Genomic DNA, 57671 nt, shown 5'->3' on the forward strand with positions numbered 1-57671 from the left:
CGAAACGTATGTTTCTGTTTTTTCTTGAAAATAAAATATTTCTTTCGATTCACCTCACCACCTTCACTTACGTTTAGAGGTGGGAGTCCTCTCGAAAGGCATGATAGAATACCAATTTCATTACTTTTTCAATAAAAAAAGCATACCATTTACGGTATGCTTTTTTATGAAATCGGATAACGTACTGTAATACAAAACTCGCCTTGATTAACAGTTGTTCCTGTTGTAGTAATTCGAACAGTCGTAAAATATCGTACAGTGAAAGTACCACTACTTTGTGGTTGTACAGTAATTGTGTCAACTACTGTAGCACCTACTAAAAAATCAACTGTAATTGGAGCCGCACCTACATCATATTTTACGTAACCTGAACCATATACTTCTTGTGTGATATTATTTGTATATACAATTTGAGTACCAGCACCTGTAATAGACCAGTCTGTACATACTTGATCTTGTACAAGCGTTTTATTAGAACAACAAGACAAACTGGAACTTCTCATTCCCATTTTGATCCTCTCCTATTCTGCTATGAAAGTGGATAACGTGTTGTAATGCAAAATTCTCCCTGATACGTTCCAGCAGGTGTTGCAGGTAACACAACTTGTATAATGTCAAAACGCCGATACGTAAACCCAATACTCGTTCCTGGGTTTAATGTTTGTGTATCTATTACAGTACCAGCAGAATCAAGTGCCTCTACAGTAATTGGTCCTGGTCCAACATCATATTTAACAAAACCAGTCCCCACTACGTTTTGGTTAATATTATTTGTATAGAGAACATTATCAATTGCTGTTGCAACTACAGTAGCAGACCACGGACTACACACTTTATCTTGCACATAATTTTTATCTGGACAACAAGTTAATGCTGACCCTGAGCACTCACAAGACATAGTTGTTTCCCCTCTCTCTTTTATATTCCCTATATGTGTATGTCCTTTAGAGTCTTTTGCCTGTACTATTCATCTATTTTCAAAAAATATGCAAATTCCAGTACCAATAACTAGATAGATTCCGTTTTGTTTCTTTTTTTCATATATTTATAGACGAAGATACTAGCAACGATAAGAATAACGCCTCCTAATATCGGTAGCATATATTGCCCCACAACATCCGCAGCCTTTGCCCAATGCGGACCTAATTTCATTCCAAAATATACATATAAAGTTGTTAACGGGAACATTGCTACAAATGTATAAATACTAAATTTCCATATGTTCATTTTTGCCATACCACATGGAACAGAGATAAGCGTTCGAACTCCCGGCACAAAGCGTCCAACAAATGCTACAACTGGTCCATATTTCTCAAAGAAATCATCTGCTTTTTGAATTTGCTCTTCTTTAATAAAGAAGTATTTCCCGTACTTTATTAATAGAGGACGACCACCGTAATAACCGAGTGCGTATAACGTTAATGGTCCTGTCGTTCCGCCAAGTGTTCCAGCTAATACAGCTAGCCAAAAGTTCATATCACCCTCGTATACCCAATACCCAACCATGGGCAAAACAACTTCTGCTGGAATAAATTCAAACGTTAATGCTAATACAACTCCAAAATAAGAAAACTGCTTTAAAAACTCGATTATATCTAAAATAATTTGCTCCATATTTTTAACTCCTATCCTACGTTTACGTTATGTTTTTCCTGTAATTGAACTGGCGCCATTTTTACAATTCGATTTAAAATAAATAACACAATTCCAATATCATCTAAAATACCGATAAACGGCAGGAAATCTGGAATGAAATCAAGCGGCATCGCTACATACCCAACTAAAAAAGCAATAGATAAGATTTTCTTCTTTATTGAAACCTCTTTTGAAGTAAAAAAGTCAAATAGGAATGGAACGAAACGGCGAACATGAAATACAACTCTTAATCTACTAATAAGTTTTTTCATCTTTATTTCTCCTCTCTTTGTATACAAAAAGGACCCTACCAAATATGGTAAGGGTCCTAAAAAAGACAAGAAGGGGCCTTTACCATTGCTGGTAAAGGTCTCACTAACAACGAAACGTTGCCAATAAAGCCGAGGGTTTCTCCCTGTAATGACGACTTTACTGTAATAAGTTACTCCCCTTTATATACACAATTTTATACAATCACATTAAAATATTTGCCTAAGCTTGTCAATATTTTTTTCATTCACCATTCCGACTATTACATTGTAAAAATCTCTATTCCACGTTCTCTATTGAAGTGAATTGGAGTGTATAACCATCTGGATCAAGAAATATTATTTTAACTTCTTCCCCACATCGTTCTTCTACAAATGATATTTGATAAAACGCTAATTTTTTCTTTAGCCGCTCGATATTTGTAGTTTTGAACAATAGTTCCTTCACTGATGATGTAACAGTTTCTCGATACTCTCCCAATCCCCTATTTACAATAAAACAAATTCTCGTTAAATCGATATCATACCACACACCTGTTACACGTATTTGTGGCCTCTCCTTACTCGGTTTAAATCCTAGAATTCCTTCATAAAAATATAATGTTTCCTTTAAGTTTTTAGATTCTAATACAATACATGTTGTAACGCTTTCCATCCGCACTCCCCCTGCCCCTTTTAGTTTTCTATATGAGTCATAATTTGCAATTATGTACGAATACAATACGTAGTAATGAATATTTCATTTATAAAGGAGGCGTGTAACATGGATAAATTTATGAAATCTTACATACCTTTTCATGGCCCAAACGACCCTTGCCCTCCAATTGGAAAGAAATATTACTCGACTCCCCCACACCTATTTATGGGCTTTCAACCACCTAACTTACCACAATTCCCACCAAAAGAAGCTTTAAGAAAAGGAACTCTATGGCCTGCTTTTTATGATTTTTATGAAAATCCTTACAAAAAAGGACGGTGAATAAAAAAGTGACACAAACATTGCCTGATGAATATTACCAATGGATTGAAGAACTACAAGAACTAGACTTTGTATTAGTCGAACTTACCCTCTATTTAGATACGCATCCCAATGATACTGCGGCAATAAATCAATTCAACGATTTCTCCTATAAACGAAGAGTATTACAACAAAAAATTGAAGAAAAATACGGGCCGCTTCAGCAGTTTGGAAATAGTTATTCTAACGCTCCATGGGAATGGAGCAAAGGACCGTGGCCATGGCAAATATAAAGGAGAGACGATATGTGGATTTATGAAAAAAAGTTACAATATCCAGTTAAAGTGAGTACTTGTAATCCAGCACTCGCCAAATTATTAGTTGAACAATATGGCGGTGCGGACGGCGAACTAGCTGCTGCTCTTCGCTACTTAAATCAACGTTATACCATTCCTGACAAAGTGGTTGGCTTACTAACCGACATTGGTACCGAAGAATTCGCGCATCTAGAAATGATTGCGACAATGATTTATAAATTAACAAAAGATGCAACACCAGAGCAAATGAAAGCTGCTGGATTAGACGCACAGTACGCTAATCATGATAGTGCTTTATTTTATCATAATGCTGGTGGCGTTCCTTTTACTGCTACTTATATTCAAGCAAAAGGAGACCCTATCGCAGATTTATATGAAGATATTGCTGCTGAAGAGAAAGCAAGAGCAACTTATCAATGGCTCATTGATTTATCTGACGATCCTGACATAAATGACAGCCTACGCTTCTTACGTGAACGAGAAATTGTCCATTCACAACGTTTCCGAGAAGCGGTTGAAATTTTAAAAGAAGAACGCGATAAAAAAATATTTTTTTAAAACACGTATCCTAGTGATATGTGTTTTTTTTACGTTCAAAGTTAAATCCTTCCTATTAAAGATATAAATAGTATATTTATTCGATTTAATGCATTATTTTTTAATATTTTCAAAATTCCCTATTGCTTTCTAGTCATCAGACCTTTAAAATAATAACAGTTACTCGACAAATTATTTGAATTTTCGACAAAAACACTCATTAGGAGGCTTTTCTTTATATGCGTACAACTTTAAAACCAGCGCAAATACTTTCGATTAGTTTATTACTATTCGCAGTTTTCTTCGGTGCTGGTAATATGATTTTCCCGCCCCTTCTCGGTCTTTCTTCCGGAGAAAATATGTGGATTTCCATTACAGGATTTATTATTACAGACGTCGGTTTATCTTTACTTGCTATCGTCGCTGTTGCCCTTGCCGGTGGTAGTTTTAACACTTTAGCAAGCCGTGTTCATCCAAAATTCGCAGCAATATTCGCTATCATTATTTATCTTTCAATCGGCCCACTATTTGTTATTCCACGAACTGGATCTGTATCTTACGAAATTGGGATTGCACCACTTTTCCCTGACCAATGGTACTCTATGTTAATCTTTAGTGCGATTTTCTTTACAGTCGTCTACTTCTTATCATTAAATCCATCAAAATTAGTAGATCATATCGGAAAAATATTAACGCCAATTTTACTTGGAATTATTGCAATTATGGCAACAAAAGCGATTCTTTCACCAGGAACATTTGCAGAACCTGTTGGTGACTATAAAGAAATTCCATTCTTCAAAGGTTTTCTTGAAGGATTTTTAACGTTAGATGCAATTGGAGCACTTGTATTATCAACGATTGTTGTCAATGCAATTCGCCAAAACGGGATACAAGAGAAGAAATCGATTGCGAAATATACAATTATTTGCGGAAGCATTGCAGCTCTATTCTTAACAATTGTTTATTTCTTACTCGGTTATATCGGCGCTTCAAACGGCAACTTAGGACAATTTGAAAACGGTGGTCAACTATTAGCTACTGTTATGTACCAATTCTTTGGGACGAGCGGTAATGTTTTATTAAGTATCGCCATTATCTTCGCTTGTTTAACGACAGCAATCGGCGTTGTAAGTGCATTCGCCAACTATTTCGCAACAGTATTAACAAATGTTTCATATAAGAAGCTCGTACTATACGTTTGTATTTTTAGCTTCGTGATTTCAAACTTAGGTTTAAGTTTATTAATCAAAATTACATTACCTGTATTAATTATTTTATATCCAATTACGATTATTTTAATTTTCGTATCATTTATAGATAAATATACGAAACGTAAACCCTCTGTCTACATCGGAGCAATGATCGCAGCATTCATTATTAGCTGTATTCACGCACTTGATAATGTGGAAATGATACCAAGTTTTGTTGCTAATATCGTACACACCATTCCTTTTTATAACTTAGGAATCGGGTGGATTATTCCAGCAATCATCGGTGGTATAATCGGATACTTTATTCCGCAAACAGAAGCTGAAGGTGAAGTTTCTACAAAATAAAGAAAAGAAGCGAGCATGAAATACATGCTTGCTTCTTTTTATTTTCACATCGTATGTTTAAAAGTAAATAACTCTTCTTTTGACTGCACAGCAGATTGTTCCTCTTCTATAGCATCCTTCTTTAGCTCTCCCCCTAACCTTACTTTCATCATCGCCTCTTCTATACTTTTTACAATCATATTTCCTGAAAAAATAGTAAGTCCAAAAAATGTAATCGGAACGAGAGGGATCCACGGATTCACTGTTAATGACCTAAAGTATACTCCAATTAAACCTGACCATTCATGCGTGTAAGATTCTATTTCTTCTATCGGTCCTAAAAACTGAACTGTTCCACCAAAGAATATTTCCAGTAATCCTAAGTGCAGTAAAATAGTAAGAGATTGCGTAAACTGCTGAAAAAATACAAGTATAAACGTCATATAAAGATGCGGGAAAATATGCTTTATAACAATGTGCCTTCTCGATCCACCTAATATGCACGCAGCTTCAATAAATTCTTCGGTTCTCAATTTACGTACTTCCTTCGCAACATACAGTGCAATAACTGGCATCACAAGCATGACAAGTAATAAAACTTGAAACGAAGCTCTTTCAAAAAAGGTTGTTGTTTCCTCTCCACTCCCAAATGCATTTGCAAGGTGAAGAAAAAAATACGCAATCATAACTGTTGGAATAACTGTAAAACTATCAAAAAAAGCCTCGATTTTTGAAAACCCTCTTTTTACATATGTTCCAAGCACAACACCCAAAAACACACCTATCACCATTCTAAGTGCCGCAATTAAAATAGATATACCAATCGTCCACTTTGCGCCTTCAATGACTAAATGTAACAGGTCGTACCCTTTCCGGTCTGTCCCAAGTAAAAATTGTAATGAAGGTGAAAACGGTGGCACTTCTGGATTTCCAGCCACATCATATTGCAACGTAACTTTTTTAATCTGTCCATCATTCCATATCGTATTTCCGATGCTCAAAAGAACTAATATGAGAAGAAACCCAATGCTTATCCAAAATCTTTTATCACGTTTTATATACGTCCACATATTATAGTCTCTCCTTCATCGCAGCTGGAATGAGATAATGAAACAATTTAAACAAAATAAAAATCGGAATATAAATAAGTAGCACACTAACGATGAAAACCTCTACCTTAATACTGTCATACGATTTCAAAAACATAAAAATACCACCCGTATTAAAAATCCATTCTATAATATATAAATTAGATAACATAAAAAAGATATTCGTTTTCGCAAAGAAAAGTGTACTAAGCAACACATTTCGTAAAACATGGCGATTTAAAATATGAAAGCGATCGAGCCCTTTCGCCTTAGCAAATAGTACATAATCTTTTTCTAATTCATTTTCAAAACGAAGTACTAACATTTTTACAAACAGAATCGTAGTCGGTATACTCAAACAAAATATTGGCAATCCTCTAATCGACTCGCCTCCAATTGACGCAATTTGAAAAGGTAAAAAACCTGTTTGTTTAAAAAACCATACAACTAATATTTGTGATACTAAAATAAGAAGGATATCTGGAATGGATTCTAGGAAGATAAGAAATGATTTAATTCGATGTTGTATACGCGGTGAACTACTCATAATTACATAAACAATACAAAATGCTACAAATAATGAAATGAAAAAAGCAGCTAAAAATATAATAATTGTTTCTTTATAATGGACAAACAACTGTGGAAATAAAAATTTATCTCCCACATATTTAAAATTGGAGATGTCCATTAAATTCACAAACACTTCTTGTAAACTCTTTATGTACTGTGATGCATGCAGCTCAAATCCATAAAATAGTTTCGGCAATGTCCCTAAACAAATAATACCCAAAATCGAAATAATAAATTGAATCGTCACTTCCATCCCATTCAGAAAAACTTTTTTGACCACGTTTTCCCTTCTCTCTTTATATAATTTACTCTCTAATTTTATTCTAAATTTTCTGAATTATAAATATTCACACAAAAAAATCACTAGGTTATGATCCTAGTGATTCTTTATGCGTATGCCCTTCTCTTTTCGCAAACGGCATATACAAAATAAAACATCCAATAAGCGCTGCGAGTTCTAATGAAATAATATAGTAAGGATGTGGTCCTAACATATCAAGTAATGAAGCTGTTTCTGGCTTATGGGCTAAAAACATATAATTACCACCTGTTTTGTAATTTACAAACGAAACAAGCGGAATCAATATGTTTAAAAATATCATTGTGCGTTTAATAGATTGTACTGTCGGACGATAACCTTCCACCCAAGTCATAAAGAGCGGTGCCCAAATGAGCAATATATGCGCGATAAAATATTCAATGAACCGAAAATGCGGAAAAGCATATTGCACGTTCGGCGTTAAAATAGCTTGTGATGCACCAATAATCCCTGTAAAAAATACAATCTCATATATGCGGTAACTTTTCGTTACAATCATAATCGATGCTAACAATAAACTAATCGTACATAACTCAAATGGTAATGAAGTTGCTAACTCAAAAATACCCGCTTTCCATTCCCACATATGAAGTCCAATTTCACTTCCGATAAATAGAAATGCAATCGCATATCGAACCGTTATATTCCACTCACTTTGACGTAATACATCTTGGTATTGATACAGAAAGAATATCCCCACCAACATAATAAATAATATAAGGACGTGTTGCCTTGAGTATGGAATAAACGGTTTTAATGGATGCGCACTAAAATAAGCTTCCATCTTGCCTCCTCCTCTCTTTCATACAATATTATTGTAAGAAAGAAACGGCGAGTCAATTCATTTGCTTACACTTGGACAAGCTCTACCTTACATTTATATATACGTACCTTACAAAACTGTAAGGTTATTGTAAGCTAAAACGATTTGTCAGATTCTTCACCTCTTTTATACTGAATGTAGATACTAAAACGAACGAAAAGGTGATAAATAGATGAAGAAGAAAAATAAAGTGTTAATTACTAGTGTAGTAGCAATCGGTATTGCAGCTGGATCATATTTTGCATTTGCTGGCGGTAGTTCAGAAGTAGCAATGGCATATAGCGGATATAAAGTAACAGAAAAACAAATTGAAAACGCGCAAAAATTTGGCGGTGAAGTCATTCCAAACGGAATCGAAACAATTTCATTCGATCCAACAAAAGGTACGTATGAATTAGCTGTAAAAAAAGGTGATGAAGTGAAAAAAGGACAGCTTCTGTTTAAATACAATGACCCAACTGCAAAACAGGGTGTAACAGAAGCAGAAATGCAAAAGAAAATCGCACAAAAAGAAGTAACATTGTTCCAAAAACAAATTGATGCTGCGAAACAAAAATTACAAAAAGAGAAAAATGCAGGCCTTCCTGCTGAAGCATTAAAAGCATCAGAAATCGAAGTTGGGCAATTAGAATCACAACTTGAAATGAAAAAGTTTGAAGTTGAAAAATCTGATGAACTAATTAAAGCTGCAAAAGAGAAAGTAAACACACTTTCTGTAACGAGCCCTACTGATGGCGTAATTGATGATATTGTAAAAACTGCTGATGAAAAAACAGGTATGAGCGGCATTACACTTCGTCACGCTGGTCCATTTAAAGTAAAAGGTCAACTTTCTGAATATGAGCTTGCTAGTATGAAAGTTGGGCAAGAAGTAACTGTTTCCTCAAAAACAGTCGCTGGTAAGACTTGGACAGGAAAAGTAACAGAAATTGGTTCTACACCATTAAAGAGCATGGATGAAAACAAAACAGTTTCTAACTATCAATTCACTGTTACATTAGACAATAGTGAAGAATTACAAAACGGCTTCCACGTCTATGTAACAAGTAAATCTGGCGAAGCAACTGGTACAATTGTTCCGAAAAGCAGCATCGTGAAAAAAGGTGACAAAAATGTTGTCTTCGTTGTAAAAGACGGTAAAGCGAAAGAACAAGCAGTTACTGTTGAATTCGAGACTGATAGCGAAGCAAAAGTTTCTGGAGTGAAAAAAGGAGAACAAATTATCTCTAAACCTGAAAAAGACTTAAAAGATGGTATGGAGGTTGTCGTTGAATGATTAACTTAAAAGGCATCACGAAATCCTTCCAAAATGGTGCAGAATCCGTTCAAATATTACACGGAATTGACGTAACACTGAACCAAGGAGAATTCACCTCCATTATGGGACCATCTGGTTCTGGTAAATCAACTTTAATGAATATTATCGGTTGTTTAGATAAACCAACGACAGGTACGTACGAACTAGCTGGGCAAAATATTTCAAACATGTCTGAAACAGAACTGGCACGCGTTCGTAATAAGGAAATCGGATTCGTATTCCAAAACTTCATGTTATTACCGAGACTTACAGCACTTCAAAATGTAGAGCTACCTCTTATTTACGCTGGAGTTGATAAAAAAGAAAGACGTGAGCGCTCATTAGCCGCTTTAACAAAAGTAGGTTTAGCTGATCGCGCTACTCACTTACCGAACGAATTATCAGGTGGACAAAAACAGCGTGTTGCAGTCGCACGTGCAATCGTAAATAATCCAAAGTTCATTTTAGCCGATGAACCAACGGGAGCACTCGATACGAAAACGAGTACACAAATTATGGACCTCTTTTACGAATTAAACAAACAAGGTTCAACAATCATCATGATTACCCACGATCGTGAAATTGGGGAAGCTGCAGCACGTCAAATTGTAATTCGTGACGGAAATATCGTCCAAGATTGGAGAGGTTAATTTTGAACACGAGTGAAAATATACGCATGGCCCTTTCCTCTATCTTTGCCCATAAAATGCGTTCTATCTTAACGATGCTAGGAATTATTATCGGTATTAGTGCCATTATTACTATCATTTCAATGGGTGATGGTACAAATGCAAAGTTTAAAGAAGAATTAGGCCAAGGAAAAGATAATGAAATAACCATTTACTACAACAATCCTGACTATGGAACAGATAGTGCCAAAATCACACCTGATATGCTAAACCGCCTTCAAACCGTACCAGGCGTTAAAGATGTGTATCCAGATGTAAGTATGAAAGTAAAAGCATCTGCTGGTTCAAAAGATGTAAATCTTGATTTAAAAGGTGGAACAGGCGACTTCATGAAAGATGGGAAAATAAAATTAGTTCACGGTCGCGAATTAAACGATAGCGAATTAAACCAAGCAATTCCTGCTGTTATATTAAATGAAGAAGCTTTCAATAAATTATTTAGTGGTTGGGAATCAAATCAATACACAGATATAAAAGGAAAGCCGTATAAAATAGTCGGTGTATACGAAACGAAAAACGACTTCGGAATGCCTATGCCTGAAGGTTATACGTCACTTGAAAACGCGCCTGTCATTTCAGGAGTAAATGAGTATGACTCTGTAAGATTAACAATGACCTCTCCGACAGAACGTAAAAGTGTAGAAAAACAAACCGTTTCTGTTTTAAACGAAATGAAAGCTCCTAAATTTGAGCATAAATTCGAAGCACAAGATTTAGGTGAATTTACGAAGCAATTAGACGAATCAATCCGTATGATGAAAATGGTATTCGGTGGTATTGCTGCTATCTCCTTACTTGTTGGTGGTATCGGTGTAATGAATATCATGCTTGTATCTGTAACAGAACGTACACGTGAGATTGGTATTCGTAAAGCGCTTGGTGCAACGCGCGGTAAAGTATTAACACAATTCTTAATTGAATCTTGTATTTTAACAGGACTCGGTGGTTTCATCGGATTCATGCTCGGTATCTTCTTCGCTTGGATCGTTTCCATCTTTGCCGGATGGCCACTCGTTGTCTCAAAAGAACTTGGACTTCTTGCAGTAGGTATCTCTATGTTAATCGGTATTATATTCGGTTTACTACCAGCTAACAAAGCTGCAAAACTGGATCCAATTGAATGTTTACGATATGAATAAACAAAAACGTAGGAATTTACACTCCTACGTTTTTTTATTTATCCCGCTTTAATGGGCAGTAAGACCCCCACCTCAAAATTCAGCGAAAGCAAAGAAGTTAGATGGGGGGATCAACTGCCCATAAAAGCCCGATTGGTGTGGGCTAATAATCAGTGGGGGATGAAGAAGCCCCCCACTGATTAAAGTTTCACTTTATCTATTAAATCGTGTTTCTTCTATTATATATGTTTCACGTTATACATCCCTTAACTATTTCAAAGTACTAAAGCTATTATAGAATCCTATTATTGCAAAAATAACATGCGAAAGACTAAAATCAAGGCGTAATTTTTTCCATACCTCGACTTATTTTGTAACAATTATAGCGATATTTCATTGATTTTCACCTCATTTATATTTCTCCACGACGAAAATAGTTATTTTTACATAACTTTTTTTCTGTTTCAACAGCAAAACACGCCACTTTTGTAACACTTAAGAAAACACTATGTAACACTATAGAAACATTATTAACCTATTAGAAATTGAAATAATCCTCTTTTTATGTATTGCATGCTCTAACCTCCCCTATAAACTATAAGAAAGCGCTTTTAGGATATTACTGGAATTATTACAGAATATTAATGACCCATTACGAAAGCTTTGTAATTCTATGTTTTTCGCAAATAAGAAAATAATGGTTGCTATAATGAGGTCAACGAAAACAAATGCAATGGAGGCTATTATGAAAAAATTTATGGGTATAGCAACAGCAGCGGTTTTTGGTCTTGGGATTTTCACAACATCTGCTAAAGCAGAAACAATCGTAACGACTGATGTACTAAATGTACGAGAAAACCCAACTACTGAATCAAAAGTTGTAGGAAAATTATTAGATGGATATAAAGTTAACGTTTTACATACAGAAAACGGATGGTCAAAAGTAAAATTAAATAGTGGTAAAGAGGCTTTCATTAGCGCTGACTACACAAAAGACACTTACTACGTAACAGCTAACGTATTAAACGTACGTGCTGGTGCAAACACAGACTCAGAGATTCTTGGTAAATTGAAACAAGATGACGTAATTGAAACAACACACCAAGTACAAAATGACTGGATCCAATTTGAATATAACGGAAAAACGGCTTATGTTCATGTTCCTTACTTAACAGGTAAAGCGCCAGTTAAAGTTCAGCCAGTAGTTAAAGCTGAAAAAACAACTACAGTTCAAGATACAGCTAAAGTTCGTGAAGCAGTTAAAGCAGGCGAAGTAGCTGAAACTCAAGCAAAAGCTAAGGCTCAGGAAGCAACTAAAGCTCGTGAAGCGGCTGAAGCTCAAGCAGCGGCTAAAGCTCGTGAAGCAGCTAAGGCTAAAGAGGCAGCTAAAGCTCAGGCAGAAGCTAAAGCTCAAGAAGAAGCTGAAGCTCAAGCAGCAGTTAAAGCTCAGGAAGCAACTAAAGCTCGTGAAGCAGCTAAAGCTCAAGCAGCAGCTGAAGCTCAAGCAGCGGCTAAAGCTCAAGAGGCAGCTAAAGCTCGTGAAGCAGCTAAAGCTCAGGCAGAAGCTGAAGCTCAAGCAGCGGCTAAAGCTCAAGAAGCAGCTAAAGCTCGTGAAGCGGCTAAAACTCAAAAACCAGCTACACAACAACCTGTTGCAAAAGAAACTGAAACAAGTGCACCATCATCTTCTCGTGAGTTACGTGTTGTAGCAACAGCTTACACAGCAGATCCACTTGAAAATGGTTATAAAGCAGGCGACCAAGTAAAATCAGCTATGGGTCATAACTTAACAGCTAATCCAAACATGAAACTTATTGCAGTTGATCCAAGTGTCATTCCATTAGGTTCAAAAGTATGGGTTGAAGGTTACGGAGTAGCAATCGCTGGTGATACTGGTGGAGCTATTAAAGGAAATAAAATCGACGTTTTAATGCCTGATAAAGGTACATCAAGTAACTGGGGACGTAAAACAGTTACAGTGAAAATTTTAAACTAATTACTATGTAAAAAAGAGTCAGTCTCATTGTTGAGGTTGACTCTTTTTTATATGATTCTTACATTCTTTCTTTCTCTTGAAAGTAAGCAATATCATCTCGAATCCACTTCCTCTCTAACATAAAATGAAACTTTAATCAGTGGAGGTTTTGTTCATCCCCCACTGATTATTAGTTGAACCAATCGGGCTTTTACAGGCAGTTGATCTCCCACCTAACTTCTTTGCTCCAGCCGAATTTTGAGGTGGGAATTTTACTGCCCGTTAATGCGGGATAAAAAAGTTCCCACGTTTTTTGTACACTTTATCAAACGTCTGTAAAACTTCTTCCTGATTAACAAACTTATGTAAGAAACGCAGAGCAATGATGATCTCTGATTCATCACCCATCTTAATAAATCATCGATACACGCTTCCATCTCCTTCTCTCCTTCGCTTATTTATAATTTCTAAATCTCGTTTTGAAAAAGTGTAGTAGGTTCCTAGCACCCACTCACCTTCAGAAATTTGCATAAAGGCTTGTCGCTGTTCCGGCGTAAGCAATTCTCTACCTCTCGCCATTTTCATACAGTATCATCTCATTTCTATAATTATTCAGTTAATTAGTTCAATTATATATTAATAGAGTGTACTCTATTGATATGATTTTGGGCTCCTTGATATTATTAGCTTAATAGACTCTCAATAAAACTTATCAAAATTATAGATTAAAAGAGGAATAAAAATGATTTATGGATATACTCGAGTAAGTACACAAGATCAAAATCTAGATAGCCAGATTGATGAACTTACAAAATACGGAGTAGATGAACTTCTTTCCAAAGTAGCTCCTAATGATCCATTAGTTGTACCACGAATGGATCGTCTTGGTCGAAACACTATTCAGTTACTGCAGTTAGTTGAACAACTTAGAGAAAGAGATATACACTTTGTTATTTTAAACTTAGGAATAGATACCAGAACACCAACTGGTAAATTCTTTTTAACGGTAATGGCAGCTTTTAGTGAACTAGATCGAGAAATGATTAAAAAGAAGCAACGTTCAGGAATTAAATTGGCCAAGCAAAAGGGGAAATATCGAGGAAGAGTTAAAAAATATACAGATAAGCATCAAGGTATGAATCATGCCATTGAATTACGTAAAACTACCAATAAAACTGTAAAGGAGATATGTGCAATTACAGGAATCAGTCAGGCGGCATTTTATCGTAGGCTAAAGGAAATTGAAAAAGATAATGGATAACAATTTTAATATATTTAATTATTTTGCAACCAATTTACTTCCTCATTCGACTTTATTGTGTAACGGAGAGGAGAACCAAAATGGATATAGCGAAATTAGTGAAAAAAGCAAAAAAGGGTGATGATGAAGCATTTGAACAACTAATTGATGCTGTTCGACAAAAGCTGTATCGAACAGCCTATGCATATGTTAGAAATGAACAAGATACTCTTGATGTCTATCAAGAAACAATTTATACAGCCTATATTTCAATAAAGACATTAAAAAAGCCTGAACATTTTTCGAGTTGGATTACAAAAATTCTAGTTTTTAAATCGATTGATTTTATTCGGAAAGAGTCTCGCCATTTTACTACAGATAATGAGGAAATCTTTACTGAATTAATCGCTTCTGAAAATGTTGATTTTATCATGCATTCGATGGATTTATCAGAAGCATTTAAATTCTTAAATCCTACTGTTAAGACCATTATTTTGTTGAGGTATTATCACGATTTGTCCATTAAGGAAATTGCCACCATCATGAATTACCCGGAAGGAACCGTGAAATCACACTTAAATAGGGCGAAAAAAGAGTTAAGACCCATTTTAAAGGAGGGCTATCTTTATGAATAAAGACAAATTCAATCGATCCATCGACAACATAAATGTACCTGTTGAAAAGCTAATGGCTAGGGAGAAGGCGGCTATCTTTCAAGCCAAGAAAAAAAGAAAATCCGGAAGAACCACAAAACGGTCAATCTTGGTTGCATGTGGGTTATGTCTATCTTTGCTTGGTTCTGGATTTGTTTCAACAGGCATGGCGGAAGCCTTATCAAATGTTCCCCTAATTGGTCCAATTTATAAAGATTTTAGAGACATTGCCTCAGATAAAATTGAACACAATCAACTTACGACAGTAATTGATAAACAAGATAGTAAAAACGGCGTAACAATGACTGTAAAAGAAGCAGCTTATGATGGAAACCGGTTAATCGTAACAGTTGTTTACACAGGTCAAAAAGAACTTTCGATGGAAGAAGAAAAGGCCGGCTTTAGCTATATAACAATTAATGGACAAGAAGTTAAACCAGCGAGTGGTTCAGGAGGGCAAGATGACGTAAACTCGAAAACAATAATTGAACATCATCAAATTACCTTTTCTAAATATAATGAATATGGCGATAACATTGAGATTGAGGTCCATGGAGAAGATTTATTTGGCTATGAAGGTAAGTTGAAGGTGGCTTTCCCACTTGAAAAAATAAAAGGTGATGTATTTGAGTTTTATCCAGAAGTTACAACTCAAACGGTTGATGAAGTGTATACACTAACAGCCGACAAAGTAACATTCTCACCTTTATCAACAAGAATAGACCTAACGATTGATTATCCTGCCGAAATGGATAAAAACGATAGTTGGCCATGGTTTCATTTCTCTGTAGTCGATGATAATGGTCATGTATATGAAGAACTACAGGAAGGCATGGCTTTTGGGAACTATAGTCATCATATGGTACTGACTTTGCCTCCAATGGATACCATACCAAAATCATTTACACTCAAGCCAAGTCGAACAAATAGTGAAGGATTTAGTGAAGAAATAAAGGAATTAGAATTAGTCGTTCCTTTAAATAAAAGTAAATAATGACCTCGTTTGCTTCGTTTACTCATATCGCAGAAGTACCTTAAGCTAACGAACACGCGATAGTTGAATAACGAGCTTTATTAAAAGCCGTCATGAAAGCCGGATTCCATAGCTAACAGAAAAAAGAGGATGCCCCCAGCATCCTCTTACTGCCCTTCCCTATTCCACACAAGTAAACTGCGTCCAAGCTCCTACATAATCTAGTAAGAATAACTCCTCTTCTGCAATTGTACCGACAATATTTTTTCGTTCATCTATCGGCATTTCTTTCAAAATGATTTGCAGTTCACCTTTATACTTTCCGAATGAGTTGTTACCAATTACAACTTGCCCTCTTTCCTGTAGTACACTTTCGCGCACTGGGAAGTCATAGTCTTTGTACTTTTTACGTACTTCTGTAGAACGTACCATATATTCTGTTATGTCGCCGCGTCTTACGTGTAATTCTTGCAGCGAGGCTCTCTTCTCTACTTCAGTCGCTTCGTCTACAAATTGTACTTTCAGCTGTAACATGTAACGATTTAAGTTTCCTAGTTTCTCTAACTCTTCTTCACTCGCATAAGCATTTCCGATAATCACATCATCAATAAGCCCTGTTGCCCATAAATGTTTCGCTTGTACTTCAATCGGTAAGTTACGATGTTGTTCTAACGTACATAATCCGTCATTAATATCCCATGGCCCGATGTTAGCTGCATGTGACGTAATAAATGCTGCCGTGCGAATACCATGCTTTTTAAAGCGTTCACTACAGCGAATGAAATAATCATACGGAAGACCCGTGAATTTTTGCGGATAGAAGTTATGACAACCAATTAAAGCTGGTTTATTCGCCTGATGCGAAAGGATATTTTCTAAGTATGCAATATCGTTACTTACGTTCAGTTCAATTTTTAAGCCGTACGGATTATTCGTCATTTTCGCTTCTGTTAAACCGTCAAAACCTAAATCTAAACGGATACCATCTGCACCTAACTCCGCAAAGAATGATAGATCGCTATAGCTAATACGAAGTTGATCAAATACTGCCGGAGCTACATCTAAAATAACTTCCATATTATTATCTTTTGCATGATTAATAATTTCTTTAAATTCAGCTACAATTTCTTCTTTCGGACGATTCACAGATAATAGACATGTAAATATTCTTGAAAAACCGTGGCGTGCCGCTGCCGAAATGTATGCCATATCTTGTTCTTTCGTTGAATGTTCTGGATAAAGTGAAATCCCTAATTTACGCTCCATGCTTTTGCATCTCCTTCACACGTTGTATTAATGCCATGCTCGTAAATCTATATTTTGCAGATAAACATGTTGCACATAAAATTGTTGGTACAATAATTACGTACGGTGATTGTAATCCTAACATTACATACGCACCCATTGAACAACCGATAAATAAAATTGATACGAGTAGTAAAACTAATAAAGATTTACTTTGTACCCATTTTGAATAATGCGCAATACACTGCCCCGCTACGAATGTAATTAAGATGATAATTGCTCCGAGCATTTTTCTTTCTCCTCTCCTGCTACTTGTTGTTTCTCATACATTTTGAAGAACGGATAGTAAATAACAAATGAGATAACAAAGTTAACAAGTACAAGTACACCAGCCATAATTGTCCAGTCCGTACTAATAACCGCTGCAATTGGTGCTAACATCGTAAATGGCAGTTTCGCCATCATCAATGGAATCATACCTGAAACAACTGCGAAATATGATACTGTCGTTGTCACTAACGGTGTAATAACGAATGGAATAATTAAGATTGGGTTCATTACAATTGGTGCCCCGAAAATAATCGGTTCATTAATATTGAATAAGCCTGGTACAAATGATAATCTACCTAACTCTTTTAGGAACTTAGATTTAGAGAACATAAACATAATAACTAAAGCTAACGTTGAGCCTGATCCACCGATCCATACGAACCATTGAATAAATTGCTCTGTAAATAAGTTTGGTAATTGATGTGCATTTCCTGTAGCTGTGAATACTTCCATATTTTCAAGAATTGCTGAATCCCACATCGGACGAATGATTGGTCCTAAAATCGCAGGGCCATGTATACCGAATGACCAGAAGAACACGATTAAGAATACTGTTAATAAACCGCCGAATAAATTATTTCCTACTAATACTGATTTTAGTGGTGCGATTAAATATGTGATTGTTGTATTTACATCAAATTTTAAACCGTAACGAATACCCCAGAATAAAAGAATAACGACTAAAGTTGGAATTAATGCTGCAAACGAATTCGAAACCGCTGGTGGTACACTATCTGGTAATTTAATCGAGATATTATGCTTAATCATAAAGTGATAAATTTCTACTGCAATTAACGCTGTAACAATTGCGCCGAATAAAGATGTTGCACTTAATGTTCCTACTGAAATGTATCTACCTGCATCAATAACACCTGGTACAGCTTTCGTAATTTGAATTGGTTCAACTGATGCTAGTAAAAAGGCGAGTACAGATAACAACCCTGCACTTAACTGATTGAGCTGATAAAAGTTCGCGAGTGAAGCTCCTACCCCAAATGCTGCGTATAACGCCATTAGTCCTACTGTAAATCGGAATGGAATATCTAAAATATGGCGAAACGGTGCAATCCACTCCATATATGCATCAATTGGTAAGTTTAAAAAGATAACGAAAAATGATCCGACAATCGTTAACGGTAATGTAGAAATAACCCCGTTTCGAATTGCTAATAAATGTCGTTGTCCTGCAATCTTTTGTGTTGTTGGCATAATCTTTTGTTCCATAAAGCTCATAAAACCATTCATCAATACCCCTCCTCTTTCTTTTTTTAATGAAGGAACGAAATAAAGTTATAACATTATAATGTTTATATTTAAAAAAATATAATTATGCTAAAACTAATTGTTCTGCTTGTTTCAGTACTTTCAAACCGTCACACATGCCATAATCTCGTTGCTCTATAATTGCAACCGGTATATCGTATGACTTCGCAAGAAACTGTACCGCTGGAAACAAATACTTCACCTGTGGACCGATTAAAACTACATCAGCATTTTTTATTTCCAGTTTCACAAGTTCTGAATCAACTGCTTTAATTTTATAATCCTTCCCTTGTTTCGTTGCCTCTTCTTGCATTTTTCTTACAACCATACTCGTTGACATGCCTGCTGCACAACATAATAAAATGTACATCTTATACTGTCACTTTCTCTTCTACTCGTTTATGAAGAGTGATAAATTCTTCAGCAAGTTCTTTCACTGTAATTGCATTCATTAAATGATCTTGTGCATGCACTAACAGTAAACTGATTTCTGCATGATTTCCTCTTGCCTCTTCTTGAATCAAGTCTGTTTGAATGCGATGAGCTGCTGAAATTTCTTCACTAGCAAGTGTCATCTTTTCACTCGCATTCTCAAAATCTCCTTGTCTTGCAAAAGCAATTGCTTCCAGTGACGCGCTTCTCGCGTTGCCACCATGTAAAATTAACGCAAATGGAGTTTGCATATCAGTCATTTTAAATTCCCCCAAGCTATCTTTTTTCTATATTGTTATATTATTATGAAAACGCATACAATTAAACATAAAAAACTTCCGTTGTATAACGGAAGTTTTTACATACTTTTTTATATAGACAGTAACACCTCTTGGAAATCTTCAATACCTTCAGCATTCGTTAATTTCTCTATCGCACTTTGACTAGACATAATATCATATAAAAAATCATAAAGCTTTTGTAAATCTTCATTATTATTGCGCTTTACACTAAATAAAATAATAACTTGTACCTTCTTATCGCCCCAGTCAACCGCTTTATCAAGTGTACAAAACATCAAAAATGTTTTCTCACTTAATAACTGCATCGGATGCGGAATCGCAACTAAATTCCCAACCGCTGTAGGCGATGTATTCTCTCTTTCCATAACAGAATCATAAAAGTTTTCTGGTACATAGTTTTTCTCAGCAGCTTTCTCACATAAAAATTGGATAACCTCTTCCTTCGTAGAGGCGCTATGATTTAAATAAATCAAATCCTCCTTCATATATTGCTGCACACTAGTATTCACATGCGTAAACAACTGCTGACCGATTGACTTAATCTCTTTATCATCAAATATTGAGTTTACTTTTATAACAGGCACAGGCAAACCACTTGGTATATGAATCGTACTAATAATACAATCTATCTTTTCTTTATAAAGATCTTCTACTTTCAATTGATAATAGCCTGTGATCCCTACAATCTCTAATTTATCTCGGAACTGTGATAAAATTTTATATTTCAATAGCTGGGCGCTTCCTTGACCAGTCGCACAAACTAATAAACATCTTTTCTTTTGATTCTGTTCCTGCAAACGACTCATCGCTCCGCCGAAGTGAATCGCAATATAACCAATTTCACTTTCCGGAATCGATTTTCCCGTATATTCACCAATTATATCTCCAACGAGAACCGCAATTTCAAAAGCATACGGATAATTCTTTTTCACTTCTGCCAAAAGAGGATTTCTCGTATTTAACTTATACTTCAAACGGTTTAATAACGTTTTTAAATGAACACCAAATCCAAATAATAATTCTTCATCATAATAAAAAATAAGATTCCGTTCTTCCGCTACTTTAAAAAGAATATGTTGCATGAATGCATATAGATCTTTTCCTAATAGTTCTTCTACATTTTCATAACGATCTTTCGCTGTAACAGCAGTACTTAATAAATGCATCGTCACATATAAAACTTCTTCTTCGGGAAATGAAAGATGCAACGCTTTCTCTAAATCCCCTACAATCTCTTTCGCAATTGTATATTCTTTCTTTATGATAAGTTCAGCTTGCTCCTTATTTAGCCCTTTCATATAATGTTGATCTTCACAACGCTTTAACGCGATCGCAATATGAATAACTAAATTATCAATCTCTATATCTGATAAATATATCGTTCCTCCCTCGATATACTTTAATATAATCGAACGGATAAGCGGTATATGAGGTAACGATACATATGTATCACTCTGCTCAAATTGCTCATGAAACGGCGTATGGTCATAACGCGGTAAACCATATTGTGATAAACAAGAACGAATATGAAACTCCTCTCCCACAATACGTATACCATAATACGGTCTCTTTTCAATTTGTAATTGATAACGACCACATATATCTGTCACATCTTTCATAATTAAATTTACAGTCGATTTACTTACATAAATCTCCTCTGCTAACTGTGAAAGCTTCACATATCCCTCTGTCGTTAAAATACGCTGCAGAATGAACGCTATCCTTTCTTCATAAGAAGTTGGGATTTTTTCCGTCTGTTTTTGAAATAGATTCACGCAAAACTCTTCAAACTTCTTCGCTTGTATAATTTCTAATTCGTATCCAGTCCCTCTTTGCGATTCAATTTTCGCTCCGTTTTCTTCCAATATATCATTTAATAATTTTATATCTTTTTGAATCGTCTTCGTTGATACATGTAAACGGCTCGCTAAAAAAGCTCGATTTAACATCGATTTCTCTTCTAAAAACTCCTCTAAAATAGAAACTAATCGCTGATGCATTTTTGTCATAGCTCTTCCTCTCGCAATTATGTAAAAAGGAAAAAGCTGCTGAGGTCAGTAGTTTTTTCCTTTTTCATTTTATCTATTTCTTTAATGTAAATCCGAATTTATCCCACGCTTGTAAATAGTCTAGTAAGAAAATCTCTTCTTCTACAATTCGACCAACTACATTTGTTTTTCCTGTATTCACCATATCTTTTAATGCAATTTGCAATTCACCTTTATATTGGCCATATTGCTCATTATCAATTAAAAGATCGCCGCGCTTAATTTCACGTGTATTATGAGGTTTAAACTCTTCTTTTTTATATTTCACACGGCTTTGTGTCGAGCGAATCATATATTCAGATACATCCCCGCGATAAAAATGCGGTTCCTCTAATACAATAATTCTTTCTAGTTCTGTCGTTGTATCATATAACTCTATATCAAATGTTTGTTTCTCTTTATTTAATGCACCTAGTGCCTCTAATTCTTCTTCTGATGCATAAGCATTCGCAATAATGACATCATCAATTAATTCTGTCGCAAACAAATGCTTCGCCTGTGTTGTCATCGGTAATTCACGATGCTGCTCTAACGTACATAATCCTTCTGTTACTGGCCAAGGTCCGTATGTTGCATCAAATGATGAAATAAAAGCAGCCGTTCTCATACCGTAATCTTTAAATTGTTTCGAGCATTTAATGAAATGATCGTATGATAATCCTGAATAACGATGTGGATAAAAATTATGGCAACCAATTAAATTTTCACGGTTTGGTCTATGGCTCATGATGTTATCTACATATTTCGTACCGTTACTCATATTAATTTCAATTTTTAAGCCGTATGGATTGTAAGTCATAATTGATTCTTCTAAACCAGAGAATCCAACATCTAAACGAATACCGTACGCACCTAATTCATGGAAGAACGATAAATCATTATATGAAATACCTAATTGTGTAAAGACAGATGGACTAATATCAACTAATACTTGGAACCCTAATGCATTTGCATGAGAGATCGTTTCTTTAAATTCTTCTATAATTTTCTCTTTCTCTCCATCTACAGACAATAAGCATGTGAATACACGTGTAAATCCGTATTTACTTGCTAATGTTAAATATTCCTTATCTTTCTCTACTGTTGAATGTTCTGGATAAATAGAAATACCTAATCGTCTCATATGTACACGCCTCTTTCTTCATTGTTTTGTAAACCTTTTCAAATATATGTAGTGAAAAAGTATATATCCCCTTCTCGTTCACTACTTTTTGAATCCGCTTTCTTTAAAGAAAAAACAATTTCTATCATTCATAACAACTACAAGTCTATACATCTATACTTTACATCTTTTTTTCATAGTTGTGTAGCTTTTACACAAATTTGTCAGTTTTTTCACCTCGAAAATTGTTATACGTTTTCAAGACACCTTCCTTGACTGTTACATTGACCAATACATATACTCGAAAGAAAAGAGAAATTTTATATAGGGGATGAATATATGGGAGAGGCAATACTCGTAAAACGAGAACCGTTATGGACGAAAGAGTTTATGGCGCTAATTCTAGCCAACTTATGTATGTTTTTAGGATTTCAAATGTTAATTCCTACTTTACCTGTTTATGTGAAAGAAATTGGCGGCACAAGTTCCAACATCGGATTTGTTGTCGGTATGTTTACCGTTGCAGCACTTTTTGTTAGACCGCTAACTGGAAACGCCTTGCAAAAATTCAACAAAAAAATCATTTTAATGATCGGTACTTCTATTTGTTTACTCGCTATGGGCAGTTACCTTTTCGCTTCAACCGTCTTCCTATTGCTGGCCGTTCGAATTTTACACGGAGCTGGTTTTGGTATTACAACGACTACATATGGAACTGTCGTTTCAGATTTAATTCCACAAGCTCGCCGCGGTGAAGGTATGGGATATTTCGGCCTTTCTGGAACGATTGCAATGGCGCTCGGTCCACTTATCGGACTTTGGCTTATGCAAACATATAACTTCACAATTCTTTTTTTATGTGCACTTTCCTGCACGATTATTTCATTAATATTAACGAAACTACTTCAAATCAAAAAATCGCCGCAACCACCACAGCAAACATCTGGTACCTTTCTCGATGGATTTATTGAGCGCAAAGCTTTACTTCCTTCATTATTAATATTATGTATTACATTAATGTACGGAGGTATCGGGAGCTTTATTACATTATTTGCTACGGAAGTCGGAATTGCTGATATAAGCCTATTCTTCTTATTTAATGCACTTGCAATTGCTGTCACTCGTCCGTTTTCTGGAAAGTTATATGATGCGAAAGGTCATACATTCGTCATTATTCCAGGAGTTATTATTACGTTTACAGGTATTATTTTGTTGTCGTACACAACTACTATTCCGAGTTTAATTATTGCAGCAGCATGTTACGGAAGTGGTTTTGGAGCGATTCAACCTGCACTGCAAGCATGGATGATCGACCGAGTAGCACCGCACCGACGAGGCGTCGCAACCGCTACATTCTTCTCAGCATTTGACCTTGGAATTGGCGCTGGCGCAATTATATTTGGATTCATTGCACATTTTACAAACTACGCAACTGTATATCGCTATTCCTCTCTACTACTTATTGCTTTCCTGTTCATTTACATCACAAATGTAAGAAAACAAAAACATGGAGATAAAAACAGAGAAAAAGCTGCTGGATAATTTCAGTGGCTTTTTTTATCGTATTTTTAATGTTATAAAACTACATGCATTTTCCTACATATTTTTTTAACTTTCATCAAAAAATATACGATGAACTCGCAGACGCTTTCCTCCATATTCAGCTCAACAATACTATTCTAAAAAGTGTGATTTCTTTACAAAATTAAGATTTATATAAGATGAAAACCAATAAAATACAGCTATTTCTTTAAGTAATTGTAAACTTTTCTTCTCTTTGTAAATTTAGTGTAAATTTTACTTGCAAACCGTTTACAGTGCCTCAAGGTTTAGTTAATAATTACATCGTACATGAAATTTAAGGAGTGGAATGCGTGGAATATAATGTTCAAGATATGATCTTCCAGTTCATTGGTGGATTAGGTATTTTCTTATTCGGGATTAAATACATGGGCGATGGACTGCAACAAGCAGCTGGAGATCGTCTTCGCGATATTCTAGATCGCTTTACAACAAACCCACTGATGGGTGTATTAGCAGGTATGTTAGTTACTGTATTAATCCAATCAAGTTCAGGAACAACCGCTTTAACAGTCGGTCTTGTTAGTGCCGGATTTATGACATTAAGACAAGCAATTGGTGTTATTATGGGTGCGAACATCGGTACGACAGTTACTGCATTTATTATCGGAATTAAAATCGGAGAATACGCACTTCCAGTTATGGCAGTTGGAGCAATCTTACTATTCTTCTTTAAAAATAAAAAAGTACATTCTATAGGTCAAGTTGTATTCGGTTTTGGTATGTTATTCTTCGGTTTAGAATTAATGAGCGCAGGTATGAAGCCTCTTCGTTCTTTAGAGTCATTCCAAGAATTAACGGTTAGCATGAGTGACAATCCAATTTTAGGTATTGTTGTTGGTACAGTCTTCACTTTAATTGTACAAAGTTCAAGTGCAACAATCGGTATTTTACAAGAACTATTCGGTCAAGGTGCAATCGATTTACAAGCTGCCCTTCCTGTATTATTCGGTGATAATATCGGTACAACAATTACAGCAGTATTAGCAGCAATCGGTACTTCAATTGCCGCAAGACGTGCAGCATTAGTTCACGTTATCTTTAATATTATCGGTACAATCATCTTTACAATTTTATTAGTACCATTTACAAGCTTAATCCAATATTTCCAAACGTCATTAAACTTAAATCCAGAAATGACAATTGCATTCGCACACGGGACATTTAACGTAACGAATACAATTATTCAGTTCCCATTCATCGCTGTATTAGCATGGATTGTAACAAAAATTATTCGTGGTGAAGATGCTGCTATTGATTTCAAACCGCAACATTTAAATCCAATCTTTATTGAACAATCTCCAGCTATCGCTTTAACAGAAGCTCAAAAAGAGATTATTCGTATGGCTGATTTTTCATTACATGGATTAAAAGAAGCGAATCAATTTTTAAATACACAAGACAAAAAACACGCGAACATGGCTACTCAATTAGAAGGAGCTATTAACAATTTAGATAAAAAAATTACCGAGTATTTAGTTTTACTATCAGAAAAACCACTTTCACCGACAGACTCTGAGAAGCATTCAGTCCTAGCAGGTGTTGTTGGAGATATTGAACGTGTCGGTGATCATGTAGAAAACCTTGTAGAGCTTGTAGATTTCCAAATTTCAAATCGTGTTTCTTTATCAAGCGAAGCATTAGCTGAATTAAATGAAATGCTTGAGTTAACAATTTCAACATTACAAGACGCAGTTGAAGCTTTAACAAACTTCGATACTGAACTAGCTCAAACAGTTATTGCAAAAGAACGTAAAATCGACCAAATGGAACGCGTTCTTCGTAAACGTCACGTATTACGTCTAAACGAACGTAGCTGTTCAGGTGATGCAAGTATCATCTTCGTTGATATGGTAAGTAACTTAGAGCGTATCGGTGATCACGCTGTAAATATCGCTGATGGTGTTTTAGGTGAACAAGGTAAAGTCAATTTAAAACAATCATTATAATAAGAAAGAGACGCTTACGTTAGCGTCTCTTTTTTCATTTCATATTTACAACCGTTCTTCCTTTTAACTTTCCTTGCAATATAAGTGTAAATTTCTCATCTAACTCTTCTAATGTACATTCTTCTATATAAGATAGTAGCTCTTTATTTTCCCATTCACTTGCTAAGAGCGTCCACACATCTCTTCTTACATCCACTGGGCACTGCACAGAATCTATCCCTAACAGACTTATACCTCGCAAAATAAACGGATATACCGTTGTTTGTAATTCCTGGCCTGCCACATTACCACATGTCGTTACACAACCACCATACTTGACCATTTTTAAAGCGGTTTCTAGCATGTGTCCGCCTACAGTATCGATAACCCCGGCGTATATCCCTTTTAGCATTGGTCTTCCGGATTCATCATTCAACTCCGTACGATGAATCACTTTTTTCGCTCCTAGACGTAGTAGCATCTGTTCCTCTTCCATTTTCCCTGTCGCTCCTACTACGTTAAATCCTAATTTACTTAAAATACTAACAGCTACACTCCCTACACCGCCTGTAGCACCCGTTACTAAAACATCTCCCATACTAGGCGTGATACCTGCTCCAATAAGCTTATACACTGATAAGGCAGCTGTAAAACCTGCTGTCCCGTACATCATGCTTTCCTTTAATGACATTCCCTCTGGTAAAGGAACAATCCAAGATGCCGGCACGCGAATATATTCTCCGAAACCACCAGAAGTATTCATCCCTAAATCATATCCCGTTACAATGACTTGATCTCCTGCTTTAATGGTAGCATCTTCACTACTCACAACCACTCCTGCTGCATCAATTCCTGGCGTATGAGGATATGTTCTCGTAACACCTTTATTACCGGTAGCTGAAAGCGCATCTTTATAATTTAATGAAGAATAATGAACCTGTATGAATACGTCTCCTTCAGGTAAACTACTTACTTCTCTATCAACAACGTTTCTTACAAACTGCTTACTTTCTGTTTCGTTCACAACGATTGCTCGGAATGATGTATGATTCATTACGCTCTCTCCTTTATCCGTCAAATTCTTCTTTATTATATAGAAGAAATAAGTAAACCTACACATTTCTTCTTGGCTATATTTCAACAAATCTTACTTCTCTATTACTTTCTCACAATACATATTTTCATTTACACCAAAACAACTTATACTTATTCTACATCTCAAAAATAAAATATAAAAAATCTGACTTTTTATAAATATATTGAATTTTTACGAAATGTAAATGTTTTGTAATGTTTTTTTTCGTCAAATTTCATTATAATAAGTGGATATGAGTGTCGTATTTCAATCCAAATGAAGGAGTACAAGAAATGGAGCAAAACCCATCTTTGCAAGAAAATACACGCAGTAAACCGAAAAAAGGTAAGAAAAAAACAAAAATTATTATAAGCGTTATTCTATTCTTTTTAATAGTAGGTGGCGGTTATACTTGGTTTTTAGTAAATAAAGCATCTTCTGCTGTTCGAAATGCCGCACACGATTTAGCGCGCGGTGATAAATCTGATTTACGTGATAAAGCTGTAAAACCTATTACAAACAATGTCTCTGTCTTAGTAATGGGTGTTGATGAAAGCGATGTCCGAGGAAAAGAATATGGTGAAGCTATAAGAACGGATGCACTATTACTTGCAACGTTTAATAAAGATAGCAAAACTGTAAAACTATTAAGTATTCCACGAGATACATATACTTATATCCCAGTGGAAAAGAAAAAAGATAAAATTACACACGCTCATGCATACGGTTCTACTAAAAACGGAAAAGATGGTGGACCACAAGCAAGTATTGATGCAGTTGAAAAATTACTAAATGTTCCTGTTGATTACTTTGTAAAGTTTAACTTCAAATCATTTATGAAAATTGTCGACGATTTAGGTGGTATTGAAGTAGATGTACCAGTTGAATTTACTGAACAAGATAGTAATGATAATGCTGATGCGATTCACCTGAAAAAAGGTGTTCAAAAGCTAAATAGTGAAGAAGCTCTTGCTCTTGCTAGAACGCGCCACATCGATAGTGATGCAATGCGTGGACAACGTCAACAACTCGTTATTGAAGCAATTTTAGAGAAACTAACAAGCGTTGGATCTGTAACAAAAGTTGGTAACATCATTGATGATATTGACGGGCAATTCGTTACAAACTTAACATTTGATGATATGCTTTCATTCTATAAGTATGGAGCGGATTCTTCAATTGAGAAATTACAAATTCAAGGTGACGACTGCTATATGGAAAAAGGTGACGATACATGCAGCAAATCTGCTGGTGGCGGCCGAACATATTACTACAATCCAGATAAAAAAGAATTAGCAAAAGTTACAAACGATCTTCGTGCTCATCTTGGATTACCAGCATATACAAAAACAGAATCGGATTCAAAGAAAACAAGTACAGAAAAAACAAAAGAATCTAAGTCTGAAAATTCAAGTGAACGCGAATCAAGTAACAATGAAGAAAAAAATAGCCGTGAAGACACAGAAACATCGTCTGGCGACAATGAATAAAAAAGAAGCAGTTCTCTATGGAGGTAGAGTACTGCTTCTTTTTATTTATCTGAAACTAAAAATCAGAACTTTCTAACTATCTTTTTTAATATTTTTAAATTATAATAAATAGTAGCAATCTATTCCAATTATCAGGGGGCTCATACATATGAAAGCTGCAGTAAAACATAACATCTCAGATTTTAAAGACTACTTAAAGTCAAACGATATATTCATGGAAGAAAATATAGATGAAAATGATGGCTCTGTTCACTTTTCAGTAGGATTAGAGACAGAAGCTGGCGCAAAAATTCAACTTATCGCTGCTTTCCAAAACGAACATCCTACTGTAGATATATACTGCTTCAATGTTGCTCATGTACCAGATGCAACAGCAACAAATGATATTTTGCACGTTATCAATGAATTAAACACATCTTATCGATTTGCAAAATTCACATTAAACAAGCAAAATGCAATTGATATTTCAGCATCGCTTGCATTCTCAGAACCAAACTTTAATCCAGCACTTGTATTTGAACATACGAGAATGCTATATAAATTAGCAAATGACGAATATAAAAACTTAATGAAAGTTATTTGGGCATAAACAAAAGGATGGGCTGCAAGCAGCGCCATCCTTTTATTTCGATATCATATCAATCCACATCTTAACAGCAGTTCCTACAATCAAAATCGATAACATATATTGTAGTGCTTTTTGATTAATCCTCTTCCCAACTCGCGCTCCAAGCGGCGCAGCAATGATACTTGCAATCGCAATAATAAGAGCTGGAATTACGACCACTTGCCCAGTTATCACTTTTCCAGTTGTAATCCCTATTGAGGAAATAAACGTAATAGCGATAGATGTTGCTATCGTTGTACGTATCGGCAATTTTAAAATAACTAGCATAATCGGTACTAAAAGGAACGAACCTCCAGCACCTATAATGCCTGATGCTCCGCCTACAATAAAAGCTAACAGGCTTGCTAACCATTTATTATATTTCACTTCATTACCATTATTACGTTTCGGTACGAACATCATAATGGCAGCAATTGTTGCTAACGCTGCATAAACAACATTTACCGTATGTTCCTCCAATACGTTAGCACCAAAACTCCCTATGAAACTTCCTATTAATATACTAGCTCCCATATACATAACTAGCGTTTTATCCATATCATTACTTTTCCGATAGGCCCATGCCCCTGCAAAAGTTGCAAAGAATACTTGCACCGCTGTAATACCACTCACTTCATGTGACGTATAGCCAGTAAATCCTAGCAATACCGGCATGTATAGGATCATCGGATAATTAATAATCGCACCGCCAATTCCAACCATTCCTGATATAAACGATCCGATAAACCCAATTATAAAAAGTAATACGACTAAACTCACCTTATATCCCCCGCCTTCTAAAAAGAAGGTGATTTAAATGAATAAGTTCACATTCCCATCCGAAGCATCTGCTAAATATGCTCCTACTCCTGCAAACTCTACCCCTTCCATAATCTCTTCCTCTTTTAACCCTAATAAATCTACTGTCATTTGACAAGCTACAAGTTTAATTCCTTGTTCTTTCGCCAAATCCATTAAATCTGGTAAAGGCATCGCATTATGTTTTTTCATAATACCTTTAATCATCTTTGGTCCCATACCGGCAAAATTCATTTTTGATAATCCCATCTTATCAGCTCCGCGCGGCATCATTTTTCCAAATACTTTTTCGATAAAAGTTTTCTTTACCTTCACATGTTCATCTTTCCTTAAAGCATTTAATCCCCAGAAAGTATGAAAAATAGTAACCTCTTGATCATAAGCAGCTGCACCATTTGCAATAATATAAGCAGCCATCGCTTTATCATAATCTCCACTAAATAAAACGATTGTTGTTTTCTTCTGTTGTTCCATGTTGTTCTCCCTCCAATTACCTATAGGGGTATTTTGTTATTTATAAAAAACCTCAAATCATTTATCCCGCATTAACGGGCAGTAAGACCCCCACCTCAAAATTCAGCGGAAGCGAAGAAGTTAGGTGAAGGACCAACTGCCCGTAAAAGCCCGATTGGTTCAACTAATAATCAGTGTGGGATGGACAAAAACCCCCACTGATTAAAGTTTCACTTTATCTCTGTACTATAAGACTTTACCTTCCCACGCTAACATACCACCTACCATATTGATCGCTTGAAAACCGTAGCTCTCTAAAAACTGAACTGCTCTTGCACTTCTTCCACCAGAGCGACAAACGATAATATACTCCTTCTTTTTATCCAACTCATGCATACGAAATTCTAATAGTCCTAATGGAATGTTACATGCTTCTGGGATTTTCCCCTCAGCAACTTCTTCTACTTCACGTACGTCTACGATATTTACTGCTTCTTTACGTAACAATTTTTCTTCTAATTCTTTTACTGTCATTTCTTTCATTTTACATTTCCTCCTCACAAACCATTCATACCACCTGAAACATTAATAACTCGCTGAAATCCTAATTTCTTTAATACTTTTGCTGCTTGCTTACTTCTCATCCCGCTCTGACAAATAACGATTACTTCCTTATTTTTATCTAACTGATTTGCTTTACTAGCTAACTCATTTAACGGGATATTTTGAAATCCTTTCATATGATTCCCTCTATATTCACCTATTGCGCGAACATCGATGAATTGTTTTCCCTTTTTTCCCGCTATCCCCTTTAATTCTTTCCCGCTTATATTTTGAACACCTTTTACCGGTAAAAAACGCGAAATAACAACTACTACAGCAAATACAACGAAAAGCGTACTTAATATTGTATTCATATAACCAACCTCTCTACATTTATAAAACTACTACGCCTTCTTAATCCAAAATTTCAGTACATCAGCTTCTTCTACATGCTTTACGATGTCATGACCACCTTTATTCGCCCATGCTGGAATATCCTTAACTGACCCTTTATCCGTCACATGTACTTCTAACACTTCTCCCGTTTGTAAAGTATCCATCGCTTTCTTCGTTCTTACAATCGGCATTGGACATGCTAAACCTTTCGCATCTAATACTTGTTTTACATTCATCATCTATTCCTCCATTTTTTATTTCTTTTATTATTCATGAACTGCACAACGATTTGGACCAATCTCCATTTCACGCTCTTCATCCGCACTTGGATGAATCTTACCCATATTCGTTTGACGAATTTCTCCGTAAGCATTCGGCTGAGGTGGTAAATTCTCTGTTACAACTTTACGAAACTCTTCCTTATCCTCAATATTTAGCCCTGCATTATACGTAAATAAATCTTTTAACTTTGCGCTCACAACACCATTCTCATCCATTTCACTTATTTTTGAATAATGAGCTGGTAACACAATTAATTGTTGAGATAGTACTTTATATCGGTTATATAGAGTTTCTCGTAAATCACTCACCCAATCCTCAGCCTTTCCAGCAAGATCTGGACGCCCGATTGAATCTACAAATAAAATATCGCCTGATAATAAATAGGAATCATCTACAATAAATGATGTACTTCCAATCGTATGCCCCGGTGAGTATAATGCGTCAATTTCAATTTTAGTACCCCCCACCGTAATAACAGATCCTTCAACAAGCGGTTCGTATAAGAAAACAACTTCCTCCGCATCTTTTGGCGGTAACCAATACGTACCACCTACTTTTTCCGCTAACTTACGTCCTCCAGAAATATGGTCTGCATGTAAATGTGTATCCATTACATTCGTAATCGTAACATCATGCTCTTTCGCAAATTCTTCATACGCTTCAACTGTTCTGACTGCATCAATAACTACTGCTTCACCATTTGAAACGACCATATAAGATAAACAGCCTTTTCCAAGACGGTTAAACTGATACATACTTCCCCCATTTTTTAAATCTCCAACTTTTATAGGCTTTACATATTCACTCCAAGCCTTCATACCGCCAGCTAAATAAAACACATTATGGAAGCCAGCATCTAGCAATTGCTCTGCAACAAACTGCGAAGAACCTTCTTTCGCACATACGACTAAAATCTCTTTCTCCCTCGGCAATTCACTTGCAATATGCTCTACACCATCTAACAAATCAAAATACGGTTTATTTATAGAAGAAATTTGTTTCCCTTCAATTTTCCAATCTTCATAATCCGTCTCATTACGAACATCTAAAATAAACAACTCTCCGAATAAAACTTTCTCTGCAACATCTTTTGCATATAACGGTTTAATGCTCATATAATTACCCCCATAGGTATATTTTTATTTAAAAAATTTTATTTCCCCACATTCCCTTGCCACTCTATCATACCTGGAATGACATTTTTCACATTTGAATACCCTTGCTCTTTCAACATTTGGCAAGCTACATCACTACGGTTACCAGTTCGGCAAACAACATAAATTTGCTTCGTCTGATCTAATTCTGCACTGCTCAGTTCGCCTAATGGTACCGAAATAGCCGATGGAATATGACCAAAAGCAAATTCCGCCGCTTCACGAACATCTACTACAATACACTCTTCACCACTTAATACTATCTCTTCCAATTCCGAATTCGTAATTGTATGAGGATATTTCACTATTTCATTCATTTCATGCTCATTTGCTTTTCTAACGTAATGCATTAAAACATCGCCCTCTTGTTTTGTCCCGATATATTGATGCCCTACTTTATTTGCCCAGCTTTGTATATCTACTGTAGATCCTTTATCTGTTGCCTTAATTTCAATCACTTGGCCTGATGCTAATCCTTCTATCCCCTTCTTCGTCTTCACAATCGGCATCGGACAAGCCAACCCTTTACAATCTAAACTCATATCCACTTTTATACTCATAGTCGATTCCTCCATAATTTATATACATATACCTGTAGGGGTATATTGAAATGTTTTTGAAAATCTGTCAACACTTACGTTTGACAGATTATCGGCTTTTTACAAGTAATTGAACAGCTTCTTTAATTAATTCTTCATTTGAACCATTACCACTTTCAAACTGTTCACGCAAACATTGCTCTAAATTTGTTCCAACAACGAGGCCAATTGTACGATCAAGTGCAGAACGAGATGCCGTTAACTGTGTAATAACCTCTCGGCAATCTTTTCCTTCTTCCATCATACGAAGCACACCACGAACTTGACCTTCAATACGCTTTAATCTATTTTTCATGTCTTGATTATATTCCATTGTATAATCACCTCATTACCATTATGTCACTATTTATAACCTATGACAATATATTATACCCTGCAGGGTATTTCGTAAACCCCTATTTTTAATTTTCACCTTATATATTCGCAAAACATAAAGTGAAACCTTAATCTATAGGCTTTCATCTTCCACCAAATTTTGAAGTGGAAGATGAAAAAATATCAATATACAACACGTTCTGGTACTACCGTTCCATACAATTTAAAACCACCATCTACATTCTTTACCTTATACCCTTTTTCCATTAACATGCGTGCTGCAACGTATCCCCTCATGCCGAGTTGACAAGTAATATATATTTCTTTATCTACCGGCACCTCATCCAAACGATCACGTAATTCATCTAACGGAATATTAATAGAACCTTTAATCATTCCTTGTTTTAGTTCATTAGGCTCTCGAACATCAATAAGATATCCACCATTTTCAACAATATGATCTATTTCATGCCATTGTACCGTTTCCACAAAACCATCTACTATATTACTTGCGGCATACCCCACCATGTTTACTGGATCTTTCGCAGAAGAATATGGCGGTGCGTATGATAATTCTAAATCTGGCAAATCAATTACAGTTAAATTTGCTTTTATTGCCGTTGCGATAACATCGATACGTTTATCTACACCGTCACGTCCTAACGCCTGCGCTCCATAAATTTTTCCGCTTTTTTTATTAAAAATTAATTTTATTAGCACTGGCGCAGCATTCGGATAGTATCCCGCATGCGAATTTGCCTGTACATGTACTACCTCATAGGGTATATTTAATCGTTTTAATATTTTCTCATTTACTCCCGTCGAAGCAACCGTTAAATCAAAAACTTTAGCTACAGAAGTTCCGAGCGTACCTTTATATAAAGAATCCGTATGACCATGAATAATATCTGCTAACATACGACCTTGACGATTAGCTGGCCACGCTAAAGGAATCATCGTTTCTGTTTCTGTAACAAAATCTTTCACTTCAATCGCATCACCAATTGCATATATATGTGGATCCGATGTTTGAAATTTTTTATTTACTTTTATCGTTCCTCTAACTCCTAAAGCTAACCCTGCATCTTTCGCTAAACTACTCTCTGGTTGTACACCAATTGCTAAAATAATCATATCTGTCTCTATAATTGAACCACTTTTTAAACGTACAACATTCCCATTCTCTTCTAATGCATCTACACCATCTTCAAAAACAAGCTCAACATCGTGATTTTTCATATGCTCATGTACATATGCTGCCATTTCATAATCGATTGGTGGCATTACTTGATTTGCCATCTCTACGAGAGTAACATCAATTCCACGTTCTCTTAAATTCTCAACCATTTCCACTCCAATAAATCCACCACCAATCACCGTCGCATGACGTGGTTTCTTCTCATCAATGTACGCTTTAATACGATCTGTATCAGGTACATTTCGTAACGTAAACAACGCCTTCGCTTCTTCAATACCCGGAATAGGTGGAACAATTGGTTTCGCCCCTGGTGAAAGAATTAAAACATCATATTCCTCGTTATATGTTTCATCTGTAGTTACATTCTTTATCGTAATTGTTTTCTCTTCTTTATTAATCTTTACCACTTCACTCAATACACGTATATCTAAATTAAAACGCTTTGACATTCTCTCAACAGTTTGTACTAATAATTTTTTTCTTTCTGTAATGACACCGCCAATATAATATGGCAATCCACAGTTTGCAAATGAAATGTATTCACCGCGCTCCACCATAATAATTTCATCATCTTCACTTAAACGACGAAGCCTTGCAGCTACTGATGCCCCGCCGGCAACTCCGCCTACTACAACTATTTTTCTAGACATATTTTAAACCTCCATATTATTTATTATTTAATTTTCTCATGTATAATAAACGCAAAACCTATACCTGTATGGGTATATAATAAATTATAAAAAATTTAATTTCAATCAATATGGCTTTCTTTCACAAATTCGAAACAAATAAACAAAGAACCTAGATCTCTCCAAGTTCTTTTGCGTATAGTTCCATAACTTTCTGTACGATTACATCTGCTGTATTCTCTTTCGGTGGCATCAATAAATTTGTAACCGTTCCATACACTACAGGGCTGAATTCCACTTCATAACCACCATATTCAAATTCTCCCCTTGTCGGTAAATACCCAATATATCCATTCGTATATCCCCCAAAGAAAGCTAGTTCATTTTGAAGACGCTCTTTCATTTCTAAAGCAGTTTCTGAAAAAGGTTCCATTGGTATACCTGAGAACGTACCATCATTAACTTGAAACAGTTGCACTTCTAAATCAATACTTAACTGCCGAATACCTTGCTTATATTTCTCTAAAACGATAGTAAGCCATTCATCCGTATTCACGCCCCACTGCTTCTCGGCGGATTGAGCCATGCTTCGTATCTCATCCATTTCAGGAATATCTTTCAACTTCATTTTCACCTTACCCGAAGCTGTTCTTACATTTACAATTGGGCTATATGTAACTGTTGGCAACATCGTTAATACATGTCCACTAAGTGTGTAAGCCATTTGCTTTAATGCTTCCCTTGAACCGCGATACTTCGCATTCACATTACCAGCAGCACCTTGCACAATCATAACAGGACAATTTACGGTCTTCTCAAGAATCTCTCTTGTCATTCCCGGATAGTCCGCTGATAATGCATCACTATCACCTTTTAAAACATTCGGATGGGCCGTACAAAATACTACAATCCCACATAGCTCTTTCGTTTCAGCATCTCTTATTACTAGCATACCAATTCGTTTATCTACAACACCCTCAATATTTGTTCCCATCTTCGCTCTTCCATCAGATGTTCGCTCTCTTCGGTTTACTCCAATATCACCTGTCGTAACACCCCAGCCAACTTCACATCGCTTCAAGTTGTTATTCGCAGTAACAGCACCTTGCACTACATTATTTACTAAAATTGTTTTATACGACTGTACTAGCGGATTATCACCGACCGTTTCTGGACCAGAGTGGGTATGTGTATAAACAACTGTTATTTGCTCAAACGGCACATGAAGCCTACTTGCTACTCGCTCACGAATTATATTCGTATCTTCTACTAACATTCCAATATTATCAATACTTATAAACACAGTTTTCATTTCATCTTTTTCAAATACAAAAACTGTCCCATAAATACGCTCTTCAATATTATTTATTCCTGTCTCTCTATGATATCCAACAAAATCAATACCGACAGGCGGCGTAATATCCACCTTGCATACCCCTATTTTGCTCATTCGAATCGCTCCATTTCTCTATGTAACTCCCTTTTTTCAAGAATAGCATATTTAACCTTATTCCAAATAAAAAAAGAACGAACATAGCATTCTATGTCCGTTCTTTTCATCACACATACTTCCGATGCACCATCTTCCCATCATAAGAAAACACAACGCCCTTACTCTCCACAATCGACTCCATATGCACCGTTCTTCCCCATAATTGATGAAGGTATGGCAATACTTTTTCTAAGTATTTTAAATCGAGCTCGATTCCTTCGTAACTATGTTTAATGTACAATTCACCGTTCTTTAAGTAGTCCCCGTCTTCTACTACTAAGTACGGGAATCCACCATTTGTACGCATATTTACGAGCTGATCACGCACATGTTCCCACTCTTTATCTATTACTTTATATTCTTTTCCTTGGCGCTGGAATAAGTACATATCTTCTCTCATGACGAGATCTTTATTTAAGTAGTTTCTTAAGAACGATACGTCCCATTCGATTTCGCGTACTTCAAAGATTTTGTCACGACCAGATCCTGGTTTGACGCCTCTTCGTTTCATTTCTTCTGTCGGGTTGTTGTAGCGTTCTTCAATATCTTCAAACATTTTAATACCGAGGTAGTATGGATTAATGCTCGTTTTTGATGGCTGAACGACACCTGCATTTAATTTCGCAAATTCAATTGCTTCATCAGATGTTAAGTCCATTTCACGAAGTATACGTTGATGCCAATATGATGCCCAGCCTTCATTCATAATCTTCGTTTCAAGCTGTGGCCAGAAATATAACATTTCCTCACGCATCATCGTTAATATGTCTCGCTGCCAATCTTCTAACTCACGGCTATATTCTTCAATAAAGAGGAGTAAGTCTTTCTCTGGTTGCGGCGGAATTTTCTTCTTTTTACGTACATTGGAACGTTCCCTTTTTTTATTTCGATCATCTAAATTCCATAGGTCATCGTATTGTGATGCCTTTTTCTTTTCCACTTCTTCCTCTTCTAAATCATCAATACTCCACGCTAGTTTCGGACGCATAAGCGACGGATCAATATGCTCTTGAATGGCAAGTACGGCATCCAAAAATGTTTCTACCTCAGCTTTCCCGTACTTATGCTCATATGCTTTCACCCGTTCAGCTGTTGCTGACATACTTTCTACCATATCTCGTTTCGTGTTTGAAAAACGAATATTATTTTTAAAGAAATCACAGTGTGCTAAAACATGCGCTACAATTAATTTATTTTGAATTAACGAGTTCGTATCTAGTAAAAATGCATAACATGGATCAGAGTTAATAACGAGTTCGTATATTTTACTAAGACCTAAATCGTATTGTAATTTCATTCTGAAAAACTGTTTTCCAAAACTCCAATGTGAAAACCGCGTCGGCATCCCATATGCACCAAATGTATAAATAATTTCTGCTGGACATATTTCATAACGCATCGGATAAAAATCAAGCCCAAATCCAGTCGCAATTTCCGTAATTTCCGCAATCGCATATTGCAGTGCTTTATCGTCACTTGCTCTCATTATTTTCCCTCCTTACACTTTCCCTTAAGAAAGTGTATGATGAGGAACAAGCTTTCATGAGAACTAAACAAACTTACTCAATTTATTCACCTTTTTTTATTTCAATAATACTTGAACTAATGGATTAACATCCTTCATTAGTGTATGTGGGGAAATTCTTATACTCTCTTATCTGCTCAACTATTTTCTTCTCCACATCACCTTGGCTCTCAAAAGTATGTAATTCATGACACCAAAACACAACTTCAGTTTCATCAGCTTCTTCTATCCAAGGTTTTTTAGTAATCAATGTACCATTAAATGTTAATTCCTCATAAGAACAATATTCAAATGCAACATATTTTAACCACCAATAGTTTACCTCTTGCTTAATTTCTTGCGCAGTAAAAGCACGCGGCAATTTGAACAGTCCCGTTATAACTGTAGGATATAATAATGGACAGTTTGCGTGATACAATTGCACATTCACAATAGTCACTTTTTCAACTCTATTTTGTTGTAATGCAATATTATCTACATACACCCTACACATAAATTGTGGAAAAAATGTCGTATAGTTATTTTGGTCCATTGACTGTCCTATGTTCTTGCTCGTCTCTGTCCCTAATGTATTTCCAAACAGCGGTGTCAATCCTTCCCTAGATAGCATATTATCGACATCTCGCAGTAACAAAATACTATTATTAATAACTTCCCTTACATTTTGAATAGATATTTTCATAATGTCTTTCGTACTCATTCATCATTTTCCTCTCCGCTTATATTTCCAAGCGTCACATACTACTTCAGATAAAACATCCCACCTGTATTGTGAGCTTGCCTTTGAATATACCCAACAATTTTTTTGGACTTCTTCTAATCTTGATAATCCGCTAAAACTATTTAATCCCTTTTTCTCTAGTAAAAGCTTTAAGTCATATAAAATGCATTGATCTTGCGCAGTTCCATACGGAATCCATTCACAAACCGTACTATAAAGCATAGACCACGAAAGCCAAAACATCTTTTTTTCCGCATCGGGTAAACGTGCATGAACTGAACTATCCAATAACTCTATGTGCGGTATACTTGTATCGTTTGTCAGATAAATAAGTGATATATCATTTACTTTTGATGGAGGAATAGAAACATATTTATAAAAATTGCTGCTATGTAAATCCTCCAATTCTCTTGCAAGTTGGTCTCGTTGGAAATTCTTTCTCTCCATCAAATCAACTGTTTCATCTTCTTTACTAGACTTACCTGATAAAAACTTCGCTTCTATACATATAATATGGTAAGTAGCATCTTCATTTTCTAATATTACTAACACATCTGGCTCGCTATTTTCTAACCTTTCCCAAAATAAATAGGTTATTTTCTTTATTTTCCCATCAACATGTAAAGCTTCCCCGTTCCCATTAAAACTGTTATTTAATAACTCTACAAAAAAAGATGGTGAAGATAAATAACGCATGCTTCCAATAACAGATGACGTCAAGACATCTTCACTGCTGCTATAAAACTTCCCTTTAATTTCAGCTTGTAACATAAAGAAGACAGTCCTTTCAAAATACGTAGTGAATTTATTTTAAAACTAGTAACTGCACACACCATATATCTACAAGACTATTTAAAATCCACATAACCATATGTATTTGACGTTCCTCATAACAAACCTGCCAAAATGATTTAAATAAAAAAGCACCCTTGTTTAACACAAGAATGCCTTACTTATTTAACCCTCAATAATCTCCATCTTCTCCGTAATCGGCGTACGAGCTTTTCCTTCTGGTGCTTTATCGAAATAGCCAAGGTGAAGAATTCCAACGATGCGTTGACCTCTTGTTAAATCCAGTCCTTCTATAAATAATGGATTGTAGTTTAATCCGCCTGATTTCCAAACACAACCTAAACCGCGTTCCCAAGCAAGAAGCTGGAAGTTTTGCATAAATGCACATGTTGCAGCGTAATCTTCGTCACGTTGAATTTGACGAGGATCTTCATTTATATATACAACGATTTGTGCAGGCGTGCTTAAGAAACGATCAGATAAAATTTTACCGCGTTTCGCTCTTTCTTCTTCTGTGAAAGAGTTTAATACTGCGTCTACTAATTTCTTGCGGCCTTCTCCAATGTATAATTTACAATTCCATGGTTCACGGTGTTTATGATTCGGTGCCCACGTTGCGTCGTTTAATAGTTCAATTAATAACTCTTTGTCTACTGCTTTATCTGTAAATGTACGAACAGAACGTCTTTCTTTAATCACATTTGCGATGGAAGTATATGTAGTCATATTTTTCTCTCCCTTATTTTTATCTATATGTATACGTTTATTATTGATATTGATTTTCAATTTCGATTATACCCTAGTTTTTTACTATTAATCAATGTTTTATGTTGGAAAACTTTTAAAACATCATTTCATACTTGTGAATAAAAAAACTTGATTTGTTCACAAGTATTTCACATTTTATGGAAATGATATGTGTACAGTTTTCCACATTATCCATCTAGGAGGAATTTATATGTACAAAAAAATTGCAGTAAGTATGACCATGGCAGCATTATTATTCGGGGCAACCGTCCTCCCTACTTACGCTGCTACGCCAAAAGAAGTAACATTCCATCATCATAAACCAGTTTCAGAAGAAGAAATGCAGTCGCTCGAAAAACTCGGCTATAACAAACATGAAATTTGGAAAGCTGCTCACATTGCAAGAATGAGTAAAAAAGAAATAAAAGACGTTTTAGCTTACTATAAACAAAATAAATCTTGGGAGAAAACAGCCGAACATTTCGGTGTAGATCCAAGTAAGTTGAAAAAGCATCATATGAATAAAGAAACGAAAAAAGCACTACTGCAACAATTAGCAACTATGCAAAAATCTACACCAGACGGACTAAAACAAAAAATGAAAGAATACAATATCGGATTACGTCAGCTCACAGTATTAACAATCATCTCTCAAAAAAGTAATACTCCTCTTGACGATGTACTAAAAATGAAAAAAGACGGAATGGATATGAAACAGATTGCAGAAAAATTAAATGTAAAAAAAGAAGATATACGAACTGAAATGATTAAATTAGTAAAGTCTATTAAGGAAAAGAAAACAAATTAATACGCCAAAAAGGAAGAGTTTTTCAATACTCTTCCTTTTCTTTATGAACTTTCAATTTTCAAGTATAAATTCCCGTCTTTCCCAAAAACTAACACAAGTACATGATATATGTTAGGGGTGAGAAAATGTTCGGTTTATCATCTAAGAAATCCAAAAAGACTAGTACAAAAACAATTTGTTCTATTCCAGAATTTATAAAAACCATGAAAGAATCTAGCGATTTTGTCTCTTATAACGTACTTGAAGATGAAACGTTATGCTTGTTTTATTATAAATCTGTCGTGGAAGCACTTATTATTAAACAGTTTATTTTAACTCCTATAAAAAAGGAATCAGAACATATTCAAAATATCTCTGACCTATGTAATATTGTCTCCATTGAAGATATTATTATCTCTCCCTCTATTAATGATATTCGTGAGAAATTATTAGGTGGATATATTTTAGTGCGCTTAAAAAGCAATTCGAATCCCGATCAATATGCTTTAATTCGTGCCGAAAGTACTGTTTTAGGAACACGATTATATAACGATACAGAAAATGAGTATAGCGTAATTGGACCTAAGATCGGTTTCGTTGAAAACCTTGATACGAATATACACTTATTGCGCCGAAATCTTGTAACGGAGCAACTGATTTTCAAAGAAGTCATCGTTGGATCTATGTCAAAAACGAAAGTAGCAGTTGCTTATATTGAAGGGGTTACAAATGAACAATTTATCAACACTGCAATACAACGACTAGAAGACATTGACTTTGATGTACCATTTGATTCGACTATGATTGAGCAATTTATTAGTGATAATAGCAATTCACCGTTCCCTGTTCTATTACCTACAGAACGATTAGATCGAGCAGTATTTGCATTAATTAACGGGGAAGTTTTAATTTTAACAGATGGCTCTCCATATGCTTTATCAGGACCGACAACGTTACTAGATTTTTTCATTTCACCAGAAGATTATTATTTACCATGGATGATTGGATCGTTCTTTCGCGTTATTCGTTTTTTTGGAGCTATATTTTCTCTTTTTTCCTCCGCTATTTATACAGCGGCTTTAACATATCATTATCAAATGATTCCTGCTGATTTACTAGGACCTATTATTTTCTCGCGAGCGAACGTACCTTTCCCGCCTATTCTAGAAGCACTCTTTTTAGAAATTACAATCGAATTGCTTCGTGAAGCAGGAGCACGTTTACCAACGAAAGTCGGACAAACGATTGGGATTGTTGGCGGGATTGTAATTGGCCAAGCATCCGTGGAGGCGGCTTTGACAAGTACAATTTTATTAATTGCAGTCGCTTTATCCGCTCTTGCATCTTTCACAACACCGACTGTAAAAATGTCTTCTACTATTCGGTTGTTACGATTTCCGCTTATTCTTTTAGCCGGTGCATTCGGAGGATTAGGCCTTATTGTCGGATTTGTATTCATTTTAGCTCATTTAATTAAATTAAGATCACTTGGATCACCTTATTTATTACCTTTATATCCATTTCGTGGTTTAGGTACAGCAGAAGGTTTTCTCCGTTTACCGTTTGGCCAAACTGCACAAAGGCCTTCTTTCCTTAGACCAAGATCTAAATGGCGCTATAGCCCAAACAAAGCGAAGCAAAAACGTGATGGTGATGGTGATAATGAATGAAAAAACTCTTACTGTTCCTTATTATAATCTTTTTTGTTCTACAAACTGGCTGTACACAAACGTATGTAGTGGATACGCAACGTATTATTCATGTTGCTGGATTTGACATAAAAAAAAACAAAAACTTCCAAGGAACGATCTTATTTCCAGAGTATACACATGGTGTAAAGTCTAAACCAGAAACTCAATCAACATCTGCCCGTTCACTTGAAACAATCGCTTCACGATTAAATGCGAAATCACCTCACAATGTTGTTGTAGGTCAAATGCGTGTCGTTCTATTTGGGAAAGATTTAGGAGAACAAGGAATGGGGGAAATTATTACTAACTTACAACGTGATCCAAATATCGGGCGTGATGTACAACTAGCAATTGTAGATGGATCAGCTGAAGAGCTTTTAAATTATGGCAAACAAAATGGATCATTATATATTGCTGATTTACTCGAGCAAAATATAAGAAATGAAAACATTCCACAAACTGCATTAAATATTTTTTTATATAATTACTACTCTTCTGTATGTGATGCCTATATCCCTTATATAAAAATGGGCGATAATCATTCCGTCGCTGTTAAAGGACTTGCTTTTTTGAAAGGTGATAAAGTCATTATGTATACAGATAAAAGACATTCTGTTTTAGCAAAATTGCTTATTAATCCTACAAAAAATGGGCGTTACGAAGCGGCGATAAAAAAAGATAAGCATAAAGGCATGGTGGTCATACAAAACTTAGCTGGGGAAAGTAAGTATGATATAGATCAAACTGGTGACATACCAAAAGTGAAAATTCATTTGAAACTAAATGGATTAATTAAAAACTCCCCTACTTGGATTGATTTAAGAAAAAAAACAAATATCAATTATATAAAAAAACAAATTGAAAGAAATGTTGAACAAGACTGTGAAAAATTAATAAAACAATTTCAACAAAAGAAAATTGATCCTTTAGGAATACGCGATGAAATTAGAAGTCATACGAGAAAATGGAATATAAACCAAATTCGAGATATGTATCCGAATGTAGCTGTGGATATAAATCTAGACATTAACATTGTACAATCTGGAATCGGGGAATAGTGAGGTGAAATAAGCAATGAATACAATGAATAAAACAAAAACTGTCTCTCCATATTTTGCATTTATTTTATTGCATTCTCTCCAAATCGGCATAGGAGTTCTTGGATATCAACGTGTAATTTTAAAAAACGCTGGTTATGATGCCTGGATTTCTCTTATTATTGCGGGGATTGCAACTCATATTGTACTATTTTGCATGCTAAAAATGTTAGAAAAAGATGGAGATTTGATTAGCATTCATACGACGACCTTTGGAAAATGGATCGGTTCTATATTTTCCGTAATTTTTACTCTTTATTGCTTATTATTCTGCCTTACTGTTCTTCGTACATATATGGAAGTAATACAAGTTTGGATTTTCCCTACTATTAAATTATGGAAACTTACCCTTATGTTTTTATTAGTGACTTACTATATTATAAAAGGCGGGTTCCGCTCTGTGACAGGGATATGCTTTTGGGGTATTGTACTTCCTATTTTCGTGATATTTTTTTTAATTTATCCAATGAAGTATGCACATTTCCGTAATATTTTGCCTATTTTTACGCATTCACCTTTTGACATGCTTGTATCAGCAAAGCACTCCGCATTGGAGTTTCTGGGTTTTGAAACAATTCTTATCTTTTATCCCTTTATTGAAAAAGGAAAATCTTTAAAGCGATGGGCCCATGCTGGAATTGCTTTTAGCACCTTAATTTATGTAGTTTTAGCTATCGTATCCTTTATGTATTATAGTGAGGGTCAATTAAATCACACTATTTGGCCTACTTTAACAATGTTAAAAATTATTAAAGTCCCTTTCATCCAACGCTTTGAATATATTATTATTTTTGTTTGGTTTTTAATTATTTTACCAAACCTTTGCTTAACCATTTGGTCATCATGTCAAACGATGAAGCGTTCCTTTCATATTTCATTTAAATTTACATTACCGTTTTTTATTTTCATCATATTTTCAGCTTCTCTGCTTTTCACAAACCGTGAAAGTATCAATACATTAAATACAGTGCTATCTCAAGCTGGTTTATATATTGTATACGCCTATATCCCAATTTTATTTCTCTTTCATTCACTGCGGTGGCGCTTCAAAAATCAGTCGAAAAAATCTTCAACCGATACACCATAATCTCTGATACAATTTGATTAATACATTTGTAAAGGGGACAAGCGCATGAAGAAATATGTATTTTCTTTACTTGCAGTACTGAGTTTAATTCTTGCTGGATGCGGAGCTACTAGTACCAATGAGAAAAAATCATCTGAATCAAAGGAAGAACATGATCACGCATCGCATACTCAGCAAGCTGACATTCAAGAAAAAACAAAAGGAGTCGACACACTTCCTACCTTCTTAGACAAGCTTGATCCACAAATGAAAGATATCTACACTGTCGCTGGACAAAATGCAGAGCTATTAGATTGGATTCCATGTTACTGCGGTTGTGGTGATAGTGTGGGACATAAAAATAATAAAAACTGCTTTATTCGTGAAATTAAAAAGAATGGTGAAGTTGTTTGGGATTCCCACGCAACGACTTGCGTCAATTGCTTAGAAATCGCAGTTGAATCTGCTTCCATGAAACAAAAAGGAAAATCAACGCTCGAAATTCGTAACTATATCGACAATAAATACAAAGAGGGCTACGGCAAGCCAACACCTACGCCAATGCCAAAAGCTTAAAAACGGGGACATTCCTCGTTTTTTCTTTTCATTCGCTTTTTTTCTTAACAAATTCTTTCAAGTGTATTTCTCCTTGCTTGTCACACACTATATATAACTCCTCAGTAAGGAGGGTACACAGTGCAAACATATAACGACTATGATAAAGCTCTCTATTACACGTATTGCTGTAATTGGGATAAATTACTCGTTCTTATGGTTCAAACGAACGATCAACTATTTTCTAAGCGTATTGAACACTTTTTACACGCTTATCAATACAGTAAAGAACTACCAGAAGTTGATAAACAATTGCAGCTCCTATTTCAATATATTGACCATGCATCCCAAAAGTCACATATAGATGAAGTAGAGCAAATTCAAATGTAAAATATAGCGCTATTCTCTTTATGAGAATAGCGCTTTTTTAAAATGTTTATATCAATAAAAGTTTCCCCTTATAAAACTTTTATTGATAAACATATTTTTTCTTTCTTTTCTGTGCTACTTCATACTATAATTTAGTATGTAACTATTATAAGAGAGGTATAAAATATGGGACGAGAAAAAAAGCAAGAATATGCTTTACTTACCGCATGGGGAGCTTCTTTTATCGCTACACTAGGAAGTCTTTACTTTTCCGAAATCATGAAATTTGAGCCTTGTGTACTTTGTTGGTATCAACGTATTATTATGTATCCATTCGTTTTATGGCTCGGTATCGCTGTAGCAAAGAAAGATTATCGCATCGCAAGTTATTCTTTACCAATTGCAAGTATTGGTGCTTGTATTTCTTTATATCACTATGCAATTCAAAAAGTCCCAGCATTTTCAGCTGCTGGAGCAGCTTGCGGCCGTGTACCCTGCACCGGAGAATTCATAAACTGGTTTGGTTTTATTACAATCCCGTTTTTAGCACTTATCGGCTTTATTACAATCGCTGTATGTAGTTTTATTGTAATAAAAAACAAATAAGGAGATGAAACAATGAAAAAAATGCTTATATTTGGTGGTATTATTATCGCCTTGTTTGCAGCAATTTTCGCTGTCACACAAATGGAAGAAAAAAATGCTACTAGCCAAATGATTGATAATGCTACTGGTAGTACAACAAATGGTCCTGACTACTATACAAACAAAATTTCTCTTTCAGATCTTCAAAAGAATTTAAAAGAGAAAAAAGAAGAAACAGTATACTTTTATCAAACATCTTGCGTTCATTGCCAAAAGCTATCTCCTGTCGTAGTACCAATGGCTAAAGACTTGAACGTTGATATGAAAGTTATGGATATTGAAAAACTAGATGCTCCTTGGGATGAATATAAAATCAAAGGAACTCCAACAATCATTCACTTTAAAGATGGCAAAGAAGTAAGCCGTATTAGTGGTGAACAACCGAAAGACAAATTAAAAGAATGGCTTGAGCAAACGAAAAAATAACGAGAAAAGGAAACTCCTTCTACACATGAAATGGGCGTAAAATCCCAAACTAATGTATAAGGAGGGGGTTTTATGCCAGAAGTAAAATGCTCTGTTTCCAATTGTTCATTTTGGGGACAAGGTAACTTTTGTCAAGCAAGTGCAATCGTTGTTCAACCAGATGCACAAGAAACTGGTTCGAATACAAATGATTCATATACAAGCGCGGTTTTAACAAACGAGACGCTAGAAAGTTCTGTAACAACGAGTGTAGAAACTTGTTGTCATACATTTAAGCCAAAATATTAAACATAAAAAGCATACGATTACTCGTATGCTTTTTTACATGCCTCTCCAGAAATCATGCATCATAAAAAAATACAAAATAACGAGAATAGCTGTCCCGCATAGGGTAATGCGCCGATATATACTCTTCTCGCCTTCTCTTGCTTTCACAAATGCCAAAATAAATCCGAAAAACAATATTAAATCAACATATGGAACATAAAAAGAAAAAACGAGAAATGCATACAAATACACGATAAATAAACAGGTCGTTACTAAGAAAACTTTAAAAGCAAATTCACTTTTCATAATGTAACCGCCCCCCTATCTGTACTGTATTATATTCAGCAAAATCCAATAGTTGCAGTTAAACTCGAAGTAGAAATAAGCTACCGTCTATAATACGGTAGCCATTACGGAACATTATATTTCCGTTTATATATATTACTTAAAACCGAAGAAGGAATTTGCTCATAACGAATTTTTTCTCCAGTTTCATCCACTATATACAAATTGTTTCCTATATAATATATTCCATTTTTTCGTTTTGAATACACCTTATATCTTTCATTCGGCAATACCGTTTTCACTTTCGTTAACTGCCCATTTGGTTCTTGCCAATATATATCCACGCGGTCTACTAACGTAAGCACGCCAATTTGCTCTTGCTCTACTTTACGACCATTCCAGCTCACAACGCGGTAGCCAAGCTTATTCGCTTCATATTCAGGGCTCGCATGAAAACGGGAAATGATTACTTTTGTTTGTAATTGGACTCGGTCATATAGCCACTGTATATCTCGGTCATGCATACGAATACAACCATTTGATTCCCTACTTCCAATTGTCCATTCCCGATTTGTCCCGTGAATCGCATATTCATTTTTATCTAGTCCAAGCCATCTCGTACCAAGTGGGTTATTCGGTGCACCACCAGCTATTTTTTTTCGATGGTATTCTTTATTTTTAAATTTAGTTATAATACAAAAACTACCTTCAGGCGTAGGTGTACGATCTCTTCCAGTTGTTACGGAAAATGTTTTTGTATAATTTCCATTTTCAAAAAAAGACAACTGGTTTGTCGTAAGATTCACTAATATTAAATGATCTGTATCAGCAAAAGCACTAACCGGTAGGATGAAAAATAATAGGATGACGAAACATAACTTTTTCATCTATATTCCCCCTAGCGCTCACTATAATAAGTGGAATTAACTTTACTTTGCTCTTATAAATGAAAACTATCCATTAACAATAACGCCCCCATTTACATGAATCATTTGCCCGGTAACATAGGATGAATCACCAGATGCTAAATATACGTATGCTGGAGCTAGTTCATATGGTTGACCAGGTCTTTGCATCGGTACATTGCTCCCAAACTGAGCAACTTTCTTCTCATCAAAGCTCGATGGAATAAGTGGTGTCCAAATTGGTCCGGGCGCAACACCATTTACACGAATCCCCTTTTGTACTAACGATTGCGAAAGTGATCTTGTAAAAGCTACAATTGCTCCTTTCGTTGCGGAATAATCAATTAAAGTTTCATTTCCTTCATACGCAACGATAGACGCCGTATTTATAATGACATCCCCTTGTTTGAAATGAGAAAGTGCTGCTTTCGTAACGTGAAAATAAGAAAAAATATTTATACGAAAAATCTTTTCTAGCTGTTCTGCTGTAATATATTCTAGCCCTTGCTGCGGATATTGCTGCGCGACATTATTTACTAAAACATTTACACTACCTAGTTGCTTGACGGTCTCTTCTACAATATTTTTACACTGCTGTTCATCACTTAAATCACCTGGTAACAACACACACTTTACACCTTCTTGTTCTACACGTTGCTTCGTCTCATTCGCATCTCCATCTTCATCTAAATACGCAATCGCAATATTCGCTCCCTCTTTCGCAAAAGCGATAGAAACAGCGCGTCCAATTCCACTATCTCCCCCTGTAATTAGTACATTCTTTCCTTTTAACTTTTCGCTTCCTTTATAGTTTGGATCTTCAAACTGCGGTAGAGGGTTCATTAACGATTCAATACCAGGTTGTTTATTTTGATGTTGCGCTGGCATTGTTACAAAGTTTTTTTGCTGCGGCATATCTTCTTTCAACTCCTTTTCCTTATAATATGTGCACAATAAAAACTGAAATTCACACGTCTTTTTACGATTAATATTCGAATTTAAGACACAAAATATGAATTGTTGTAAACTTTTTATGCAAAACTATTGCAAAATAGTTAAAAAACGAATATTATATATAACTGTTGTGAAAATTATTCGTAAACAGAAAGGATGTTTATATGTTTAACCTTTCAAAACATAAAACTTCTATTAAAACTGAAATTATGGCAGGTATTATTACCTTCTTAACAATGGCATATATCATTGTCGTAAACCCTGTCATCCTTGGGGATGCAGGTGTTCCATTTGAACAAGCATTTACAGCAACAATTATCGCTGCTGTTGTCGGAACATTATTTATGGCGATCTTTACAAACTTACCAATCGCAATTGCACCAGGTATGGGATTAAATGCTTACTTCTCTTACTCTGTTGTAAAAGCTCATGAAGGCATGACTTTCGCAATTGCATTCTCTGCTGTATTCGTAGCAGGTATGATTTTAATTTTGTTATCATTCACTTCTTTCCGTACAAAATTAATGGAAGCAATTCCTGAAAACTTAAAACATGCAATTACTGCTGGTATCGGTCTTTTCATCGCCTTTATCGGTTTACGTTTAACAGGTATCGTTACAAAAAACGATGCAAACTTAGTTGGACTTGGTGACCTTCACTCTGCTCCAGTACTACTAGCATTAGCTGGACTTGGAATTACAATTGTCCTTATGTCTTTAAATGTAAACGGCGCACTATTTATCGGAATGCTATTAACTGGTATTATCGCTTACTTCACAGGACAATTAACATTCTCAAACGGTGTTACATCAATGCCTGGATTACCAGAAGGAATCATCGTTTCAAATCCAATTACTGCTGTATCTGATGTAATTAACTACGGATTATACGGCGTTGTATTTTCATTCTTCCTTGTTACATTATTCGATACAACAGGTACATTACTTGGCGTAGCGCAACAAGGTGGATTTATGAAAGATGGAAAGCTTCCAAAAGCTGGACGAGCTCTTCTATCTGACTCATTCTCAGCAACAATCGGTTCTATGTTCGGAACAACACCATCAACAGCTTACATTGAATCATCTGCTGGTGTTGCAGCTGGTGGTCGTACTGGTTTAACAACTGTTACAGTAGCTGTTCTATTCGCACTAGCAGCATTCTTCGGACCATTAGTAAGTGCCGTTTCAGGTGTATCAGCTATTACTGCACCATCATTAATTATCGTTGGTAGTCTTATGATGGGTTCAGTTCGCCACATCGATTGGGACGCATTTGATGAAGCATTCCCAGCATTCTTAGTAATCTTAAGCATGCCACTTACATCAAGTATCGCAACAGGTATCGCACTTGGATTTATTTCATACCCACTTATGAAAGTGGCAAAAGGTAAATTCCGTGCTGTTCACCCACTTGTTTATGTATTCGGAATCTTGTTCGCTTATCAATTGATTTTCTTACCACATTAAAATCCCTCATAAAGAGGGATTTTCTATTTATAAAAGGAAAGTAGAGCATCTAATTTCGATGCTCTACTTTCCTTTTATAACAATCATACGAATTACTTTTAACACTTCTCTTTTACTTGTAATTCTTTACTGTACTTTGGAATGAAAACTGATGAAATAACCATTACCATCCTACACTACACTCAATAAGCTGCTCCAGTATGCCTAAGTCCTTTATATACATTTTCCATATGTATCACCTCTCCACATACTTATCATATTACATCATAATATTTATTGAATATTGCCATCAAGTAGTCGTATTGTCCTCTGGCAGTATGCAGCTACCTTTTGATCGTGTGTTACAACAAGCACCGTTTTCCCTTGTTTATTAATCTCTTTTAAGATGCTCATAATTTTCTTCCCGTTTTCTTGATCAAGAGCACCAGTCGGTTCATCAGCAAGTATAATTTTTGTATCTTGTGCTAAAGCCCTTGCTATCGCTGTTCTTTGCTGTTCTCCTCCTGATAACTCGTAAGGATATTTGTTAATATGCCCCTCAAGCCCTACCATTTTCAGCATTTCTTTTGATATTTGCATACGTTTCTTATGAGAAATTCTTCTATATACAAGCGGAAGCATTACATTTTCAACAACTGTATAATCATCGAGTAGTGAAAAGTTCTGAAACACAAATCCAACTTCCATATTTCTATACTTATGATAATTTGCCTTTAATGTACTCGTATCCATTCCATCTAAAAAATACTTTCCAGCAGAGGGGCTATCGATTAAGCCAATAATGTTAAGGAGAGTAGATTTTCCAGAACCAGAGGGTCCCATAATAGCTATCATTTCGCCTTTTTCTATTGTAAGATTAATATCCTTTAAAGCACTAAAATCATTCTTTCCAAAACCCTTAGCCACATTTGCGAGCTGAATCATCTATAACACCTCTTTCATATATGTATTTTTTATTTTTAATACATTGAAATAAATAATTGTATATATAATGAAGATCATTACAATTGATATCGTACTTATAACAATCAATGATTCTTTAGATACTTGTAACGTTCCAAAAAAAGATACGGTACTATTTTCTAACCCCTTTTGAATTTCAATCGCTCCACTATTCTCCCATTGAAAATACGTATTTCCTATACATATCGATAAAATGAATAACAACATATACTCAATAATAAATGGAAGACATATTTGAAAAGTACTTGCACCTAACGCTGATTTAATAGAAATATTTTTACTCTCCATATAAAGTGCTGCCATTGATGTTAATACAATAGATAGAAATGAAAAAAATAAAACTGTGCCGCTTAATAATAAAGGGTATGACATATTATCAATACCTTGCTTTTCGTTTTCTAACAACTTATTCGGATTTGTAACATAATACGAATACCCCTTACCTTCTGTTACCTTTAATACGTTCTTTTGAAATTCATTTATATTTATCTTCTCATTTGTTTCTATAATTAATCCATTGTATAAAAGTTCTACACTATAGAACTCTATTTCTTCTGTTCCAATTGGTAAAATAGCCATGTCATCTAATAATGTAATACGATTATCCGATATTTCACCGCTCCGAGGATATGTAAATGGTGAATTTCCCTCTAAAAAGCCAATTACTTTTAGCTTCATTTTTCCAGATGGTATGATATCCCCAATAAACACCTTTTCTTTATAATTAGCCCCTAATATAACAGGTCTAATATCAAATACTGATTTATGAAATTCCGACTCCTCAAAATATCTTCCTTGTGAAATTCGTATATGAAAGTATTTATTAATATCTTTATCAACAATAAGAGTCTTTATAGTTCCATTTTCTTTTTTAAAATTAAATGAATAGTTACGGAACAAATAATTTGTTTTATTTGTTATTGGTATCGTATTAGATAACCCTTGAATGAAATGCTGATAGTCATTTTTCGCTTTTTCTTCGCTAAATAACGTTATATCTTGCGTCGCATAAAGTTCATAGAAATTTTTATTAGTCGATAAATTATTTGCCACTGTCATCATTTTTCGATATCCCGAAAGATTACTAATAAATTCTATAGATGAAGAAAATGCAATCACTAAAGAAATTACTATCATCAAACTTGGTAACAACCGTTTTTTCACAGACCGTATAGAATCAAATATAAAAAACATGACGACCTCCTACGTTCTTAAATGTTTTCCAGGATATATATTTATAATGTGCTTAATTGGAATTACAGTAACAAACATTGTAAGAAAAATCATAAAAATAACATTATATATGAATACATACGGTGTTAACGGTTTTAGTAAGTATGTTTGAAAATACGTATGAATGGCTCCAGAAAATATTTCTAACGTAAGAAAAACCAATAACATCGCTACTAGAGCAATAAACAAAATTTGAATATATAGTTCATAGTAAATCGATCTATTAGAAGCACCTATTGCTTTCTTTAATGAAATCTCTCTCTCTTTTTTGTAAATCCAAAATAACACTGCGGAAATGACCGAAACGATTGCAACAAGAATGAATTTATAATAGTACTTATTTGCTGGATCTATATGTGTTACATTTAGTTCCTGAAGATCTCGTTCATTCAGTATTTGAATCTCTCCCGAAAGTACTTCTTTGCTCCTATTCATAAATGTCTTTATTTCGTTATAGATGGTTGATGTAGGATTAACAACTGTTAACTGTAATTGTTTACTAGCGATAATACCTTTTTTAGATATAGTAGGTAAATTTTGAAGCGGAATGTATATGCCCGCTACACCGACATCACTGTCTATTCTCGATATAGTTCCTATTTTTTTATATGTATCATCAAATTCATATAATTCTTTTACATTCGTTTGATCACCAACAACCATATCATTTAAACTCCCGTGATGAAAATATTGCCCTTCAGAAATATATGGCGTCCAATAATACTCATCTTTTAAGTTCACAGCTATAATTTTTATTGCACCTGAACTATTCAATGCTTTTAAATTTTCTACATAAATATCACTTTTCACAAAATTATCTTGTATAAGAGGAATTATCGCTTCCAATTCGGTTTCATTCGCTATCGGAACAGTTAACGTTTGATTCTTTTCCGGAAAACCAATTTGAAAGGCAGCTATAAAGTTTCGTTTAGACTCTGTTAAAAGCGCGGCTACTGATATAGAAAGAAAAGAAATAAAAAATGACATAAGAAGAATTACGGAAAATAGTTTGTTTCTTTTTATATTTTTAAAAGCTAAATACATGAACCTGCTCCTTTTAGATAAGAAGGAGATGATGAACATCCCCTTCTCCTTATCCATATATTTATAAAGACAACTATTTTATTTGTTATCACTGTAATCGTAAGTTCCTATTACTATCAAAGGTTTCTTTGCAATCGTAAGTTTCCATTACTATCAAAATTACCTTTTCGTATCTCTTCTTGATAGTCATTATCCTCATTAGCATAATGCTCAGAGTATAGTCCTTTTGCACCAAAAGCGTTATATGCACCATTATTCACAGTAGCATTTAATGCTCTTCCAGATTCATGGGATCCTAATTTATCCGAAGCACTTGCAATGTATGAATTGCTGCCATTTGAATTAATAAAAGAAATCGCTACTGAACAGCGGGATGCATTTTGATTCGTAGTCGTCTGAGCTCTGTAAGATAGCAGATTACCACTTTTATGACCGCTTAAAGTTGAATAGAATGCACTTGTTGAGATTGATGTTGCTAATAATACTAAAGTCGTAATTTAAAAAACCTTTCCCTTCATTAACAATCACCTCATGAATTAAATAGCTTTGTAGCGCTACATCGTAATAATACTTCTCAAGTAAATTCTCCTCAATAAGTGTTCCATATGTTTTACAAACTCTTTAAAAACTTAAACATTTATACATTTTTAAAAAGTAACGTTATAAGCAAATCATACAAAAAAGACTGCAGAGAACTCCATCTCCACAGCCTAATTATTATTTTTGCAAAAACGACTGTAAATCTGCAAACTGTCTCTTTGCATCTTCATAGCCTTGCTCATATAGATTTTGTAGTTTTGCCGTATCTTTTTCCATACGATCTACTTGAAGTTGTACTTCTGGACGAATAACAAATAAGTTCCCAGCTTGCTCTTCTTTTTCAATGTAGTGCAGTGTTTCATTATATACTTCATAACGATTCAACATCGTGTTAACAAGGTTCGGATACTTTTTATAAGCTTTCGCTGCCACCCATCCAAACTTTGATTTTTTCTTTGCATAACCATGATTTCTCGTCAAAATAACGACTGATTTTTTAAATCCATCTTCCTGTGCTTTCCGAACTGGAATTGGATCAGAAATCCCACCATCTAATAACTGCTTACCACGGTAATTTACTACAGGTGCAATAAAAGGTAATGAACTAGATGCTTGTAATAAATTTAGTGCATCATCATTCGTTCCCTCTTTTTCAAAATAAACAGACTGTCCTGTTTCACAATCTGTTGTGCCTACAAGGAAACGCTCTGGACTATTAAAGTATGTTTCAAAATCAAACGGCACATGCTTTTCTGGAATTTCATGAAAAATGAACTCCATATCAAATAACTGGCGTTTTCTCCATAAATTTTTATACGATAAATATTGCGGGTGTGATGCATAATCAATATTTACTGTTTTATTTCTATTTCTTTGTCTGGAAAGATACGACGCTGCATGACAAGCACCAGCTGATACACCGATTACATATGGAAAATATAAATCTTGTTCCATAAAGTATTCTAATATCCCGCCCGTATATACACCACGCATACCGCCGCCTTCTAATACTAACCCCGTATTTTCAAGCATGTTATTCTCTCCTCTTTATATATTGACTCTTTAATTATTCACTATGTTAAGTATCTATTTCTATTATATATGAGTTTTTTTAGAAATTATATTCAAAAGACTTGAAATAAAGGAGTTTTTTCTTCCAATTATATTTCCAAATGTTTGGAGACATCCTTTATAAACCTTTGAATAAAATCTTGCTCTTCTTTCGTATATCCATCTAAAAGTAACAGCCACTTTTCTTCAGCTTGTTTATGCAATTTATTATGAGCTTTATATATTTCATTTCCACTTTCCGTTAAGCGGAAGAAAATTTCTTTTTGATTATCTAACATTTGCATCTTCTCAACGAATTGCTTTTGAAACAACTTTGTACAAATTTTAGAGATTGCCCCCTTCGTCATTCCCATTTCTGTCGTAATTGCCGTTACATTCATCAAACCATTTTTTCCGATACACTCGATAACATGTAACTCAGACAAAGACATACCACTTATACCTGTCTCACGAAGAAACTTCTCATTTTGTCCTTTTAAATGTTCTTCTTTTTTATGCAAAAGTGTACGAATGTCCGAAAGTATTTCCATTTGTTTCGTTGTATAATCCAACCCGTTCGCCCCCTAAGTTTCCAAAGAAACAATTTAACTATATACCATTTTAAAATCATTTTTTCATATTTACAAGTGAGAAAAACATGTTAAAATAAATTTAGTTTCCCAGGAAACTAAATTACAAGGAGGTTAACACGATGAAAAAATCCAAACTACATTTCATTTTATATGTTGTCTGTATGAGTGCCTTACTCGGTTCCTTCTCTCAAAATATTTACACACCTATCTTACCGATGATTCAAAGTTCTTTTCACACTTCTCTTTATCTTGTAAATGTAACAGTTTCACTTTTCACATTCGTTCTTGCGATTATGCAGCTCATATATGGACCTTTAATTGATACAAAAGGGAGAAAATCTGTCCTTATCCCTAGTTTAATCATTAGTACAATCGGTTCAATCGGATGTGCTTTTTCAGCGAACATATATGTATTTCTATTTTTCAGAGCTGTTCAAGCTATAGGAATAGCAGTTATACCTGTAGTAGCAGCAACAATTATCGGCGATTTATTTGAAGGAAAAGAACGCGGAGAAGCAATGAGCCTGTATCAAATGTTACTTGCGCTCGCACCTGCGATTGGCCCTCTCATAGGTGGTTATCTCGGCAGTATACATGGTCACGTATCCGTATTTCTCTTTTTGTCTACAATTGGTATCATCTTATTGATCATAAACATTTCACTACTTCCA

65 protein-coding genes and 2 pseudogenes (1 of these 67 running past the window's edge) are annotated in these 57671 nt (G+C 35.1%); 26 read left to right on the forward strand and 41 right to left on the reverse strand.

Going from position 1 to position 57671, the window contains the following annotated elements; genetic code table 11:
- Positions 1-164: 164 nt before the first annotated feature.
- From VF726_RS27860 to VF726_RS27880, 5 genes are all read right to left on the reverse strand, one after another.
- Positions 165-509: a DUF3992 domain-containing protein gene (locus VF726_RS27860; protein ID WP_000525812.1), complete on the reverse strand. Its 345-nt coding sequence runs from the start codon at positions 507-509 to the stop codon at positions 165-167.
- Between the two features lie 20 nt (positions 510-529).
- Positions 530-898, reverse strand: coding sequence for a DUF3992 domain-containing protein (locus VF726_RS27865; RefSeq protein WP_001277541.1), 369 nt, complete (start codon positions 896-898; stop codon positions 530-532).
- Positions 899-1008: 110 nt separating this feature from the next.
- On the reverse strand, positions 1009-1614 hold the full coding sequence (locus tag VF726_RS27870) for a DedA family protein (RefSeq protein ID WP_149177869.1): 606 nt from the start codon (positions 1612-1614) through the stop codon (positions 1009-1011).
- A gap of 11 nt (positions 1615-1625) precedes the next feature.
- Positions 1626-1907 carry a YkvA family protein gene (locus VF726_RS27875; RefSeq protein WP_071711316.1) on the reverse strand — a complete coding sequence of 94 codons (282 nt, stop codon included), beginning with the start codon at positions 1905-1907 and terminating at the stop codon, positions 1626-1628.
- A 277-nt stretch (positions 1908-2184) separates the two neighbouring features.
- Positions 2185-2559, reverse strand: a complete 375-nt coding sequence (locus VF726_RS27880) for a VOC family protein (protein ID WP_440173445.1) — start codon at positions 2557-2559, stop codon at positions 2185-2187.
- 108 nt (positions 2560-2667) lie between these two features.
- On the opposite strand from VF726_RS27880, the gene VF726_RS27885 reads away from it, so the two are divergent.
- The 4 genes from VF726_RS27885 to brnQ2 all read left to right on the forward strand — a co-directional run bounded on the left by VF726_RS27885 (position 2668) and on the right by brnQ2 (position 5272).
- Positions 2668-2883, forward strand: coding sequence for a spore coat associated protein CotJA (locus VF726_RS27885; RefSeq protein ID WP_440173446.1), 216 nt, complete (start codon positions 2668-2670; stop codon positions 2881-2883).
- A gap of 8 nt (positions 2884-2891) precedes the next feature.
- Positions 2892-3155, forward strand: coding sequence for a spore coat protein CotJB (locus VF726_RS27890; RefSeq protein ID WP_141545308.1), 264 nt, complete (start codon positions 2892-2894; stop codon positions 3153-3155).
- A 12-nt stretch (positions 3156-3167) separates the two neighbouring features.
- Positions 3168-3737 carry a spore coat protein CotJC gene (cotJC, locus tag VF726_RS27895; protein WP_000265283.1) on the forward strand — a complete coding sequence of 190 codons (570 nt, stop codon included), beginning with the start codon at positions 3168-3170 and terminating at the stop codon, positions 3735-3737.
- Positions 3738-3955: 218 nt separating this feature from the next.
- A complete protein-coding gene (brnQ2, locus tag VF726_RS27900) occupies positions 3956-5272 on the forward strand; it encodes a branched-chain amino acid transport system II carrier protein BrnQ2 (RefSeq protein WP_440173447.1) in 1317 nt (438 codons plus the stop codon).
- Between the two features lie 44 nt (positions 5273-5316).
- Here the strand turns inward: brnQ2 and VF726_RS27905 are convergent, their stop codons facing one another.
- The 3 genes from VF726_RS27905 to VF726_RS27915 form a co-directional block, all read right to left on the reverse strand.
- Positions 5317-6321, reverse strand: a complete 1005-nt coding sequence (locus VF726_RS27905) for an ABC transporter permease (protein ID WP_440173449.1) — start codon at positions 6319-6321, stop codon at positions 5317-5319.
- 1 nt (position 6322) lies between these two features.
- On the reverse strand, positions 6323-7189 hold the full coding sequence (locus VF726_RS27910; protein ID WP_440173450.1) for an ABC transporter permease subunit: 867 nt from the start codon (positions 7187-7189) through the stop codon (positions 6323-6325).
- Positions 7190-7277: 88 nt separating this feature from the next.
- Entirely contained in the window at positions 7278-8012 is a 735-nt protein-coding gene (locus VF726_RS27915) for a YwaF family protein (protein ID WP_440173451.1), read from the reverse strand.
- Between the two features lie 211 nt (positions 8013-8223).
- Here VF726_RS27915 and VF726_RS27920 point away from each other — a divergent pair, with 211 nt between their 5' ends.
- The 4 genes from VF726_RS27920 (at position 8224) to entC (ending at position 13151) form a co-directional block, all read left to right on the forward strand.
- Positions 8224-9327, forward strand: a complete 1104-nt coding sequence (locus VF726_RS27920) for an efflux RND transporter periplasmic adaptor subunit (RefSeq protein ID WP_440173452.1) — start codon at positions 8224-8226, stop codon at positions 9325-9327.
- Positions 9324-9998 carry an ABC transporter ATP-binding protein gene (locus tag VF726_RS27925; protein WP_000609103.1) on the forward strand — a complete coding sequence of 225 codons (675 nt, stop codon included), beginning with the start codon at positions 9324-9326 and terminating at the stop codon, positions 9996-9998. Before VF726_RS27920 ends, VF726_RS27925 begins: the two co-directional genes overlap by 4 nt.
- A gap of 26 nt (positions 9999-10024) precedes the next feature.
- The gene (locus tag VF726_RS27930) at positions 10025-11176 is read left to right on the forward strand and encodes an ABC transporter permease (protein ID WP_440173522.1); all 1152 of its coding nucleotides are present in this window, start codon (positions 10025-10027) and stop codon (positions 11174-11176) included.
- A 601-nt stretch (positions 11177-11777) separates the two neighbouring features.
- Positions 11778-13151 carry a cell wall-binding protein EntC gene (entC, locus tag VF726_RS27935; RefSeq protein WP_440173523.1) on the forward strand — a complete coding sequence of 458 codons (1374 nt, stop codon included), beginning with the start codon at positions 11778-11780 and terminating at the stop codon, positions 13149-13151.
- A gap of 261 nt (positions 13152-13412) precedes the next feature.
- Here the strand turns inward: entC and VF726_RS27940 are convergent.
- Positions 13413-13532 (reverse strand): annotated as a pseudogene (locus tag VF726_RS27940) (HEAT repeat domain-containing protein); the annotation flags it as partial.
- 39 nt (positions 13533-13571) lie between these two features.
- A pseudogene (locus VF726_RS27945) lies at positions 13572-13715 on the reverse strand (DUF4158 domain-containing protein); the annotation flags it as partial.
- Between the two features lie 157 nt (positions 13716-13872).
- Between VF726_RS27945 and VF726_RS27950 the strand changes: the two are divergent.
- From VF726_RS27950 to VF726_RS27960, 3 genes are all read left to right on the forward strand, one after another.
- Positions 13873-14391: a recombinase family protein gene (locus VF726_RS27950; RefSeq protein WP_440173453.1), complete on the forward strand. Its 519-nt coding sequence runs from the start codon at positions 13873-13875 to the stop codon at positions 14389-14391.
- 80 nt (positions 14392-14471) lie between these two features.
- Positions 14472-15005 carry a sigma-70 family RNA polymerase sigma factor gene (locus VF726_RS27955; protein WP_440173455.1) on the forward strand — a complete coding sequence of 178 codons (534 nt, stop codon included), beginning with the start codon at positions 14472-14474 and terminating at the stop codon, positions 15003-15005.
- Complete coding sequence (locus VF726_RS27960; protein ID WP_440173456.1) at positions 14998-16017, forward strand: DUF4179 domain-containing protein; 1020 nt, start codon at positions 14998-15000, stop codon at positions 16015-16017. Before VF726_RS27955 ends, VF726_RS27960 begins: the two co-directional genes overlap by 8 nt.
- Positions 16018-16176: 159 nt before the next feature.
- Here VF726_RS27960 and VF726_RS27965 read toward each other — a convergent pair whose 3' ends face one another.
- The 7 genes from VF726_RS27965 to VF726_RS27995 all read right to left on the reverse strand — a co-directional run bounded on the left by VF726_RS27965 (position 16177) and on the right by VF726_RS27995 (position 22739).
- Positions 16177-17262, reverse strand: coding sequence for a DUF871 domain-containing protein (locus tag VF726_RS27965; protein WP_440173457.1), 1086 nt, complete (start codon positions 17260-17262; stop codon positions 16177-16179).
- Positions 17252-17530, reverse strand: coding sequence for a hypothetical protein (locus tag VF726_RS27970; RefSeq protein ID WP_000900031.1), 279 nt, complete (start codon positions 17528-17530; stop codon positions 17252-17254). The genes VF726_RS27965 and VF726_RS27970 overlap by 11 nt, the downstream gene beginning before the upstream one ends.
- Positions 17506-18816, reverse strand: a complete 1311-nt coding sequence (locus tag VF726_RS27975; RefSeq protein WP_001013061.1) for a PTS sugar transporter subunit IIC — start codon at positions 18814-18816, stop codon at positions 17506-17508. Before VF726_RS27975 ends, VF726_RS27970 begins: the two co-directional genes overlap by 25 nt.
- An 82-nt stretch (positions 18817-18898) precedes the next feature.
- On the reverse strand, positions 18899-19204 hold the full coding sequence (locus tag VF726_RS27980) for a PTS sugar transporter subunit IIB (protein ID WP_071711575.1): 306 nt from the start codon (positions 19202-19204) through the stop codon (positions 18899-18901).
- Position 19205: 1 nt separating this feature from the next.
- Positions 19206-19526: a PTS lactose/cellobiose transporter subunit IIA gene (locus VF726_RS27985; RefSeq protein WP_000131338.1), complete on the reverse strand. Its 321-nt coding sequence runs from the start codon at positions 19524-19526 to the stop codon at positions 19206-19208.
- A gap of 110 nt (positions 19527-19636) precedes the next feature.
- A complete protein-coding gene (locus VF726_RS27990; protein WP_440173459.1) occupies positions 19637-21577 on the reverse strand; it encodes a BglG family transcription antiterminator in 1941 nt (646 codons plus the stop codon).
- Positions 21578-21650: 73 nt separating this feature from the next.
- Positions 21651-22739 carry a DUF871 domain-containing protein gene (locus tag VF726_RS27995; protein ID WP_440173460.1) on the reverse strand — a complete coding sequence of 363 codons (1089 nt, stop codon included), beginning with the start codon at positions 22737-22739 and terminating at the stop codon, positions 21651-21653.
- Positions 22740-23057: 318 nt separating this feature from the next.
- On the opposite strand from VF726_RS27995, the gene VF726_RS28000 reads away from it, so the two are divergent.
- Both VF726_RS28000 and VF726_RS28005 read left to right on the forward strand, forming a co-directional pair.
- Entirely contained in the window at positions 23058-24260 is a 1203-nt protein-coding gene (locus VF726_RS28000) for an MFS transporter (RefSeq protein WP_440173461.1), read from the forward strand.
- A gap of 332 nt (positions 24261-24592) precedes the next feature.
- On the forward strand, positions 24593-26248 hold the full coding sequence (locus tag VF726_RS28005) for a Na/Pi cotransporter family protein (RefSeq protein WP_000456273.1): 1656 nt from the start codon (positions 24593-24595) through the stop codon (positions 26246-26248).
- Between the two features lie 34 nt (positions 26249-26282).
- Here the strand turns inward: VF726_RS28005 and VF726_RS28010 are convergent, their stop codons facing one another.
- Positions 26283-27281 (reverse strand): YhdH/YhfP family quinone oxidoreductase, encoded by a 999-nt coding sequence (locus VF726_RS28010; RefSeq protein WP_440173463.1) that lies wholly within the window; start codon positions 27279-27281, stop codon positions 26283-26285.
- A gap of 314 nt (positions 27282-27595) precedes the next feature.
- Here VF726_RS28010 and VF726_RS28015 point away from each other — a divergent pair, with 314 nt between their 5' ends.
- Positions 27596-28792 (forward strand): LCP family protein, encoded by a 1197-nt coding sequence (locus VF726_RS28015; RefSeq protein ID WP_440173464.1) that lies wholly within the window; start codon positions 27596-27598, stop codon positions 28790-28792.
- Between the two features lie 148 nt (positions 28793-28940).
- Entirely contained in the window at positions 28941-29381 is a 441-nt protein-coding gene (locus tag VF726_RS28020; protein WP_076535726.1) for a hypothetical protein, read from the forward strand.
- 33 nt (positions 29382-29414) lie between these two features.
- On the opposite strand, the gene VF726_RS28025 is transcribed toward VF726_RS28020, so the two are convergent.
- The 14 genes from VF726_RS28025 to VF726_RS28090 form a co-directional block, all read right to left on the reverse strand.
- A complete protein-coding gene (locus tag VF726_RS28025) occupies positions 29415-30179 on the reverse strand; it encodes a sulfite exporter TauE/SafE family protein (protein WP_440173466.1) in 765 nt (254 codons plus the stop codon).
- Between the two features lie 33 nt (positions 30180-30212).
- Positions 30213-30692 (reverse strand): DsrE/DsrF/DrsH-like family protein, encoded by a 480-nt coding sequence (locus VF726_RS28030; protein WP_000437730.1) that lies wholly within the window; start codon positions 30690-30692, stop codon positions 30213-30215.
- Positions 30693-30917: 225 nt separating this feature from the next.
- Positions 30918-31214 (reverse strand): rhodanese-like domain-containing protein, encoded by a 297-nt coding sequence (locus VF726_RS28035; protein WP_429600966.1) that lies wholly within the window; start codon positions 31212-31214, stop codon positions 30918-30920.
- Positions 31215-31228: 14 nt separating this feature from the next.
- Positions 31229-31588: a rhodanese-like domain-containing protein gene (locus VF726_RS28040; protein WP_440173469.1), complete on the reverse strand. Its 360-nt coding sequence runs from the start codon at positions 31586-31588 to the stop codon at positions 31229-31231.
- Between the two features lie 30 nt (positions 31589-31618).
- Positions 31619-31849, reverse strand: a complete 231-nt coding sequence (locus VF726_RS28045; RefSeq protein ID WP_002070570.1) for a sulfurtransferase TusA family protein — start codon at positions 31847-31849, stop codon at positions 31619-31621.
- 27 nt (positions 31850-31876) lie between these two features.
- Positions 31877-33007: an MBL fold metallo-hydrolase gene (locus VF726_RS28050; RefSeq protein WP_440173471.1), complete on the reverse strand. Its 1131-nt coding sequence runs from the start codon at positions 33005-33007 to the stop codon at positions 31877-31879.
- Between the two features lie 38 nt (positions 33008-33045).
- Complete coding sequence (locus tag VF726_RS28055; RefSeq protein WP_440173473.1) at positions 33046-33606, reverse strand: sulfurtransferase TusA family protein; 561 nt, start codon at positions 33604-33606, stop codon at positions 33046-33048.
- A gap of 88 nt (positions 33607-33694) precedes the next feature.
- A complete protein-coding gene (locus tag VF726_RS28060) occupies positions 33695-33958 on the reverse strand; it encodes a metal-sensitive transcriptional regulator (protein WP_000456206.1) in 264 nt (87 codons plus the stop codon).
- 185 nt (positions 33959-34143) lie between these two features.
- Entirely contained in the window at positions 34144-35808 is a 1665-nt protein-coding gene (gene cdr / locus VF726_RS28065; RefSeq protein WP_440173475.1) for a CoA-disulfide reductase, read from the reverse strand.
- A gap of 151 nt (positions 35809-35959) precedes the next feature.
- Entirely contained in the window at positions 35960-37237 is a 1278-nt protein-coding gene (locus VF726_RS28070; protein ID WP_440173476.1) for a neutral/alkaline non-lysosomal ceramidase N-terminal domain-containing protein, read from the reverse strand.
- Positions 37238-37346: 109 nt separating this feature from the next.
- On the reverse strand, positions 37347-38765 hold the full coding sequence (gene spoVR / locus VF726_RS28075) for a stage V sporulation protein SpoVR (protein ID WP_429603857.1): 1419 nt from the start codon (positions 38763-38765) through the stop codon (positions 37347-37349).
- Between the two features lie 124 nt (positions 38766-38889).
- A complete protein-coding gene (locus VF726_RS28080) occupies positions 38890-39504 on the reverse strand; it encodes a hypothetical protein (protein WP_440173477.1) in 615 nt (204 codons plus the stop codon).
- Positions 39505-39507: 3 nt separating this feature from the next.
- Positions 39508-40296 (reverse strand): hypothetical protein, encoded by a 789-nt coding sequence (locus VF726_RS28085; protein WP_440173478.1) that lies wholly within the window; start codon positions 40294-40296, stop codon positions 39508-39510.
- 186 nt (positions 40297-40482) lie between these two features.
- Complete coding sequence (locus tag VF726_RS28090; RefSeq protein ID WP_440173480.1) at positions 40483-41043, reverse strand: nitroreductase family protein; 561 nt, start codon at positions 41041-41043, stop codon at positions 40483-40485.
- 232 nt (positions 41044-41275) lie between these two features.
- Here VF726_RS28090 and VF726_RS28095 point away from each other — a divergent pair, with 232 nt between their 5' ends.
- The 9 genes from VF726_RS28095 to VF726_RS28135 all read left to right on the forward strand — a co-directional run bounded on the left by VF726_RS28095 (position 41276) and on the right by VF726_RS28135 (position 47988).
- Complete coding sequence (locus tag VF726_RS28095; RefSeq protein ID WP_440173481.1) at positions 41276-41872, forward strand: hypothetical protein; 597 nt, start codon at positions 41276-41278, stop codon at positions 41870-41872.
- 125 nt (positions 41873-41997) lie between these two features.
- Entirely contained in the window at positions 41998-43521 is a 1524-nt protein-coding gene (locus VF726_RS28100) for a spore germination protein (RefSeq protein WP_440173484.1), read from the forward strand.
- Positions 43518-44600 (forward strand): Ger(x)C family spore germination protein, encoded by a 1083-nt coding sequence (locus VF726_RS28105; RefSeq protein WP_440173486.1) that lies wholly within the window; start codon positions 43518-43520, stop codon positions 44598-44600. Before VF726_RS28100 ends, VF726_RS28105 begins: the two co-directional genes overlap by 4 nt.
- A 16-nt stretch (positions 44601-44616) precedes the next feature.
- Complete coding sequence (locus tag VF726_RS28110) at positions 44617-45726, forward strand: GerAB/ArcD/ProY family transporter (protein ID WP_440173487.1); 1110 nt, start codon at positions 44617-44619, stop codon at positions 45724-45726.
- A 45-nt stretch (positions 45727-45771) separates the two neighbouring features.
- A complete protein-coding gene (locus VF726_RS28115; RefSeq protein WP_097840864.1) occupies positions 45772-46281 on the forward strand; it encodes a PCYCGC domain-containing protein in 510 nt (169 codons plus the stop codon).
- A 120-nt stretch (positions 46282-46401) separates the two neighbouring features.
- Positions 46402-46650 (forward strand): YhdB family protein, encoded by a 249-nt coding sequence (locus VF726_RS28120; protein ID WP_048526289.1) that lies wholly within the window; start codon positions 46402-46404, stop codon positions 46648-46650.
- A gap of 165 nt (positions 46651-46815) precedes the next feature.
- A complete protein-coding gene (locus VF726_RS28125) occupies positions 46816-47235 on the forward strand; it encodes a disulfide formation protein C (RefSeq protein ID WP_087957430.1) in 420 nt (139 codons plus the stop codon).
- Positions 47236-47247: 12 nt separating this feature from the next.
- The gene (locus VF726_RS28130) at positions 47248-47700 is read left to right on the forward strand and encodes a thioredoxin family protein (protein WP_440173489.1); all 453 of its coding nucleotides are present in this window, start codon (positions 47248-47250) and stop codon (positions 47698-47700) included.
- A 72-nt stretch (positions 47701-47772) separates the two neighbouring features.
- Positions 47773-47988, forward strand: a complete 216-nt coding sequence (locus VF726_RS28135) for a DUF1540 domain-containing protein (RefSeq protein ID WP_073518771.1) — start codon at positions 47773-47775, stop codon at positions 47986-47988.
- 33 nt (positions 47989-48021) lie between these two features.
- On the opposite strand, the gene VF726_RS28140 is transcribed toward VF726_RS28135, so the two are convergent.
- From VF726_RS28140 to VF726_RS28150, 3 genes are all read right to left on the reverse strand, one after another.
- Positions 48022-48273: a hypothetical protein gene (locus VF726_RS28140; RefSeq protein ID WP_342718237.1), complete on the reverse strand. Its 252-nt coding sequence runs from the start codon at positions 48271-48273 to the stop codon at positions 48022-48024.
- A gap of 104 nt (positions 48274-48377) precedes the next feature.
- Entirely contained in the window at positions 48378-49139 is a 762-nt protein-coding gene (locus VF726_RS28145; protein ID WP_440173491.1) for a L,D-transpeptidase, read from the reverse strand.
- A 66-nt stretch (positions 49140-49205) separates the two neighbouring features.
- Positions 49206-50072 (reverse strand): SDR family oxidoreductase, encoded by an 867-nt coding sequence (locus tag VF726_RS28150; protein ID WP_440173493.1) that lies wholly within the window; start codon positions 50070-50072, stop codon positions 49206-49208.
- A gap of 203 nt (positions 50073-50275) precedes the next feature.
- On the opposite strand from VF726_RS28150, the gene VF726_RS28155 reads away from it, so the two are divergent.
- Positions 50276-51577, forward strand: a complete 1302-nt coding sequence (locus VF726_RS28155) for an NCS2 family permease (RefSeq protein WP_312504832.1) — start codon at positions 50276-50278, stop codon at positions 51575-51577.
- 273 nt (positions 51578-51850) lie between these two features.
- On the opposite strand, the gene VF726_RS28160 is transcribed toward VF726_RS28155, so the two are convergent.
- The 6 genes from VF726_RS28160 to VF726_RS28185 all read right to left on the reverse strand — a co-directional run bounded on the left by VF726_RS28160 (position 51851) and on the right by VF726_RS28185 (position 56979).
- Positions 51851-52501: an ABC transporter ATP-binding protein gene (locus VF726_RS28160; protein ID WP_440173495.1), complete on the reverse strand. Its 651-nt coding sequence runs from the start codon at positions 52499-52501 to the stop codon at positions 51851-51853.
- Positions 52502-53734 carry an ABC transporter permease gene (locus VF726_RS28165; protein ID WP_440173497.1) on the reverse strand — a complete coding sequence of 411 codons (1233 nt, stop codon included), beginning with the start codon at positions 53732-53734 and terminating at the stop codon, positions 52502-52504.
- Between the two features lie 9 nt (positions 53735-53743).
- Complete coding sequence (locus VF726_RS28170) at positions 53744-54817, reverse strand: ABC transporter permease (protein WP_440173498.1); 1074 nt, start codon at positions 54815-54817, stop codon at positions 53744-53746.
- 116 nt (positions 54818-54933) lie between these two features.
- Positions 54934-55314 (reverse strand): hypothetical protein, encoded by a 381-nt coding sequence (locus VF726_RS28175; protein ID WP_440173525.1) that lies wholly within the window; start codon positions 55312-55314, stop codon positions 54934-54936.
- Between the two features lie 220 nt (positions 55315-55534).
- Positions 55535-56389, reverse strand: coding sequence for a patatin-like phospholipase family protein (locus VF726_RS28180; protein ID WP_063263456.1), 855 nt, complete (start codon positions 56387-56389; stop codon positions 55535-55537).
- Positions 56390-56517: 128 nt separating this feature from the next.
- The gene (locus tag VF726_RS28185; protein ID WP_440173499.1) at positions 56518-56979 is read right to left on the reverse strand and encodes a MarR family transcriptional regulator; all 462 of its coding nucleotides are present in this window, start codon (positions 56977-56979) and stop codon (positions 56518-56520) included.
- A gap of 140 nt (positions 56980-57119) precedes the next feature.
- On the opposite strand from VF726_RS28185, the gene VF726_RS28190 reads away from it, so the two are divergent.
- Positions 57120-57671, forward strand: partial view of an MFS transporter gene (locus tag VF726_RS28190; RefSeq protein WP_440173501.1) — the start only. The gene runs 630 nt beyond the window's last position; 552 of the gene's 1182 nt are visible here — the first part of the coding sequence; its start codon is at positions 57120-57122; the stop codon falls past the right edge of the window.

The sequence above is a fragment of the Bacillus sp. Brlt_9 genome (genome assembly GCF_051948935.1).
Classification (GTDB): Bacteria; Bacillota; Bacilli; order Bacillales; family Bacillaceae_G; genus Bacillus_A.

What these genes read in the sequence shown, in the direction of transcription:
- VF726_RS28130 (WP_440173489.1), top strand. Translation starts at nt 47,248, where the DNA reads ATGAAAAAAATGCTTATATTTGGTGGTATTATTATCGCCTTGTTTGCA.
- VF726_RS28080 (WP_440173477.1), bottom strand. Translation starts at nt 39,504, where the DNA reads ATGAGTACGAAAGACATTATGAAAATATCTATTCAAAATGTAAGGGAA.
- VF726_RS28140 (WP_342718237.1), bottom strand. Translation starts at nt 48,273, where the DNA reads ATGAAAAGTGAATTTGCTTTTAAAGTTTTCTTAGTAACGACCTGTTTA.
- VF726_RS27965 (WP_440173457.1), bottom strand. Translation starts at nt 17,262, where the DNA reads ATGGAGCGTAAATTAGGGATTTCACTTTATCCAGAACATTCAACGAAA.
- brnQ2 (WP_440173447.1), top strand. Translation starts at nt 3,956, where the DNA reads ATGCGTACAACTTTAAAACCAGCGCAAATACTTTCGATTAGTTTATTA.
- VF726_RS28010 (WP_440173463.1), bottom strand. Translation starts at nt 27,281, where the DNA reads ATGAATCATACATCATTCCGAGCAATCGTTGTGAACGAAACAGAAAGT.
- VF726_RS28060 (WP_000456206.1), bottom strand. Translation starts at nt 33,958, where the DNA reads ATGGAATATAATCAAGACATGAAAAATAGATTAAAGCGTATTGAAGGT.
- VF726_RS27905 (WP_440173449.1), bottom strand. Translation starts at nt 6,321, where the DNA reads ATGTGGACGTATATAAAACGTGATAAAAGATTTTGGATAAGCATTGGG.
- VF726_RS28085 (WP_440173478.1), bottom strand. Translation starts at nt 40,296, where the DNA reads ATGTTACAAGCTGAAATTAAAGGGAAGTTTTATAGCAGCAGTGAAGAT.
- cotJC (WP_000265283.1), top strand. Translation starts at nt 3,168, where the DNA reads ATGTGGATTTATGAAAAAAAGTTACAATATCCAGTTAAAGTGAGTACT.
- VF726_RS27880 (WP_440173445.1), bottom strand. Translation starts at nt 2,559, where the DNA reads ATGGAAAGCGTTACAACATGTATTGTATTAGAATCTAAAAACTTAAAG.
- VF726_RS28035 (WP_429600966.1), bottom strand. Translation starts at nt 31,214, where the DNA reads ATGAAAGAAATGACAGTAAAAGAATTAGAAGAAAAATTGTTACGTAAA.
- VF726_RS27955 (WP_440173455.1), top strand. Translation starts at nt 14,472, where the DNA reads ATGGATATAGCGAAATTAGTGAAAAAAGCAAAAAAGGGTGATGATGAA.
- VF726_RS28030 (WP_000437730.1), bottom strand. Translation starts at nt 30,692, where the DNA reads ATGGAACAACAGAAGAAAACAACAATCGTTTTATTTAGTGGAGATTAT.
- VF726_RS27865 (WP_001277541.1), bottom strand. Translation starts at nt 898, where the DNA reads ATGTCTTGTGAGTGCTCAGGGTCAGCATTAACTTGTTGTCCAGATAAA.
- VF726_RS28115 (WP_097840864.1), top strand. Translation starts at nt 45,772, where the DNA reads ATGAAGAAATATGTATTTTCTTTACTTGCAGTACTGAGTTTAATTCTT.
- VF726_RS28135 (WP_073518771.1), top strand. Translation starts at nt 47,773, where the DNA reads ATGCCAGAAGTAAAATGCTCTGTTTCCAATTGTTCATTTTGGGGACAA.
- VF726_RS28100 (WP_440173484.1), top strand. Translation starts at nt 41,998, where the DNA reads ATGTTCGGTTTATCATCTAAGAAATCCAAAAAGACTAGTACAAAAACA.
- VF726_RS28105 (WP_440173486.1), top strand. Translation starts at nt 43,518, where the DNA reads ATGAAAAAACTCTTACTGTTCCTTATTATAATCTTTTTTGTTCTACAA.
- VF726_RS28040 (WP_440173469.1), bottom strand. Translation starts at nt 31,588, where the DNA reads ATGAATACAATATTAAGTACGCTTTTCGTTGTATTTGCTGTAGTAGTT.
- VF726_RS27860 (WP_000525812.1), bottom strand. Translation starts at nt 509, where the DNA reads ATGGGAATGAGAAGTTCCAGTTTGTCTTGTTGTTCTAATAAAACGCTT.
- VF726_RS27950 (WP_440173453.1), top strand. Translation starts at nt 13,873, where the DNA reads ATGATTTATGGATATACTCGAGTAAGTACACAAGATCAAAATCTAGAT.
- VF726_RS27995 (WP_440173460.1), bottom strand. Translation starts at nt 22,739, where the DNA reads ATGAGACGATTAGGTATTTCTATTTATCCAGAACATTCAACAGTAGAG.
- VF726_RS28090 (WP_440173480.1), bottom strand. Translation starts at nt 41,043, where the DNA reads ATGACTACATATACTTCCATCGCAAATGTGATTAAAGAAAGACGTTCT.
- VF726_RS27875 (WP_071711316.1), bottom strand. Translation starts at nt 1,907, where the DNA reads ATGAAAAAACTTATTAGTAGATTAAGAGTTGTATTTCATGTTCGCCGT.
- VF726_RS27985 (WP_000131338.1), bottom strand. Translation starts at nt 19,526, where the DNA reads ATGACTGATATGCAAACTCCATTTGCGTTAATTTTACATGGTGGCAAC.
- VF726_RS27930 (WP_440173522.1), top strand. Translation starts at nt 10,025, where the DNA reads ATGGCCCTTTCCTCTATCTTTGCCCATAAAATGCGTTCTATCTTAACG.
- VF726_RS27960 (WP_440173456.1), top strand. Translation starts at nt 14,998, where the DNA reads ATGAATAAAGACAAATTCAATCGATCCATCGACAACATAAATGTACCT.
- VF726_RS28150 (WP_440173493.1), bottom strand. Translation starts at nt 50,072, where the DNA reads ATGCCGCAGCAAAAAAACTTTGTAACAATGCCAGCGCAACATCAAAAT.
- VF726_RS28050 (WP_440173471.1), bottom strand. Translation starts at nt 33,007, where the DNA reads ATGAGCATTAAACCGTTATATGCAAAAGATGTTGCAGAGAAAGTTTTA.
- VF726_RS28180 (WP_063263456.1), bottom strand. Translation starts at nt 56,389, where the DNA reads ATGCTTGAAAATACGGGGTTAGTATTAGAAGGCGGCGGTATGCGTGGT.
- VF726_RS27975 (WP_001013061.1), bottom strand. Translation starts at nt 18,816, where the DNA reads ATGAATGGTTTTATGAGCTTTATGGAACAAAAGATTATGCCAACAACA.
- VF726_RS27990 (WP_440173459.1), bottom strand. Translation starts at nt 21,577, where the DNA reads ATGACAAAAATGCATCAGCGATTAGTTTCTATTTTAGAGGAGTTTTTA.
- VF726_RS27915 (WP_440173451.1), bottom strand. Translation starts at nt 8,012, where the DNA reads ATGGAAGCTTATTTTAGTGCGCATCCATTAAAACCGTTTATTCCATAC.
- VF726_RS28110 (WP_440173487.1), top strand. Translation starts at nt 44,617, where the DNA reads ATGAATACAATGAATAAAACAAAAACTGTCTCTCCATATTTTGCATTT.
- VF726_RS28170 (WP_440173498.1), bottom strand. Translation starts at nt 54,817, where the DNA reads ATGTATTTAGCTTTTAAAAATATAAAAAGAAACAAACTATTTTCCGTA.
- VF726_RS28055 (WP_440173473.1), bottom strand. Translation starts at nt 33,606, where the DNA reads ATGAGTATAAAAGTGGATATGAGTTTAGATTGTAAAGGGTTGGCTTGT.
- VF726_RS28095 (WP_440173481.1), top strand. Translation starts at nt 41,276, where the DNA reads ATGTACAAAAAAATTGCAGTAAGTATGACCATGGCAGCATTATTATTC.
- VF726_RS28160 (WP_440173495.1), bottom strand. Translation starts at nt 52,501, where the DNA reads ATGATTCAGCTCGCAAATGTGGCTAAGGGTTTTGGAAAGAATGATTTT.
- VF726_RS28145 (WP_440173491.1), bottom strand. Translation starts at nt 49,139, where the DNA reads ATGAAAAAGTTATGTTTCGTCATCCTATTATTTTTCATCCTACCGGTT.
- VF726_RS28155 (WP_312504832.1), top strand. Translation starts at nt 50,276, where the DNA reads ATGTTTAACCTTTCAAAACATAAAACTTCTATTAAAACTGAAATTATG.
- VF726_RS27970 (WP_000900031.1), bottom strand. Translation starts at nt 17,530, where the DNA reads ATGCTCGGAGCAATTATCATCTTAATTACATTCGTAGCGGGGCAGTGT.
- VF726_RS27925 (WP_000609103.1), top strand. Translation starts at nt 9,324, where the DNA reads ATGATTAACTTAAAAGGCATCACGAAATCCTTCCAAAATGGTGCAGAA.
- VF726_RS27885 (WP_440173446.1), top strand. Translation starts at nt 2,668, where the DNA reads ATGGATAAATTTATGAAATCTTACATACCTTTTCATGGCCCAAACGAC.
- VF726_RS27920 (WP_440173452.1), top strand. Translation starts at nt 8,224, where the DNA reads ATGAAGAAGAAAAATAAAGTGTTAATTACTAGTGTAGTAGCAATCGGT.
- VF726_RS28000 (WP_440173461.1), top strand. Translation starts at nt 23,058, where the DNA reads ATGGGAGAGGCAATACTCGTAAAACGAGAACCGTTATGGACGAAAGAG.
- VF726_RS28165 (WP_440173497.1), bottom strand. Translation starts at nt 53,734, where the DNA reads ATGTTTTTTATATTTGATTCTATACGGTCTGTGAAAAAACGGTTGTTA.
- VF726_RS28015 (WP_440173464.1), top strand. Translation starts at nt 27,596, where the DNA reads ATGGAGCAAAACCCATCTTTGCAAGAAAATACACGCAGTAAACCGAAA.
- VF726_RS28045 (WP_002070570.1), bottom strand. Translation starts at nt 31,849, where the DNA reads ATGATGAATGTAAAACAAGTATTAGATGCGAAAGGTTTAGCATGTCCA.
- VF726_RS27980 (WP_071711575.1), bottom strand. Translation starts at nt 19,204, where the DNA reads ATGTACATTTTATTATGTTGTGCAGCAGGCATGTCAACGAGTATGGTT.
- VF726_RS28070 (WP_440173476.1), bottom strand. Translation starts at nt 37,237, where the DNA reads ATGAGCAAAATAGGGGTATGCAAGGTGGATATTACGCCGCCTGTCGGT.
- spoVR (WP_429603857.1), bottom strand. Translation starts at nt 38,765, where the DNA reads ATGAGAGCAAGTGACGATAAAGCACTGCAATATGCGATTGCGGAAATT.
- cdr (WP_440173475.1), bottom strand. Translation starts at nt 35,808, where the DNA reads ATGTCTAGAAAAATAGTTGTAGTAGGCGGAGTTGCCGGCGGGGCATCA.
- VF726_RS27870 (WP_149177869.1), bottom strand. Translation starts at nt 1,614, where the DNA reads ATGGAGCAAATTATTTTAGATATAATCGAGTTTTTAAAGCAGTTTTCT.
- VF726_RS28020 (WP_076535726.1), top strand. Translation starts at nt 28,941, where the DNA reads ATGAAAGCTGCAGTAAAACATAACATCTCAGATTTTAAAGACTACTTA.
- VF726_RS28125 (WP_087957430.1), top strand. Translation starts at nt 46,816, where the DNA reads ATGGGACGAGAAAAAAAGCAAGAATATGCTTTACTTACCGCATGGGGA.